Source organism: Neobacillus terrisolis (genome assembly GCF_051233475.1).
Taxonomy (GTDB): domain Bacteria; phylum Bacillota; class Bacilli; order Bacillales; family Cytobacillaceae; genus Bacillus_BU.
In genome coordinates, this window is sequence record NZ_JBKFGH010000013.1 from 173015 (window position 1) to 230685 (window position 57671).

The window sequence follows — 57671 nt, forward strand, 5'->3', positions numbered from 1 at the left end:
TCAGAACATTGAGGAAATGGGCGGATTATGGAAAAAGCTTCGCGTCACAGGTCCGTTATTTTTAATCGGAACATTAGCGATCAGCGGTGTGCCGTTATTTTCCGGATTTTTCAGTAAGGACGAGATTTTAATCGCGGCTTGGGAAGGTGGACATACCGTTCTATTCTGGTTGGCCGTTGCCGCTGCCTTCTTTACCGCATTTTATATGTTCAGATTGTTCTTCATGGTGTTCAGCGGGGAAGCTCGCAGCGAGATGAAGAATGTTCATGAGTCACCATCGGTGATGACTTTGCCGATGATCGTGCTTGGCGTATTGGCCGTTGTGTCCGGATACGTGAACACGCCTTGGTTCGGAACCTTCCTTGGCGATTGGTTGACTGAGGGCAATGAAGCGCTTGGACATGGCCATATCGAAGGACCGGCATGGATTATGATTGTCGCAACCGTTGTGTCGTTAGCGGGAATTGGCCTCGCCTGGGCGATCTACTCAAAGCGCAGTATATCACGCGGCTGGATAACGGAGCGTGTGCCGCTTGTCTACAATATTTTATATAACAAATATTATATCGATGAATTCTACGGACTAACGATTGTTTATGTAACAAAATGGATCAGCCAGCTGTTTAGAATTATTGAAGTCTTCCTTGTAGAGGGCATCATCAAGCTGGTAATCGGCACGGTGCAAACGCTTGGCAAAACCGGCTCTAAGGCACAATCCGGACAGGTTCAAACGTACGGTACGGTCGCCTTTGTTGGTCTGGCGTTGTTAGTTGTGATCTTTGCTTTGACTGGGGGGTACTTATAATGAATATGGAAAATTTCTTATCCATCTTAGTATTCTCCCCGTTACTAGGTATATTGGCTTTAGCGTTTGTTCCGAGAGCAAAAGAAGAAACGATTAAAATTATCGGCTTTGTCGCAACATTGCCGGCACTCGTTTTCTCACTGGTCGCTTTCTTCCAATATCGCGGGGGTGCAAACCTCGCACAATTAGCGGAAAAGGTGCGCTGGGTGCAATTTGGCCGCTTTGATGATAAGTATTTATTCGCGGTTGATTACGAGTTGGGTGTCGATGAATTTTCGTTGATCATGGTCGTTTTGACAGCCGTCGTGGCAACTTTGGCAGCGATTGCTTCCATTCACATTAAAAAAGAATGGAAAGGGTATTTCATGTTATTCCTGCTGCTCGAAGTCGGGATGCTCGGTGTGTTTACCGCCCAAAACCTGATCCTGTTCTTTATCTTCTTTGAAGTGACGCTGGTGCCGATGTTCTTCTTGATCGGTAAATGGGGTTATTTTGAAAAAGAAAAAGCAGCTTACAGCTTTTTAGTTTATAACGGTTTAGGCTCGGCGATTCTGCTCATCGTCATCATGGTGCTGTTCGCTCGGACCGGAACCTCAAATATTGAAGCGTTGAAATATTTTATGAACGAAGAGGGCGTCGAGCTGATTGCACCAATCTCTGATGCCGCGAAGTTCGGATTGCTTGTGGCATTGCTTGTGGCGTTCGGTGTGAAGCTGCCGATCTTCCCATTGCACAGCTGGATGCTGAAGGTGCACGTAGAAGCACCACCATCCATTGTAATGATTCACTCAGGGATTTTGTTGAAAATCGGTGCTTTCGGTTTAATTCGTTTCGGGATGGGAATTTTCCCGGAACAGTTTAAGGAAGTTGCTGGTGTGCTTGCCGTACTTGGGGTTGTAAATTTATTGTACGGAGCATATTTGGCATTTATCCAAAAAGATTTCAAAATGGTACTAGCTTACTCGTCGATTTCTCATATGGGGATTGTCTTGATTGGCTTGGGTGCTTTAAATGCTGCCGGGATTCAAGGGGCAATTTTCCAAGTCGTGTCGCACGGATTAATTTCCGCGTTGTTGTTCTTCCTTGTTGGAGTGATGTATGAAAGAACGCATACAACGGCAATTGACAAGCTCGGCGGATTGGCGAAGGGCATGCCGCTTGTGGCCGGATTTTTACTAGCCGGCGCAATGGCTTCACTCGGCTTGCCAGGGATGTCAGGCTTCGTCAGCGAGTTCATGGCGTTCATGGGCTTGTTCAAGGAAATGCCTTGGTTGGCTGCAGTCGGTACGCTTGGCATTATCATGACGGCTGTATACTTGTTGCGCGCGGTGCTCGGCATGACGTTTGGAAAAGCAGAGCGGGAATTCGCTGGTGTGTCAGATTTGCGAGCAGTAGAAATGATTCCGGTCTTAACGTTAATGGGTCTAATCGTATTAATCGGTGTGTACCCAACGCTGTTAAGCGAACCGCTCCAAAAAACAATCGAAACCATCATGTTAGGGATAGGGGGGTGATGAAGGATGGATACAGCTGCATTATCATCGTATGAATGGGGAATTATGACTCCGGAATTCATCATCCTTGGTGTCGCAACCTTAATGTCCCTGCTTGATTTATTTGCACCTGCACGTTTCGACCGTCGCAATATCGGCTGGATCGGCGTAGCTGGTGTGTTATTGGCAATGATTTCGTTGGCAGGCTTATTTGATGCCGAGGTAACAACGATTTTACACGATACGTTCCGCCTCGATTCGTTCGGGAAAGCATTTAAGCTATTATTACTCGGCGGTTCGGCATTAGTGTTAATTTTAGCAATCAGCGACGATACGCGCGAAGGCTTAGAAGAGTATCGCGGTGAGTTTTACTACTTATTCTTAACAGCGTTGTTGGGCGCGATGGTGATGGCGTCAAGTGGTGACTTAATCACCTTGTTTGTTGGACTTGAGTTGTTATCACTTTCTTCTTATGTTTTAGCCGGAATACGCAAGCGTAATTTACAATCGAACGAAGCGGCTATGAAATACATCATTAACGGAAGTATTTCTTCGGCAATAACTTTGTTCGGTTTAAGCTATGTGTACGGTTTAACAGGTTCAACGAATTTGCTTGAGATTGCAGCAGTAGCTGGAACCGTTGCAGATTCAAAAATGGTCTATTTGCTAGGCTTAGCCTTCTTCATGACGTTTATCGGTTTGTCGTTCAAAATTGCTTCGGCGCCGTTTCATATGTGGGCACCGGACGTTTACCAAGGTGCGCCAACACCAGTTACGGCTTTCTTGAGTGTCGTTTCAAAGACGGCCGGTTTTGTGTTGATGACTCGGGTGTTCTTGATGATCTTTGTCCGCATCCCAACAGAAGGAACGGGCTCGATGCCGTTCTTCTATCAGATTCAGGACTATATCGGCTTCCTGGCCGGGGCGACGATGATTGTTGGTAACGTGGTAGCGTTGCGTCAGCGCAATGTGAAGCGGTTGTTTGCCTATTCAAGTATCGCGCACGCAGGATATTTGTTAGTCGTGTTTACGACTTTACAGTTTATGTTTAATACGTTGTGGTTTTATTTAGCCGCTTACTTATTCATGAATTTATGTGCATTTGCGATTATCCAATTGGTAACGAATGGCAAAGGTTCTGAGGACATTAGCCTGTTTGCCGGTCTGTATCGCAAGTCACCGTTCTTGGCGGTGGCAATGGGTGTGGCCGTGCTTTCACTGGCCGGATTCCCAGGAACAGCCGGATTTATCGGGAAGGTCAACATCTTTATGGGCGCTTTAGTCGACCAGCCTGCCCACTACGTTTTAGCATCGATCATGATCGCTGCGACGGTAGTTTCTTACGTTTATTATTTTGGTATAATGACGCAAATGTTTTTCCGTCCAGCCGACGAGAAGCATGGCGAGAAGATTCATATTCCAGTCGGTGTTGGAGTCGTGATCGTGATTTGTGTAATTGGCACTCTGGTGCTAGGGGTGGCACCAGATACAGCTTATGACTTCATCGATTCACAGTTTAAGAATTTCAGTGATTTCTTCCAGTAATGGAAGTGATGAAATTGGATTTATTTAGTAAATAGCGTTACAATAAAATTACGAACAAAGTTTTAGTGGGAAAATAAAGGGGATCGTTTAGGGAAGAGGCGAGTTAGTTTGGTGCCTCTTCCTTTTTTGTGTTTGCGGGGTTTTTGTGCGTAGAATTTGAATTCTACCCTGTGATGAATGGCACTTGCGCCGATAAAAGTGGAAATACCGCCGATAAAATTTTGGAAACCGCCGATAAAAGTGGAAAAACCGCCGATAAATTCCGGAAAACCGCCGATAAATGTTGCGCGCTGCCTTGTCAGGGTGTGACAAACTAAACATTGGCTCATAAAAATCGAAAAACGGCTCATAAATGTTGCGTAACGGCTCATAAAAACCAAAAACCGGCTCATAAATTCACCGAACCGGCTCATAAATTTAACAAAATGCCAAAAAACCAATTAATAATAAGCTTTTCTCCAAAAAATCCATACATAACTATCGTTAAACGGTCAAAAACTAGAGTGAATCTATAAAAAATAGGGAGTGTATGGAAATGGATGCAAAGAGAGTGAAGCAAATACTATCCTCTTCGGCCGATGTTGATGTAAAATATAATGGGGCATCGGTTTGGATTGATGCCTTAAATGATGATCAAAGAACAGCGACTGTTCATTTAAGAGGTCCGAGGTTAGAAGAGCGGACAATTGTTGAGATACATGAGTTAGTGGAGGAATAACCGGCTTACGAAGTTCACTAGTGAGCAGAGGAACCGCCGGCGTTCGAACTGCACTAGTAAGCAGAGGAATCACCTTGTACACGTGTTTTGCGTGTTTTGTTTCGCGCCAGAACGAAAATAATACACCTTCAGATTGCAACCACCTGGAATGGGTGGTTTTTACGTGCGTGTTTGGATGGCGGCGGAGGGGTATTGGAGTTAAAACAGATATTGGATGGAGCTTGTTGTGAATTGGCTGAAGGAACGGGGCTGGTTTATTTTTCATAAAAAAAGTTTGAAACTTTTTCACAAGTGGTTCGTCTAAAAGGGGGAGATGGTAATTTGATTATGGAGTTTGGGCAGCAGGCGTTGTTGAGCATCTTGTCGCATCTGGTGTTTATTGCGGTGGCGTGGTGGGCGATTCAGGCGCTGCAGCTGGAGAAGATTTTGAAGAAGAATCACGTTGTGCAGGCAAGAGTACTATATATAATATTGTCGATTGCGCTTGGTTCTAGTGTTAGTAATTTTTTCCTTGATTATTTGTTGTGGTCGCAGCAGTTACCGTTAATGTTCCAGTAAGTACCTGTTTTGGCGAAAATTTAGGACTTCCTACATGTTCCCAAATGGGCCATTTTTAAGTACAATTCATTTTGTGTTGTTTTTTCTTGAATACATATGTGCTTGTCAAAAAGTGACGACAATTCCCAAGTATGCAGGCTCCTCTTCGGGTAACAATGTAAGTATGGAGAGGAGTTATAAAGATGAGACAACATATAAATAAGTTGGTGTTTTTGGTAATTATTTGTTTTATCATTTTGCAATTCGGGAATGGCACGACGGAAGCAATGAAATCGAGATCGCTTGAGGCGAGCGATTTAATTACAATAGCATCTGTCATCCAAGGCGAAAATATTCAAGTTGATGAATGGACCATTCATGCAAGAGAAAAGCTGACTGATGTTAAGCAGCAGAAGGATGTTGAAAATTACGTAAGTGCATTGAAGAAGAAATTTCCAAAGTGGGATTGGAATCAATCAGAAACGCATCAGTATTGGGAAGCAACCGCTGTTTCCCCAGAGCATTCACCATTTCAACAAATGATTCGAATTGTTTCGACCCCCACAAAACAAACCACTCAGGCGTATGTAATTTATGAGGTAAGCGGCCAAGCTTGGGCTGATTCTACCGAACGATTTTTGGAAACGGACATATCTTCAACATTTTCTGACATTTTTCGTGGGAAACCTGAAATTTTCTCTTGTGTAAAAGCGGAACTAGATGGTAAGATGAAAACGACTTTGACTTCAAAAAAGAATGGTTTATTAGAAGCATTTAATGCGAATGAAATAGAATCTCTATCTGAAAATAAGTTTATTTCCGTAACGGCATCTTCGCCTTTATTCGCCGAATCGCTAAAGAGAAACCATGACAGTATGAATTTACAATTGGGGCTGCGAACAACAGGAATGGGCGCGCAAACGACCCTAGTAGTTGGCACACCAATCATTACGATTGAATATTAATATAGAGAAAATGGACGCGGAGGGGAATACACTTTGGAAAAGATCATCGTCCGCGGCGGAAATAGGCTTAGCGGTACCGTTAAAGTAGAAGGGGCAAAAAATGCCGTTTTGCCTGTACTCGCTGCAACATTATTAGCAAGTGATGGAAAAAGTATTATTCGTGATGTACCCGCTCTCTCCGATGTATACACGATTAATGAAGTATTGCGTTATTTAAATGCCGGAGTGGAGTTTAATAATAATCAGGTTACGGTTGATGCGTCAAAAGTGCTAAGGAATGAGGCACCTTTCGAATATGTTCGAAAAATGCGGGCATCTGTTTTAGTTATGGGCTCTTTATTGGCTCGAAATGGCCGCGCTCGTGTTGCCTTGCCAGGTGGATGTGCAATTGGATCTCGTCCGATTGACCAGCACTTGAAGGGCTTCGAAGCAATGGGAGCACATGTTAAGGTTGGCAACGGCTTTATCGAGGCCGAGGTTTCAGGCGGTCGCTTAAAGGGAGCGAAGATCTATCTTGATTTTCCAAGCGTAGGTGCAACGGAAAATATTATGATGGCAGCAACGCTTGCTGAAGGAACGTCGGTTATTGAGAATGCGGCGAAGGAGCCGGAGATTGTTGATTTAGCGAATTTCTTGAATGCGATGGGCGCGAAGGTTCGTGGCGCTGGCACAGGAACGATTCGTATTGAAGGTGTAGATGTCCTGTTTGGGGCCGATCACACGATTATTCCGGACCGTGTTGAAGCAGGAACGTTCATGGTTGCTGCGGCGATTACGGGTGGAGACGTGTTGGTAAAAGGCGCTGTTCCTGAGCATTTGACTTCGTTGATTGCAAAAATGGAAGAAATGGGCGTTACCGTTGTGGAGGAAGCTGACGGGGTTCGTGTTATTGGCCCTGAGGTGTTGAAGGCAGTTGATATTAAAACGATGCCGCATCCAGGTTTCCCAACGGATATGCAGTCACAAATGATGGCATTGTTGTTGCGTGCTCGAGGTACGAGCATGATTACAGAAACTGTGTTTGAAAACCGCTTTATGCACGTGGAAGAGTTCCGCCGCATGAATGCGGATATTAAAATTGAAGGCCGTTCGGTTATTATTAATGGTCCGTCTAATTTGCAAGGTGCGGAGGTTGCGTCGACTGATTTGCGCGCAGCTGCTTCGTTAATTTTAACTGGTCTTGTTGCTGATGGTTTTACTCGTGTAACAGAGTTGAAGCATCTTGACCGCGGTTATGTGAATTTCCACGAGAAGTTGGCGCTGTTAGGTGCTGATATTGAGCGTGTGAAAGAGGAAGATCATTTGTTGATGATCGAGGAAAGTGTTGTTACGGATTTGAATGCTTAATATATGTTATGGCACGCCCGCCGAAGTTGAGTTGATCAGCTTCGGTTTTTTGTTGTGGGGGGTGGGAGGGTAGTCGTTTTCGTGGGGGGGTGGTGGTGTAACTATTTCAGAGTGTCCCATATAATTGGAAGTTGTCCCATATAATTCATAGATGTGCCATATATTTGGAAGTTGTCCCATATATTTCAGAAGTTGGTCCATAAAATTTAAAAGTTGGTCTATATATTTCTGAGGTTGGTCTATAAATTTAAAAAGTTGGTCTATATATTTTTTGAATTGTCCCATATCCACATTTAAACGAGCATAAACAACTTTCAGTGAGCAAATATTTTTAAAAAAAGAAGGAAATCCCCGAAAAACTAGCTGATTTTAATAAAAATTGCAAAATTCCCCTTGAAAATTGACCCTTTTTTTTAAAAATATCCTCATTTTCCTATAAAAATTGCAAACCAGCTAAATAAATTTAACGAAACGACTCATAAACAACAAATAGTCATCTTCACGAGGAGATTTTCTGTCATAAACGCTTGTCCAAAACCATATGAATTAATGAAACGAGGCGAACGAAAAATCCATCACCCCACTAAAGCAGTGGGGGACTGTCCCCCGCCCCTGTGCTGTGATGAAGCGTACCCGTTCGCTGGCGTTTACTTTTCATTGGTATGGAGGCTTAATCATGACACGATTCAAACTTTACGTCGCAGTAACAGCATTGCTATTAGCGGTAACCATTTTAATACCGAGCTTACTTGTCCTTCCCTTTAGTGCGGACGAAGTGAGCGGAAAGCTGGGTGAACGGTTAATGAAGCAAGATCAACCGGTTCAAGGAAATCAAAACCAACCAACTAGCATCGGTGTGGAAGTTGCCGTTTATAGAACTGCTTCACAAACAATGGAAAAGCTTCCGCTTGAAAATTATGTAACAGGGGTTGTAGCTGCTGAAATGCCTGCAGACTTTGAAATGGAGGCGCTGAAAGCACAAGCACTTACCGCAAGAACGTATATCGTGAAGCAAATGATCAGCGATAATCGCGTTGGTTTACCGGAGGGGGCGGACACCGCTGACACCGAGCTGCACCAGGTGTACAAAAATGAGACAGAACTTAGGAACGTCTGGAAATCGGACTACAATTGGAAAATCAAAAAAATTAAAGAGGCCGTTACGGCAACCGCCGGGCAAGTCCTCACCTATAATGGCCAGCCAATTACCGCCACATTTTTCTCCACTAGTAATGGTTATACTGAAAACTCAGAGGATTATTGGTCTAATTCATTTCCATACTTAAGAAGCGTTCAAAGCCCGTGGGATAAAAATTCACCTAAATTCTCGGATCAAAAGATCTTCACGATTAAAGAGTTTGAAGCGAAGCTCGGCGTAAAACTTGCGAGCAAGAGTTCTGTTGGGAACATCACTGAAAAAACTGCCGGACAACGTGTTGCAAAGGTGAAAATTAATGGCAAGGAATTTTCCGGAAAAGAAATACGAGAGAAGCTTGGCTTGAAGTCAACCGACTTTGAGTGGGTGGTAAAAGGAGATAATATCGTAATCACAACTGAGGGCTATGGCCATGGTGTTGGCATGAGCCAATACGGGGCAAACGGAATGGCTTCCGCCGGTAAAAATTATCAAGATATCGTTAAGCATTATTACCAAGGGGTAGAAATATCCGGAGCAGACACGATGCTAGCGCAAATTACTGCGAAAAAATAAGTTTATTTTAAAAAACTTATATAAAAGCATAAAAAATAGCAGAGTAGTTCGGTATCAGAACTCGCTCTGCTTTTTTGTTGATTTTTGGAGTGCGAATAGCATGTTAATTTTACGCTAATGCTTAGATTTTCGGATTCTCTCCATATCCTCAGCGGAATATGTTTGGATGCCTTTTTGTTCTTTCTGAGCAACCAGAAACATTGCAGCAGCAACTGTCTTCGCTTCTATCCCCATGCGGCTCCTTAATTGATTACCCAATATTGAACCTAAACCACGAACAATATCAATAGCTATTTTTTCGAGCAAGCGAAACTCACTACGATTACCTAATAACAGTGGAGGTTGGAAAATAGACATCACTTCATAGGGAATTTCTTTTAGTTTCTCTTCAAGTTCACCCTTCATCTTTGGGTACCACAAACGTGAATTTTTATTTGCATTCATAGAACTTACAATGAGGAAGTGCTTGGCGCCTTTCTCCTTTGCCAATTCAGCAATAGCAATCGGGTATTCTACATCAATCCGATACATCGCTTCTTTTGTCTTAGCCTTCTTGATGGTTGTTCCTAATGTACAAAACACATCATCAACAGCAAAATATTGTTCGACTTCTTCCAGCCGCTCAAAATTACCAATTACCTCAACAAGGTTAGGATGTTTAACCTCAAGTGGTCTTCTAACTAAAGCATAAATTTTTTCGTATTTTTGACTATTTATTAAAATATGAAGTAATTCATTTCCTACCAAACCAGTAGCTCCAGCTATCAGTGCGGATTTTTTAATCAACTTGTTTTCACCCTTTCCTTCTAGGGACGGTTCTCCTGTACCCTTTGTTGCCAAAAAAGCACTAACTGTTTCACCTTTGGGAACAGGAGAACCGTCCCCCTGCGCCCCCATGCACCACAAAAAGAACACAGGAGAACCGTCCCCCTGCACCCTAAATCTTCTTTAGCATGCTCCCAATCCTGCTAAATTTACCCTGGAATATGGCGCCGCGGATGATGTACCAGCTGACGGCTACGCCGATCCAGTCTTTGACTGCGTCGATGATTGTGGCTGAGCGGTAAGGAACGAATGATTGGTGAATTTCGTCGATAATCCCGTAGCTGCCGGCAATCAGGGCGCAAATTAAACTCACAGTGGGCGAAAATTTACCAGTGGTAAGCATGGCCATAACCAGCAGCCAATAAAGGATCGCGAACTCTACTAAATGGAGCGATTCTTTAATAAAGCGGTCGACGCTTAATTGAGGAAGCTCGACAATGGCGTCGCTAGGCATGCTAGACATAATCCAAACCGCGACCATATAGGCAAACGGTAAAATTCGCAAAAACCATCTTAACAAAACCATAGACTAAATACTCCTTAAAAATATTTTAAAAAAGGTGAATAAAACCTTTGATATTGTCGAAAAATAAGCAGAAAAAATTTTTTTGCGCTCATGTATATTATTCTTGCAATCGGTTCACAATGATTGCAGAGGTGATGAAAATGAGAGAGGAAGAAACTAAACGATCTTCTCAGGATTCTAGTATAAAACGCTTTTTCAAAAAGCGTTGGGTAATTCCAGCAATTTATATTGCAAGTGCAGCTATTATTTTAACCGGGGTCCTTTGGTATCAAAGCAGCAACGATTCTAGTTCTAACAAAATCGATTACAAGGCAACAGACATTTCTGGCAAGAAAATCAATGAGGAGCCAGCGATTGAGGTTAACCGTGCAATGGAAAACTTCGTAATGCCTGTTAGCAATGTGGAATCTGTTAAAATCCAAAAGCCATTCTATGAATATGATGGCAAAAAGGAAGAACAAGTAGCTGCTTTAGTAGAGTACAATAATTCGTACCATCCGAACACTGGTATTGATATTACGATGAAAGATGGAAAAACCTTTGATGTCATGGCTTCCCTAAGCGGAACCGTTACAGATGTTAAAGAAGATTCCCTGCTTGGTAATGTCATTGAAATTGAGCACGATAAAGGTATTGTAACACAATATCAATCTGTTACTGACATTGCGGTAGAGCCTGGCGACGAAGTCGAACAAGGACAAGCAATTGCAAAAGCTGGAAAAAGCTTATATAACGAAGAAGCAGGAATTCATCTGCACTTCGAAATCCGTAAGGACAACATAGCTGTAAATCCAAATGATTACTTCAATAAACCATTAAGCACTTTGCAAGAAGCTGATGTAAAAGCAAATAAGGCTGCTGATGACAGCAAAATGACTGATGACGAGAATGTCTCAGATGATAGCGAAAATAAAAATGCTACTGATGATAGTAAATCGACTGAAGACAAAAAATCAACAGACGATAGTAAATCGACTGAAGATAAAAAGTCAACAGACGATAGCAAAACATCTGAAGACAAAAAACCAGCTGACGACAAGTCGAACAGTGGTGAAACTGAAGAAAACAGCAAAAAGTCTAATGAATCAAGCATGAATTCATAAGGATGAATGAAGAGCCGGCAATGGAGCGAAGCGCATGAGAGCGCGGACCTCTGTTGCTGGTTTTTTAGCTTGAAGCAGATTACCATCCTCCAACTAAATCCACCCTCAATCTGCCCTATTTTTTCAAAAAAAAAACGGCATACGGATAAATTTTCAAAAAATTTCCGGTTCACCTTGTCCTGTTTGTGTTTTTCGTGCATAATCCCGTCCGCACGCTAATAAACTGTTACAAACCTTACAAAGGAAGTGTTTGAGGTGAGGAGTCGTTTGCAGGCAGCATTTTTAGTTGGGAATATGATTATTTTTCGCAAACACAGAAAGTAAACGCTTTCTGCCGCATAGAGAAAGATAAATGATCAGTCCAGGATGAATATATGTAGCATCACGTGCGGAGTGACAGCATTTAGGAATGGCGTAAAGCGGACTTCATTTCACGCTTCTCATCTTCAATTTAGGGAGGGCGAGTGGTGTGCACGATTACATCAAAGAGAGGACTATCAAGATTGGAAAGTATATCGTGGAGACGAGAAAAACAGTTCGTGTAATTGCGAAGGAGTTTGGCGTATCCAAAAGTACAGTCCATAAAGACCTTACGGAAAGACTTCCGGAAATTAACCCTGATTTGGCTAATGAAGTGAAGGAAATTTTAGATTATCATAAATCGATCCGGCACCTGCGCGGTGGCGAGGCAACCAAATTAAAATACCGTAAAGAGGAATTAGAAGAAGAACCAGTACAATAGTGATGGACCAAGATAACTTCGAACCGGCTTTTTCATAAGGCAGGTTCTTTTTTTGTTTTTTAAAAAAATTGCAGTTGGACAATTACGGTATGAAAAATATTACATATAATGCAAAGACGATAGAAAATGGAGGTGTTAGCTTTGGGTGCCCGTGGTGTTGATGGTGGATATGGTCATGGAGCAGGGTTTGCGTTAATTGTTGTTTTATTTATTCTGCTAGTTATTGTTGGCTCTGCTTACGTAGGTTTCGGCTATTAATAAATTAAAGGAGTGAAGAGTATGTACGGTTGGGGAGGAGCTGGCTGCTGCGGCTACGGCTATCCAGCACGAGGCGGTTTCGGATTTTGTAATCCGTTTGTGTTGATTGTTGTATTGTTTATCCTTTTGATTATTGTTGGCGCTGCTTGGTGCTAATTTGAAATATCGTGCTGCCTGAGTAATACTCGGCAGCATTTTTTGTGCAATTGGGAATTTGAGGAATACGCCTAATGTCTAGGACAATTTACGGTGCATATGATGAAATGGAATGAAATAAACGAGGGGAGCCCATACTATCTAAACTACCCTCATTTCCAATTGCTCACTGAAAATGTTCCACTTTTGCTTAAAGGGAAGGAAAAGGAAGTCTGTTTTAGGCTTCTTTTTGCTTTTTACATAGCTGTGTTAAAGAACAATGTTGATTTTGAGCAACTGTTGATTGGAGAGGAAGGTGCGAGACTCCTGCGGGAGAAGGTGTCACGGGAGACCCCACAGGCGCTATGGCGCCGAGGAGGCTCCCGGACTCCCCCGCGGAAAGCGAGCACCTGGAGCGGAAATCAACAGCCAACTATAACAGAGCCTTTTAAAGATATTCTGCTAAATTTGACAAATTTCATCAAAAACATTATACAATTTGACAATTTCATTATTCCTTTTGACGAAAATATGTTAAAATAAACAATTAGGACAGAACTTTGCTCGTAGGCAAAACAGGGAAGGCATTTGTATTGAAGCTGGAACTGGCCAATTGTTTCAAGGAGGAACGAAAAGGAATGTTTGCTAGGGATATTGGGATCGATTTAGGTACGGCAAACGTGTTGATCCATGTTAAAGGCCGTGGAATTGTATTAAATGAACCGTCTGTGGTGGCGATTGATAAAAACACAAACAAGGTGTTGGCTGTTGGTGAAGAAGCAAGACGAATGGTTGGCCGGACACCGGGAAACATCGTTGCGATTCGCCCGTTAAAAGATGGCGTTATTGCTGACTTTGACGTAACAGAAGCAATGTTAAAGCACTTTATTAACAAGCTTAACGTAAAAGGCTTTTTATCTAAACCTCGAATTCTAATTTGCTGCCCAACCAACATTACAAGTGTTGAGCAAAAGGCAATTAAAGAAGCAGCTGAAAAAAGCGGCGGTAAAAAGGTTTATTTAGAAGAAGAACCTAAGGTAGCAGCTATTGGTGCTGGCATGGATATCTTCCAACCAAGCGGCAACATGGTTGTGGACATCGGCGGCGGAACAACTGATGTCGCAGTCCTTTCTATGGGAGACATCGTAACCTCCTCTTCAATTAAAATGGCCGGCGATAAATTTGATATGGAAATCCTTCAGTACATTAAACGCGAGTACAAGCTATTAATCGGTGAACGTACTGCTGAGGATATTAAAATAAACATAGCTACAGTATTCCCAGGGTCTCGCAATGAGAGCATGGACATTCGCGGTCGTGATATGGTTTCAGGCTTACCGCGGACCATTACTGTAGAATCTAAAGAAATTGAGCAAGCCCTTCGTGAATCGGTAGCGGTTATTGTTCAAGCGGCTAAAAGCGTACTCGAACGCACACCACCTGAATTATCTGCTGATATTATTGATCGTGGTGTCATTCTGACTGGCGGCGGCGCGCTTTTACACGGCATTGACATGCTTCTTGCTGAAGAATTAAAGGTTCCTGTGCTCGTGGCTGAAAATCCAATGGATTGTGTAGCGATTGGAACAGGAATTATGTTGGATAATATCGACAGAATTCCTTCGAGAAGATTCGGTTAATTTTATAAATCGGTCCGGTGTTTTTTGGAAAAAAACCAAAAGGTGCCGGACCTTTTTCAGCTTTTGACTTATTTCTACAAATTATTAATGTTTCTTTTATGAAATTTTTTTATAATAGAATAAACTAACGGATACTATTAAGGGAATTTCTCTAAAGGAGTACATATAAATGTCATTAACGGACACAAAGCAGGAAACTGCCAAAAAACTTAAAAATGTGGACGTCGGCTCAGCACAAGCAGAGAATGCAGCGGGCGTTACGGCAGTACAGGTTTTGGAAGCAGAGACTGTGGCTGTCGATAATGAGCTTATAAAAGTATTAGATACTGCGTCTATGATGATAACCGGCGGCGCGCCTAATCAGGATTGGGGAGTTGTGCCTAAGAAGGTTGCCGGGACTGTACAGGGTGGTGAGCCTGCTGTAGCGGTTGAGGACTCAGTTGGAGTTCCAGATGAAGTATCACACGCTCTAATTGGTGTAGAGGCTGTGCAAGCATCAAATGAAGTGCCAAACGCCCCAACAGGTGTTGACGCTATGCAAGCAATAAATGAGGGCCCTAACCCCCCTACAGATGCAGACACTATGCTTGAATTGTCAAAGGAAATTAAAGTGGCTGTGCAGCCTTCAGATGAGGCGCCACAAGCTATTGCTACGGAGGTAATCGAAACACCTATGCAACAGTCGGCTCAAGAGATACCTGTTCAGAAAAATAGCCCAACATCAAAGGATCCCGGGACACGTGAAAAAGTAAAACAAGAACGCACTCATCAGGAAAGTACTGAAGCTGATGGAAAAAGCCGAATCCGAATTCGCCTTATTCCGATTTGGCTCAGACTTGTTATCATCATCTTATTATTGTCATTCAGCCTCATGTCTGGAATGATGGTTGGTTACGGCGTGATCGGCGACGGGAAGCCTTTTGATGCCTTAAAACAATCAACATGGACTCATATTGTTGACATTATAAATAAAGAAAAATAGAGAACCGTTTCCTACGCATTTGCACCGATATATATCGGTGCTTTTTTCATAAGGAAAAAGCCGGGAGCCAGAAAATTTATAAGCTGGGTTATTGAGCGGACACAGAGGCCCTTATTTTGATAAAATAACCTGTTTTCTGGACTTAAGAGGACACAGGATCCCTTATTTAGTTAAAAACAGCTGAATAATGCCAATTTATTATCAAATAGCGGACTTGTTGTCCGCTTAGCACCTCAAAGTACCCCTTTTTGTTAAAATAACGGAACTGGTGTCCGCAAAAAAATTACTGACATCAAAATTCATTGATTTTAGCCCTGCAAACAGGTGGGGTAACGAAACCGGGGAGAGTCCCTTCCAAAAAAAACTCATATTTGTTTTTATGCCCATTTTTAGTACAATATAAATAGTACCAATTATTATGAGGAGGTCATAAAATGTTAAATATCGATCAAATAAAAGAAATTATTCCCCATCGCTATCCATTTTTACTTGTAGATAAAATTTTAGAAGTTGAAGCAGGCCAAAAGGCTGTAGGAATCAAAAATGTTACCGCTAATGAGGAATTCTTTAACGGACATTTCCCTGATTTCCCGGTAATGCCAGGCGTGTTAATTGTTGAAGCACTAGCGCAAGTGGGTGCTGTTGCAATGTTGATTAAAGAAGAGAACCGAGGTCGTTTAGCATTTTTCGGAGGTATCGATAATTGCCGCTTTAAACGCCAAGTAAGACCGGGAGACCAGCTTCGTCTTGAAGTGGAAATGACTCGTGTTCGCGGCTCAATTGGTAAGGGTAAAGGCGTTGCAACCGTAGATGGCGAAGTTGCATGTGAACTCGAAATGACATTCGCCTTAGGTCCAAAACAGGAATAACTATATATTGAATCAAATTGCTGTCCAAATATACTTTGGGCAGTTTTTTTATAAAAAATAATTGTGTAATTTGTTGAGTTAATTATGGGCAACCTAACTGCAGACCCGTGAATAAGGTCAACCATATGCAAACTTGAAAGGGGAATTACACAATGAAAAAGAGGCTTTTAATGTTAATTGGAGGATCAGTACTTTCTGCGTTTCTTTTAGTGGGCTGTAATAATGACCAGGAGCCGCCGCCAGAAGGAAATGATCCTGATGTGAACACAAATGCAGATGATAATTTAAACAACAATAATGGATTGGATAATAATGGTGTTCGAACAAAGAATTTCCGAGATCGTGACAACAACGACGGAATCCTTGATGATAACGGCGCACGTACCAACATTTTCCGCAACGGCGACGATGACAATGGGGTCCTTGATAATGACAGACGTGGGATTATGAATGATGACGACGACAATGACGTTCTTAATGGACCTAACGGCAATAACCGAAATACGAGAGATAACGGAGACGTTATCAGAGATAATAACGAACGCGGTGAAGATATGATTGAAGACAGAAAAGATGTAAGAGATCGCGACCGTAAAGACGACTAAAAATAATGGCTGTTCCTCGGGCACAGGAGCAGCCATTCTTTTTATCCGCCTTCAATTTGCCGTTTTATTTGCCGGGGTCAGGTAGGGTTTATTTCTCATTTTTTCCCGGAATTCATTTAGTAATGCTTCACCGGTTAGCCCTTTGTTCAATAAGTCCTTCAGTATTACTTCTGCATAATTTTTCCGTGCATTTCTTTTTAACGTCCCCTGGAGCATGACAGAAATATTTTTTTCTAATTTTCTTACCGACCGAGTTTTAATATGGAAGGAGACGGGGTCATTGTCTTTCTTGGTGATGACGACGCGAATAATGAACTCCTGTTGGGTTTGCATTGCTTTTTCAAAAAAATCGAAATGAACCGGCTTAGTATAAACTTCAATCAGCCAGTTGTTTTGTTCATCTTCTTTATTGATGATTAATCCGTCCACCAAATCGATTTCCTTGAACGAGTCGTTCTCGAACACCTCTAATGAGATGAGTTTAAATGTTTTCATTCTCATTCCTCCTTTCATAATTTGTCCAAATTATACCATACTGCTTTAAAGGAGCGAATTCCTCCATTTGTCGAAAAATATTTGCTGAAATATTCATTTTTTTATTTTTAAGGGAGTAATCCCATTGAAAAATCGATTTTTACCCTGGAATTTGCCAATTATGGGTGTGTTTTTGGCTCAAAAACAAATTTTTACAGATTTTACTTTAGGATGTAAAAATCGATATCATGGAAGCATCAAAAGAGAGAGGAGATGAGACATGATCAATCAGGTAACACTGGTAGGCCGATTGACGAAGGATCCGGAATTAAGGGCGACGACCGATGGAGTACCCGTCACCCATATTACCTTGGCAGTAAACCGCCATTATAAGAATCAGCAGGGACAAATCGAAGCTGATTTTGTGCAGTGCACACTGTGGCGGAAAGCGGCTGAAAATACCTCGCTTTATTGCCGTAAGGGTTCCGTGGTTGGGATTACGGGCCGAATTCAGTCCCGTCATTACGATAATCATGAGGGGAAAAGAGTGTATGTAACAGAAGTTGTCGCCGAATCTGTGCAGTTCCTAGGCAAAAAAGTAACAGAGACGGTGCCAACAGTACAAGCAGTGCAAGCAGTGCCAACTGTGCAAGCTGTGCCAACAGTACAAGCTGTATCAACTGTACAGTCAGTGTCAACGATGCCGAGCCCTGCACCAGTGCCAGTTGCCAGTTCTGGCCAAGAGCAGCCGCCGCTCGATTCTGGCTCTGAGCCCGCATCGATTTCTCTTCCATTCTAAAAGTAGCAAAAGGAGGCGTGCCCCTTGGAGTTAAAGGAATCAATCGAACAGGAGATGAAATTGGAGCAACTGATTGAAAGCCTAATCGTCATGCAGGGGCGTTCCAATCGGAGGCTGGAGGAATTATTAAAACGCGTTCACCAAATCGAGCAATATATATTAGAGGCAGGCCCGCAAGCCACGGCAACCCAACCCCTTGATGAAGGCTATTCCTTTATCGCTCGACTAGAGAAGGGAAAAACAACCCCGAAATCATAAAGAATCCACAAAAACTACCTACATTTCATACAATTCACCAGGCCTAGGCTTTACTCTGTTTTAGTGAAAAGACCAGCTATCTTAAAAATCTCAAATATCTCAAAACCAAAACCGGATTTACCCTGCCCATTTACTGTCCATCCCTAAAAAGAATCAATGACACCCGCGCCCATCCTCACCTTCAGGTGCCTGTCCTTTTTGGACAGGCACCCTTTTTCTTTTTCACATTAAAGCACCGGGGGACAGTCCCCCGGTGCTTTAATGTGAAAAAGTAGCCCGCCTTAAATCTATTAAATAATTACCAGAAATGAGTATAAAGTGATAGGGAAAGATGTGATAATGATAGGGTAAATGATTTGCTTTTTTGGGGTGAGAGACGATGATGCTGACAGATTTAGAACAATATTTTGATGATCGAATTCTGCAACGGGGAATCGACTATTTTGATAAAAACAAAGTTAGGGATCTTGAAAAAACAGGTGACAATCATTATAGGGCAAAAGTGGCTGGCTCAGAAGTTTATGCCGTGGAACTAGGTTTAAGTGACTCTGGAAAAATTATCAGCTCCTATTGCGATTGTCCTTATGCCTATGATCATTATTGTAAACATCAAGCAGCAGTACTATTGGCAATCAAACATGAGCAGTCTGGAGAGAATTCGATGCACCCATCACATCCTACAAACCAATTAAAAGATATTCTAATTAATCTTAAAAAGGAACAATTAGTTGAATTGGTTCTTGATATTGCTGACCGGGATCCCGATATGGAAAAACAGCTCCTGTTCAAATACGGGACGGACGAGAACGAGGTAGCGGATAGCAAGAAATTGATTAGACAATATATAAACAGTGCAAAGCGAAGAGGCTTTATCGAATGGCGTTATGTGGATACGGCACTCCAAGGAGCCGATCTGACACTTCAAAAGGCGAGAAATCGTATAGAAAGCGGTGATCCTGAAAGGGCTGTATTATTGTCGATCGCTGTGCTGTCCATCGTGATAAAAATGTTCGATTATAGCGACGATTCAAATGGCAGTATCGGTGCGGTTTTAAATGAGGCAGCAAACACCATCGATGATGCGGTAACCACCAACTTGTTGAGTTTATCAGAAAAAGAACAAAAAAAGCTGTTTGAGTTAATTTTAAAAGAGGCTATGAACAGCCGCTACGATGGCTGGGTGGACTGGAGATATGACTTGTTAAAGGTTTGTACATATTTTTGTAATCAACCAGATTTACGTGAAAAGCTTGAGAACCAGCTAAGTATACAAATGAATCAAATAAAGCTAGACTCTTGGGGTTCTAAATTTGAAAAAATAAGTATTAAACTGTTGCAGCTAGAAATCATTGAGCGTTGGGACGCTCCAGTAGAGGCTGAAAAATTCATCTATGAAAACATCGATTCTATCGAATTCAGAAAAAAGGCGATTAACAGAGAGTTTGAAAAAGAGAATTTCGAGAAGGTTATCTCACTCTGTTTGGAGGGTGAAGAAGCTCATAAGGGTACCGGTTATGTAAAGGATTTGAAGCAGTACCGCTATCAAGCTTATGAATTGCTTGGAGATAGTGAGAACCAAAGGAAATTAGCTTTTGAGCTGATTATCGCAAATGAATTTAAGTATTATGCTAAGCTTAAAAACCTTTATGCTCCGAGTGAATGGGAGGCTGTTTTAAATCAGATCGTGGAGGGTTTCCAAGGGCATCAAACGAATACTTATCTGTCCATCTTAATCGAGGAGAATCTAACAGACCATATCCTCGAATATTGCAAAGAATATCCTTCCTATATTCTAGACCTGTATCCTCATCTAATAGAGGGGCATTTAGCAGAGGTAAATAATCTGTTCATAGATTATATCGAAGCCGAAGCAGAAGCTGCTACTGACAGAAAAAAATATAAAAAAGTCTGCGGCTTCATTAAAACATACAAAAAGGCATGCGGAGCCAACAATGCTCAAGAATTGGTCAACCATCTAAAACAAAAATACCCACGAAGACCAGCATTCCTAGAAGAACTAACCAAACTAAAGTAACGCACTAAAGCACCGGGGGACAGTCCCCCGGTGCTTTGCAGCTTTAAAGGATGTGGGGACAGTCCCCACATCCTTTAAAGTGAAAAAACCCTCTGGGCCGGGGAAGGCCGGAAGGGGGGGAGACCGGCTCTTGCTTTGCCCAGAGGGGTTTTTTGCTATATTTTACGCAGATAAATTGCGGCTGTTGCATCATGTATGGAAATCGTTTTTGTATATTTACTACACTGTAAATATAACAAACCTAGAGGCAAAAAAGTAGATTTTGCTCACTAATTCACAAATCCGTAAAAACAATTTGAACAATTTATTACATTCCGATAGTAGAAACCTATAAACCTATAAACAACTTCAACGAATGAGGATATTCCTCTGCGTATAGTTAAAAATTGTTATGATAAATGAAAAGCTAGGTTTTAAAGAGGATCAATCCGGCAACGATGGAAGATAATGAAGGAAGTTTCAACAGTGGTTTAATAGTAGCACCGCAAATCATTTAAACGAGAATAATTTGGTAATAAGAGAAATTCAGTTTTTTAGGGATAAAGTGCTAAACGAGGTGCATTTTCTTCAAAAGCACCAACTACTCATTAAACCCGTATAATAATGTTGATGACGCTTACATCAACTCGCATTACAACAAACAAATTATTTTTCAACCAAAACAAAAACACCCTTTAACTATAAAAAAACCAGTGAGGAGTTATCATGAAGAAAGTATGGTGGAAAGAAGCAGTTGCCTATCAAATCTATCCTCGGAGCTTTATGGATTCAAATGGGGACGGCATCGGTGATATTCAAGGCATCATCTCAAAACTAGACTATTTAAAAGACCTTGGCATCGATGTGATCTGGGTTTGCCCTATGTTCGAGTCGCCCAACGATGATAACGGTTATGACATTAGCAACTATCAGGAAATCATGGCTGACTTCGGAACAATGGCCGACTTCGACCAGCTCTTAACTGAGACGCACCACCGCGGGATGAAGCTGATCCTCGATCTCGTCATCAATCACACGAGTGACGAGCATCCGTGGTTCATCGAATCCCGCTCATCAAAAGATTCCCCGAAGCGGGATTGGTATATTTGGCGAGATAGCAAGAATGGCGCAGAACCTAATAACTGGGAAAGTATTTTTAACGGACCTGCCTGGGAGTACGATGAGCTAACAGACCAATATTACCTGCACCTTTTTTCCAAAAAACAGCCAGACCTTAATTGGGAAAACAAACAGGTTCGTGACGCCCTCTATGAGATGGTCAATTGGTGGCTCGACAAAGGAATTGACGGGTTCCGAGTCGATGCCATTAGTCATATTAAAAAAGAAGAGGGCCTTGCCGACATGCCAAATCCGTACGGGCTCAAATATGTCCCTGCCTTTCCAAAAATGATGAACGTTAACGGGATCCATCCTCTCCTAAAGGAGCTTAAGGAAGCCACGTTCTCAAAATATGACATCATGACCGTTGGCGAAGCAAATGGCGTCTCTATCGACGATATTGAGCTTTGGGTCGGTGAGCAGGAAGGAAAGTTTGACATGGTGTTCCAGTTCGAACACATGGCCCTTTGGGATGTTGAAAAGAAGAAAGAACTCGATATCATCGAGCTGAAACAAGTGCTGTCACGCTGGCAAAAAGGGCTGGAAAACAGCGGCTGGAATGCCCTTTTTATCGAAAATCATGACAAGCCGCGCATGGTCTCAACGTGGGGGAATGACCGGGAATTTTTGCGTGAGAGCGCAACTGCGTTTGCTGCGATGTACTTCCTGATGCAAGGTACGCCCTTTATCTACCAAGGCCAAGAAATCGGCATGACCAATGTCCATTTCGAATCGATTGACGACTATAATGATGTCGCGGCCAAAAATCTTTACCAAGCTAAGCGGGAGGAAGGCATTCCGCATCACGAGATTATGGAGATCCTTTGGTCCTCTAGTCGTGATAATTCCCGTACACCGATGCAATGGTCAAGGGAAGAATGCGGCGGCTTTACTACTGGTAAGCCTTGGCTAAAAATAAACCCGAACTACCGGAAAGTGAATGTGGCGGCCCAGCTTCAGGATCCCGATTCCATCCTAAGCTTCTATAAAAAAATGATTCGCATAAAAAAGGAGAATGAGGTGTTCACGTACGGCAGCTACGACATGCTCCACGAGTTTCACCCGGAAATCTTTGCTTATAGGCGGACATTAGAGAATGACAAGGTCGTGGTGATCGCAAATCTATCTCCACAAGAAGTTGGGATGGATTGCGTGCCTGGTCAAGTGGATGGGCATGGGAACGATTCAGGGCAAGTATTGGAGTATGAAAACTTGCTCCTAAACAACTACGAAGTCCCAAAACACGAACCCCTCCAAACCATCGAGCTCAAACCCTATGAAACAAGAGCATACCGCCTAACACTTTAACACACCACAGCGCCGGGGGACTGTCCCCCGGCGCTGTACAGTTTTAAAGGAGTGGGGGACTGTCCCCCGCTGCTTTAAAGTGAAAAAATCCCTCTTGTGAAGGAGCTGGCCGGAAGGGGGGACCGGTGCTCACTCGCCAAGAGGGATTTTACGATATATTAAGAGTTTTTATTAGCTAATGTTTCGGTATTTTTGAATACAGTTTTGCGGATGAATGGAATCACCCAGCGGTCTAAGCCGTACTTACCAGCATTATAGCCAGAGAATAGAATAATCATTCCTAAGAAAATGTCAGTTGGATTGTGAGAAACGGTTCCCGCCAAGAAGAATGAGAAGTTCATAACAAGGCCGAAGAACATTGCTGCAGTTGTTAAGCAGCCAAGAATTAATCCTAAACCAATTAAGAATTCGCCAACTGGAACGATTGTATTAAAAATATCGATGTTTGGTAGGGCGAAATTTTCTAAGAAGTGTACGTACCATCCATAAACCATGTTGCCGTCTGGACCTTTCACCGGATTTGCTACTGCATTTTGCAAGTATCCAGAAGCGTCAAACCCTTCACCAGTTAATTTTCCCCAACCTGCTGTTAACCAAGAATAACCAAGATATAGACGAAGGAATGTCAAAATTCCTGCTGCAATTTTGTTTTCTCTTAAGAAATTTACTACCATTTGAAACAACTCCTTTAATAGGTTATGTACATTTATTACAATGTAAATATAACAAACTAAACCAACAATTGGGTGATTATGATCACTATTTCACAATTCCGTAAAATCATTTTGAACAATTTGTTACACAGGCATAGTGAAAACCCATTCCGATTGTAATAGACCTGCAAGAATTATTAGTTATCCTCTGTTCTACTTTTTAAAAAACTTCACAAATGCAGTCTGCCTTATTTTTACAATTGTGTTAAATTTAGAAATAGGGTATTGATTAAAAATTAAATAAGGGGGGGAGTAAGGTGTATTGTCATCAATGTGGTTCTAAGCTGCAGGAGGGATCCCGCTTTTGTTCCTCATGTGGAGCAAATGTTAGTCAGGATTTAAATCCACCAAATGCACCTATTCAAGAAGAAACTAGCTCTACTAAAGCTTATGATGATTCAAGCAGTAAGGTGTGGGCAGTTGAAGCGGAGGCTGAACCATCTCCAAAGTTTGAGGCGGAACCTGAAGGAAAAGAAAACCCGGAAGAAGTGCCTGAATCAGCTCTAGTAGAGGTTGCTGCCGCAGTCCAAGCCCAGGCCCAGGCAAAAATAAAAAATGAGGGGCAGCCTCAGCAAAGAGCTGCAGCACAAAATGAAGAAACAAGCCTATCTAAGAAACTCGCTAAATACCTATTTGTTATCATTCCTCTCATAAGTCTCCTCGGAGTGTCGGGCGGTGTTTATGCTTATTACAACCACGAAACAAACGTCAATCAGCAGGTCAAAGAATTAAAGACAGAAGCAGAAAAGATGGCCCTCAAAGGACAATACGAAAAGGCCATCAAAGCCTTAGATAAGGGAATCAAACTCCGCCCAGATTATAAGCTGTTAAAAACAGAGAAAGAAACCGTTAAACTCGCAGAAAGCTATTCCAAATCAATGGACAAGGTTGCAAACTTTATTAAAACTAAGAAGTTTGAGGATGCGACAAAGGAACTAAACACGCTAACGGAGAAGGTTAGTAAACAAAAGGGCCCTTTATTTGAACCGTTCAACCAACAACTGAAGGAAAAAGAGGTAAGTATTACTGTAGGAAAAATAAAACAAGAGCTTGATGGCTTGAACACCATTGATGAGCTAGGCGGCAAGCTTACGGTCGTTGCTTCCCTTTCATCAGCAGAAGCGAATGCAGTAAAGACGCAGATTCTAAATAAAATTATTCAACTGGCAAGTGATCAAGCTGAGAAATACTTACAGGATAAAGATTTCAGCAATGCAATTTCCGTTCTGGATAATGGTCTGTCTTACTCAAAGGAAGACGCAAAATTGCTCGCCTTTAAAGAAAGAGTTCAATCCGAAAAAACGTCCTTTGAAAAAGCAGAACAGGAACGGATCGAACAGGCAATGGAAGCTGCCGCTAAAGAGGATTTAAAAAATCATACAGCTGCCGTTGACGTAACTAGTTTTGAAGTGGAACAAGATGAGTATGGAGATCTTTATCTTTATGGCGAGGTAAAAAGCAGTGCGACAACCTCTATCTATTCTGTAAAGATTGAATACACCATCTATGATGAGTCAGGGGCCTATTATGATGATAGCTATACAACAGTTTACCCATATTATTTAGCACCTGGAGAAACGGGGAACTTTGAAGATATTATTTATGGAATTGATGGAAATGTAAAGGTTGAGATTGATAACATAACTTGGTATTTGGATTAAAGGCAGGTGAGGACAATGAAATGGAACTGGAAATGGATTTTAAGTATAGCGACCACATTAATGATATGGGGAGCAGGAATTTATTCTTATACCTATATTAAAAAAGAAGTCCCTAATAAGTTGCCAGCTACATCAAGTATTATTTTTAATGAAAAAACAGCCAAAGCGAAAAAGGTAAATGATAGCCCGGAATTAAAGGAAATCATTCATGATGTTCAAAAGCTTGTGGTGAAAATTGAATTACCTGATGGTTCGCTCGGCTCGGGTTTTCTTTATAATGATAAAGGCGATGTGATTACCAATGCCCACGTAGTGGCGAACGCGAAGGATGTAAAAGTGAAAACCGCGGATTCCCGTGAATTATCCGGAACCGTAATTGGAATTAGTGAAGAAACGGATGTTGCGCTTGTCCGAGTTGCTGGTCTGGCAGGTACTGAGCCTTTAAAAATGGCTTCAAAAAAAGCTGAAGTCGGAGATGAGGTTCTTGCTCTCGGCAGTCCATTGGGATTACAAAATACCGTTACAACGGGAATTATTAGCGGAAATGACCGTGATTTCGATATAGAGCCTTTTCATTATGAGGATGTCTATCAAATCTCTGCGCCGATTGCTCCTGGAAATAGCGGGGGACCATTAATCAATAGTAAAACAGGAGAAGTTCTGGGAGTTAACTCTGCCGGAATGGATGAAGGTTCGATCGGTTTCAGCATCCCTATCATTAATATTGAAAAATTGATAGAAGGCTGGTCGGCCAATCCATTAACAACATTACCTGATATTGCTTTCGGTGATGAAGGGTATGCTTACGAGGATGAGCAGGTATCTAAGGAAGAAGTGGCGGAGTATTTAGTAACGTATTTCTACGAAAATTTAAATTACGGCGATTATGTCACAGCCTATTCTCTCTTAGGAAGCTCATGGCAAACAAAAACTGTTTATGAATCCTTTCGACAAGGCTATCTAAATACAGAAGCTGTTGAGATTGACGACATTACCTCATCCGCATCTGGTGAGAAAGTGACGACGACAGTATTTATAACAGCAGAAGAAAACGACAATGGCGATACAAAGTATAGTAAATATAAAGTCACGTACGAAATCGGCTTAGAAAATGACCAAGTGAAGATCCTATCGGGAGAAGGAAAAGAAATAAAATAAGAATAGCGAGGGGCAGTCCCCCACCACATCAACGCAGCACAGCGCCGGGGGACAGTCCCCCGGCGCTGTGCTGCGTTAAAGCTTACCATATCCCATATCCACTTACCCCAGCGTCAGCAGCTCCTCCAGCTCCCGATCACCCAGCTCGGTAATCCAGCTCTCACTCTGAATAATCTGCTCATTCAGCGACTGCTTCTTCTCGAGCATCGCGTCAATCTTCTCCTCCAGCGTCCCGGTACTAATCAGCTTATGCACATGCACAAACCGATCCTGCCCGATCCGGTACGCCCGGTCCGTCGCCTGATTCTCCACCGCCGGATTCCACCAGCGGTCGTAATGAATCACATGATTCGCCGCCGTCAAATTCAGCCCCGTCCCCCCAGCCTTCAAGCTCAGCAAGAACACCGGAAACTCGCGGTCCTGGAACCGCTCAATCATCACATCGCGCTGCTGCTTCGGCACCGAACCATTCAAAAACGGCACATCAAGACCCAACCGGCCGCGCAACAGCCCGCGAATCATCTCGCCCATCTCAATATACTGCGTGAAAATCAAACAACTCTCACCGCGAGCCACAACAGCATCGACCAGCTCGACCAGCTTCTCCATCTTCGCAGACCGCTCCAAAACCCCACGCGGCTTAACCTCTTTCAAATACAACGCCGGATGATTACACAGCTGCTTCAACCGACCCAACATCTGCAAAATCAAGCCCTTTCGCTCAAACCCCGACAACGACTCAATCTCCGCAAACGTATCCTTCACCAGCTGTTCATACAACGAGGCCTGCTCCGCCGTCAGCGGGCAATACTCCTTCTGCTCCAGCTTATCCGGCAAATTCAACGCCACTTCCTGATCCTTCTTCGTCCGCCGCAGCAAGAACGGCCGAATCAACGCCTGCAGCCGCTCCACCACAGCCTTATCGCCATCCTTCTCAATCGGCGCCACAAACCGCTTCTGAAACTGCGTCAAACCACCCAAATACCCATGATTCGTAAAATCAAAAATCGACCACAGCTCGCTCAACCGATTCTCCATCGGCGTCCCCGTCAGAGCAATATGATGTTGCCCGCGCAGCTTCCGCACCGCCCGCGACTGCTTCGTTGCCGCATTCTTAATATTCTGCGCCTCATCAATCGCAATCGCACTCCACGTCAGCCCCTCAAACTCCTCAAAATCAAGATGAGTCAAGCCATACGACGACAACACAATATCCACCGACTCAGCCCGGGCCCGAAACTCCTCGCCCTTCAACCGGCCAGCCCCATAATGCAAATACACCCGGGTCCCAGGCGCAAACCGCTCAATCTCCTTCTGCCAGTTCCCAAGCACCGACGTCGGACAAATAATCAGCGCCGGCCCAGCTGACCCAGATCCCGCCCCTGCACTTCTTTCTTTTATTAAAAGTAAATAAGATAACAGCTGTACCGTTTTCCCGAGTCCCATATCATCAGCTAGAATTGCCCCGAAACCAGTCTGCCTCAAAAACCATAGCCAGCTCATCCCCAGTTGTTGGTAAGGTCTGAGCTCACCCTTAAACCCAACCGGAACCGGCTCCAACGGAATTTCCTTCACTTCATTGAGCTGGCGCACCATCTGCTTCCATTGCCGGTTCAACTCAATTTGAATCCGCGCAAACGCCTTCGGATTATCGAGCTCATCCTCATCTGAAGCAGCCTCATCTGCCAACAGCTCCTGCTCCAATAAATCACGAACATGAAGCCCCTGCTTATCCGCCTTCTTCATCAAATCCTGAATCTGCCGGATAAACTGCGGATCGAGCTTTATCCAACGCCCGCGCACATACACTAAGCGCCGCTTTTCCTCGACCATCTGCTGAAATTCAGACTCCGACAGCTCCACACCATTCATCGAGAAACGCCAGTCATAATCAAGTAGCGCCTGCAAGCCCACATAAGACGGGCCACGCGTAGATGAACCCTTCACGCGCGCCTTTACCTTCAAATTTGTATTTTTCATCGCCTGCCACCAAGCCGGCAATAATATCTCTACACCTAAAGCGACCAACGTCTCGCTCGCCTCAGTCAAGAACTCCCACGCCTCAAACTCCGTTAGCCTGGACGTGAGCCGTTGAGCACGCCCGCGACCAGCCAGCCACGGAAACAGCCCGACCCAGCGCGCCTCTTCAACGGCAACCTTCCCAAGGAACGGCCGCCACTTCAAAGGAATGCCATCCTCCTCAACAACGCGCATGCCAGTCTCCAAATCAACAGGGTCATCAATTCGCACGACAAAGTCCGCTTCATCCGCCGCTTTCCCGCGCAAAAACACGTTCAAGCTCCATTCCTGGTCTGCCTCAGCAGGCTCCTCCAGCTGCAACCCAATCGTAAACGGTGTCGGGTCATCCTTTAAGCCAATCCACTGCAGCCAAGACTCCTCATCAAAGAAGTGCGCCAACGCCTTCGCCGAAACACCCTGCTCACGCAAATGCGCCAACTTCTCGCCAAACAGCGCCTTCATCGCCTCATTCCGCGCCAAATAAGCATCCAACGCCCCATTAAACCAATCCCCAATAAAATGCAACATGGGGACGGTTCTCGTGTCACCAAAATCTCCTTCCGCCTCATCGACTGACTGTGAACCAAGAACCGCGCCCGCCGCAGCAACATCCGGTGACACGAGAACCGTCCCCCCGTCACCAACACGTTGATCCCAAAACCCCGGACCAAACTCACTTACGACACGCTCAGGCAAGGCCCAGCGAAACGCCGACTCTTCCTCCCAAGCCGAAAAATCCGGAAGCCAATCGCGCTCCATCACCGCTTCATAAATCGCCGGTGCCGCCGCCATACTGGCCTGAGACAAATCGTCCCAATCCCACTCAATAAACCGGTTGAACGGCTCCTTTGCGAACAGCGTCACCAGGTCCCAGCCGTTCAATACAACGCCTTCCTCGCCATCCACAAAGCTGCTTTCCACCATCGTGCCAAAAAAGCTTTCTTCATGGTGGAAAAACAATAATTTTTTCCAGACACTAACAGGCACAATCTCGCCGGTATCCTTCTCTGCTTTTAAAAAATAACGACCAGCATCCAAAGGGAAGAGGTGAATTTTCACATATCTTGATTTAAGCATGGGTCAACTTCCCCCTTATACATTCCTCTTGAAACGCCCGAAGCCGCTTCGTCTGAATTTGGAGCAGCTCGAAAAACCGCTCCCAATCCTCGAGCCGGTCTAATTTTTTATAAATCGTCCGCACCTTCTTCATCATCCGCACTGCTTCACGATAGCCGCCGCGATTTTTCAGTTCAATACTCGCCTGAATCGCCTGATGATAAAGAGGGAGGAGGGCAGCCGGCTCACGCTTTTGCACCTCTTTAATCCGCTCTGAATCCATATAGTGAAGATCGAAGCCGATAAAGGCCTGCAGCTCGATCCATTTTTCAAAAGAACCTTGCTTATATAAAAACGTATCATAGACACGAAAACTGTACGGCAAGCATTGAACTAGCGTCCGCTCAAATAAATCCACACGGTCGAGCACGTCGCAATAAGGTGCAACGAGATCCATCGCCAGTCCGGTAAAATCAACACAAGCATCATAATCGCCAAGGAACTCCAAGTATGGATGCAGCCGCGAAACGAACTGCTCCACAAACGGTCCAACCCGTTTCCATTCCTTTTGCGAGCTCAATACCTCCATCCAGTAAAGCAAGTATGGAACGACCTTTGTCTCAAGCCCTGCCAATGAATCAAGCGCCTGCTCATCATTCCGTGCCAATATATGCTGATGAACCAAACCAAGCAGCAATGGCAAATCGCCATCACAGCGCTCCAGCTCAACATATAGCCGCTGCCGTTCCTCGCCGCGCCACTGCGACTTCTTAAACATCTGACTCCACAGCAGCCGGTACAGGTGAATTCCTTCGTACTCAACGACCTTGTTCACTGCCAGCAAGCCGCGCGCATCATCCTTTAATTTTTCAATAAAACCATCAAACGCAAACGGCATAGAAGAAACCGACAGCCGGATCATTGCCTTCTCAACATCCTCAATCATCGTATGAAAAAGGTTGCGATAATAACGATCCACCATGCTATCCGTGTGGCCAAACTCCTCACTAAGCCCAGCCAGCATCAAAAATGACTGCACCGCGGCAATCAACTCGTACAAATAGCGCCACTCTAACTCAACAGGCGAATCGGCCTTAACCCGCCGCCAATAAACATTAAACAAATCGCCAACGACATAAGGATTGGGCCGTCCTTGCCCATACATGATCGACTCAAAGCTTCCGGAAAAAGTCGCGGTCCAATCCTCATAGTTCGCTTCCAGCTTCTTCGTTGACTTCAACAAATCCCGCGCCGTCTGCATTCCCAATATGGTAGCAGAATTCCGCGCCTTCAAGGGCTGGCGCCAATCCTCAACCCAAGTCGCAACACTGCCAACCTGAGCCAATGCTTGAAAAAACACTGCCATCTGGTGCCGGCAAAATCCCTCTACCGGACAAGAGCATGTGCTTGCCTCAAGATCCTCCAAATCAAGCTTCACATAAACAGGCGTAACATCCTGTACAGAAGCGGACACTTTATCTCCATCAAAGCGCAGCTGATGCACAAGCCCCTGACGAAACAAGAGCAGCCCCTTTTGAACAAGCTTCCCGTGCTCATCATTTTCCGAGCGCAACAGCCCCTTTAAATTACGCGCAGCAGCGTCCAACATCTCCGCTGTATATTCACTAATGGTCGCCACAACAACCAACCCCTTAAAAAACCATATTCTTTTATTATACCAAAAATATGGAGAAAAAACGGCTTGACCCTTGGGTAAAATTAAAGCAGCCAATCAGTGCAAAATTATTGTTTTAAAAAAACATTACCGGCAAAAAAAATCCGCCAGGACCACCCCGGCGGAAACGAAACGCTATTCTTGATATAAATAATAATCCTCTTCCTTTTGACTCTTATATCGGAACATAATCGAAAAGATAAAAATAACCGCAGTCAACACCCAAGTAAACAAGAACGCCATCCCAAGCCCAACGCTAGTACCTAGCGAAGGATTTTCCAGCTCCCCATATACGGTATATAGAACCGGATATGCCATGCAACTATATACAACCAAGAAAGCGGCAAATTTCCCCGCCGTTTTTGTCTCAACCTTCGAATAAACTAACAAAAACCCAAAGAAGAGCATAAGCAATGATAAAACAGTCACCAATAATAAGCTATGCAAAGCAATCTCTCCCTTACTTTTTAAAGTAAATTATTATTTCGACAAAATTTCGAAAATTCCTTCTAAAAATTAAGAATATTTTAAAAATTAACGATAAAAAAACAGCCCAGTCACATATAAACATGAACTAGGCTAGTTGGAAGGTTATCGAATGGCTAAAGTACCCCGCTTGAAATTTTTAGCGGACACAGCAGCCCTTATTTTAATAAATTCTTGCCTTTTTGAAGACTAAGCGGACATGAGATCCCTTATTTTGAAAAAAACAGACCAATAACGATTCAAAATGACATAATAGCGGATCCTATGTCCGCATAGCCTCCCAAACCAACACTTTTCGCCGAAATAACGGAACTGGTGTCCGCAAAAATCACAAATTGGATTCGGTAAAAGCTACCATTCAACAACGATCCCCCCTAAGGCACCACAACAAAAAACTCCTTCCCGTCATTTTGGTCAAAAAAATAGCCCAGTCTCGTGAACTAGGATGTTTCGAAGGTTATAAAATACTAAATATACCCCGTGGAAAATTTTTAGCGGACACAGAAGCCCTTATTTTACTAAATTCTTGCCTTTTTGAAGACTAAGCGGACATGAGATCCCTTATTTTGAAAAAAACAGACCAATAACGCTTCAAAATAGCATAATAGCGGATCCTATGTCCTCATAGCCTCCCAAAACAACACTTTTCGTCGAAATAACGGAACTGATGTCCGCAAAAATCACAATTTGGATTCAGTATAAGCTACCGGTGGGTATAACTTCCCAACAACGATCCACCCTAAGGTACCGCAACAAAAAACTCCTTCCCATTAAACACATTCGGAGCCGCCGTCTCGACCTGCTCAACCCCATTCTTCACAAAATAATTCTTATTCTCCGGATACTCAAGCACCTCACCATCCCTTTCAACCACCAACACCGGATTCGCCGACCGCGCCCCGCGCACCTTCACACCATACCCTTTCCCCTCAAAAAACTCCCGCGCCTCCACATACCGAACGCCACCGTTCAACTCAAACCCTAAATGCCGAGCCACCACCCCGGCAATCTCCGTATTATCAATCAACCCGCCCGGCTTCCCAGGTCCAAAAGCATACAAAAACACATCCTCACCCGTATGCCCATACGTCGTAAACCCAAGCTTCGCCCGCCGACTCAGCATCCGGCTCATCTCTTTCTCCAGACCCTTATCGCCATCCGCGTACTTCAAGCGCCGCCACTCCGCCCCCGACAAGTCCTTTAACCCATACGAAGCCGCAACCTCACGCAAATTCCCACGATCATCCTCCAACGTGGCCAGAGCACCTTCCAACGTCAACTCGGCTTTCTTCAACGGCTTCACAAACAAATCCGCCCCCGAATCCATATACGTTTTATCCGTTGACCTGTTTCCAATCGTCAACCCGCTATTGCCGTGATCCGTAACCGCAATAACCAAAGTGTTGCCATCCTGCTTGGCAAACTCGAGCGCCTTCCCAACCGCCTCGTCAAACCCGAGCACCTCGCTGACCATCCCGACTGGATCATTTTTATGTGCCGCCCAGTCGACCTTGCTTCCTTCTACAAATAGAAAGAACCCGCGATCCTTGCCACTCAAAACGCCAAGCGCCGCTTCCGTCATCTCTGCAAGCGTAGGCTGCCCCGGTGTCAAAAACTCCCGGTCAAAATGATTACTCATTGCATTAGAAGCAAAACTCCCCCAAACCTTGCCAGCCTTTCCACCAACCGCAGCCGCAAGCTCATCCTTATTTTCCACCACCTGATAGCCCTTCCGCTCAACAGCCGCCACAAGATTTTCCTGATCAGTACGAACTCTCCTCAACAATGACCGCTTTCCACCACCCAACACAACATCAAAATTCCCGTACACCTGCTGCTCGGCAATATCATCATAATGATACCGATCGGTAACATGGGACGAGTAACTCGCCGGAGTAGCATTCTGAATCTCAGAAGTCGACACAATCCCAGTCGCCAACCCGGCCCGTTTCGCCGCCTCACTTAAATTGACCACTGGATGGAGGTCTTTTTTCCTCGGTACCATCCCGACCACATGGGCAATCGTTTTATTCCCAGTCGCCAGCGCCGTACCAGCAGCAGGCGAATCAGTAATCGCCGACCGGAGCGAAGCAGTCCGCACCCCGCCAACCAAAATCTCATCCAACGCCAGCGGTCCCCCTTTATACCAACGCGCCAACGTCACCGCACTGGAATTTGTCCCGTCCATCACCATCATAATGACATTCTTGTGAGTTCCGGCTGTCTCTGCTTTAACCCCTTCTTTTGGTAAAAATAAAGCAGTTATCAGCACTGGAATCAGTAAAACTCTCTTAAACGTAACCATAAAAACCTCCTTGAGTAGCTTTGTTATGAAAATCACTAGGTTAAGGTTATGTAAGAAGTATTCATAACAGGGAAACATCAGTCCCAAAAAAATCAATATTAGTTTTAGTAACTTTGGGAAATTTATGTAAAAGGAAGGATACCTTCGGCATCCAACAAGGAAGAAGACAGAAAAAAGACGGGAGTATCACATCCCGCCTGCCAAAAAGTCAAATATTAATAAAACCGCTTAAATCCATCAAAGTGTTTCTGGTAATAAGCATTGTTTACGTCCGTGATCCGAACCCCGTTTGAATCCGCATGAATAAACTGATTTCCGCCTAGATAAATGCCCATATGGGAAATCCCGGTTTTATATGTATTCTCAAAAAATAACAAATCGCCCGGTTGTGGATCCGAAATATAATAGGAGCGATTATAATAGCCTTCCGCAGAAGTTCGCGGGATCGACTTCCCGGATTGGTTGAATACATAGTAAATAAAGCCGCTGCAATCAAAGCCGGCAGGGGTTTTGCCGCCCCAATAATAAGGAGTGCCAACTAGTGATTTAGCCGTATTAAGTAAAGCTTCTACCTGTGATGTTGGTGCCGAAACAGGTGTCGTTGTCACCGGTGTACTCGTTGCCGGAGCATTTATATTACTTGGTTGGGTCGTAACAGGACTGCTTGGCACCGGAGCAGCGATAGTAGTTGGCTTAGTAGAGGACGAATTGGATGTCACCTTTAAGGTCTGTCCGACATAAATTAAATCAGATTGGAGATTATTTAACAATTTGAGATTTGCAACCGTCATGCCGTATTTAAGAGCAATATGGCTTAAAGTATCTCCACTTTTTACAGTGTAAGAAATTGTATTATTGGTTGGAGTTGCGGAACCGGATGGCGCAGAGGCTTGTCCACTTCCAGAAGTACTAGGATTGGAAACCTTGAGGACATTCCCTGGATAAATTAGATAGGTAGATAGATTATTCCAGGCCATTAAATTGGCAAGCGTGATACCATGCTTGCTGGCGATTTTACTTAAAGTATCACCGCTAACAACGGTATAGGTTTTAACAGTAGCAGTCGCTTGATTGGCTGCCGGAGCTTGAACAGGAGCGGGACTTCCGCTGGTTTTAGTTGATAAACTAGGCCCGCTAGTCTGAGAAACTAACAAACTTTGATTAATATAGATGCGGTCGGAGGCTAATTGATTGAGACGCTTAAGCTCATTTACAGTAGTTTGGTATTTTATCGCGATATGTGAGAGTGTGTCGCCCTTTTGGACTATGTATGAACTGGCTGAAGCACTGCCTGCAAATGCTGTAGAAAGGACAGCAATAGTTGCAGCGGATACGATTTTTTTCTTCATTTTCCTCACCGTCCCCATAAATTTTTGTCACTATTAAAAGCTTATCACATGGGCAAAAACCTTTCTATGACAGACATTGTCGATTACTGGAAATCTAAAGTAGTTTCAAAGATTGTCCAAAAATTGTCATAACTAATAACTGGAAATATATTTACAATTAATGGATTTGTTAATAAAATAGAATCTATGGATTAAGGGAGGCAGAAGTAATGGAGCAAAACATTCAAGAAGGATCAATGAACCAAATAACCTTTCAAGATCTCATTATGCGAGCTTACGAACGTGGTGAGTCTGATCGTGAAATCACAGTGGGAAAACTGCTGGAGGATATTATTGGAGATTTGAAAAATATTATATCGAAATAGATTAACTTATTTAGTATAAAAAAATTGGCATAGAAAAGCTGAAAGACAAGTCCTTGCGTAGCCAAAAGTGTACTCGATTTAATATAATTCCTCTTATTTTTCCCCCTCATAAAGTATGACCCTAGTTTTTTTATCGATACTATAATTTCCTTTTGGTCACTTTGTTTTATTGAGTGCCCTTTTTTATTGTCCATTTATTACCACTTTACACTGCCTAATCTCCTAAAATAAGCTAATAAGAACCTACACAAATAAAATTATTTCATAATGTCACAGTCAATATAGTATAAAAAATGATAAGTTTTTACAAAAAATTTAAAAAATTAACAAAAAACTGTGATATAATTCACTTTGTTCTGGAAAATTATTTACATCGGAGGAAGAAATGGAAGACGCAATTAGCATAAAAGAAATATTTCAAACATTACGTAAAAGACTAATTTTAATTGTGGTCATAACGATAACAGCAGTATTTGTCAGTGGAGTCATCAGTTATTTTTATTTAACACCTATCTATCAAGCGTCGACTCAGCTGCTAGTTAATCAATCAAAAGATGAAACGACAGTATATAGTCCAAACGAGGTTCAAACGAACCTGCAGTTAATTAATACATATAATGTGATCATTAAAAGCCCGGCCATTTTGGAGCTTGTAATCAAAGAATTGGATTTAGATATGACTTCGTCACAGTTGAATGGAAAGATTACGGTTCAAAGTGAAAAGGATTCTCAAGTGGTCAATATATCCGTACAGGATGCCAATCCTGTAGTGGCTGTTAAAATGGCTAATAAAATTGCCGAAGTATTTAAAAACGAAATTGTAAAAATTATGAATGTAAATAATGTAAGTATTTTAGCCAAAGCAACGATCGCTGAACATCCTGTCCCAATCAAGCCAAATCCTCCATTAAACATTGCAATAGCACTTGTGATTGGACTTATGCTTGGAGTGGGAGTAACGTTCCTGCTTGAATACTTGGATAATACAGTAAAAAGCGAACAGGATATTGAAAAACGATTAGATATTCCGGTTTTAGGGGTAATATCAACTATTGGTGATAACGACAGTAGTGGACAAACAAATTCAGTAAAGCGCGGTTAAAAAGAAAGAGGCGAGAAAATTGTTTTTTAGTAAGAAAGGAAAAAGTAACAAACAAGTTAGCCATAAACGGAGTCTTATTACGAAGCTAAGTCCTAAATCCTCTATTTCTGAGCAATATCGGACCATTCGAACGAACATTCAATTCTCATCCGTTGATCAGGACATAAAATCCATTTTGGTCACTTCAACTGACCCTTCCGAAGGAAAGTCAACCACAGTCGCTAATCTAGCGATTACCTTTGCACAGCAAGGAAAGAAAGTCTTGATTGTGGATGCTGATTTGCGAAAACCAACCGTTCATTTTACATTCCAGGTTCAAAATGTTTATGGATTAACAACTGTGCTAACACGGCTTAAGTCATTAAAGGAAGCAATCTCCTCAACAGATATCGACAATCTAGATGTATTAACGAGCGGACCGATTCCACCCAATCCAGCTGAGTTATTGGCATCGAATGCGATGGTTGAATTTCTAGCACAAGTAGAGGAAGGATATGATTTAGTCCTGTTTGATTCACCGCCAATACTTGCAGTTGCTGATGCGCAAATCCTCGCGAATCTTTGCGAAGGCAATATACTGGTCATTGCAAGTGGTAAAACGGAGATCGACAAGGTAGAAAAGGCAAAAGAACTGCTTTCTGCAGCAAAAGGAAAGCTTCTTGGTGCGGTGTTAAATAATAAGAAAATGGAAAAATCGAATTACCACTATTATTACGGCAGCAAATAGGACAAAGTTCGACTTTTTCCACCCCTTTACCGGTAAATCCGACAATGCTACGATGGTTACTATGCATTGGGAAATAGGCTAATATTTTTTATTTTTAAAAAATATTATTTTATAAAATATACAAACGTTCACGTAAAGTTCAAATTAAATAGAATTTAATTCCAAAACCGTAAATTCTCTTCCTTTTAATAAAAAAATATTATTTAATTATAGAAGAAACGTTGGAAAATGAGAAAAAGTCCACCGCTAGAATACCAATAATTAATATATAATGATTTAATAGAATAATATTTTTATATTAAATAACGGAGGATGACATGGAAGAGACGATCAGCTTGAAAGAGTTACTTCAAACGTTACGGAAAAGACTTCGCTTAATTGTGTTCATCACGATTACTGCTGTTCTTGTAAGTGGAATTATTAGCTATTTTTTCTTAACACCTATATATCAAGCTTCTACACAATTATTAGTCAATCAACAAAACAGTGACGAGACTGTTTTTGACGAGGTTCAAGCAAACCTTCAGCTTATTAATACATATAACGTGATTATAAAAAGCCCTGCGATATTAGATCTTGTTGTAAATGAGCTAGATCTTAATATGTCTACTGCTACACTTAATTCAAAGATTACTGTGCAAAATGAAAAAAACTCCCAGGTGGTTAATATTGTGGTTCAGGATGAAAGCCAGGCAATGGCTGCTGATATCGCGAATAAAGTTGCCTCTGTGTTTAAAAAAGAAATCGTAAATATCATGAGTATAGATAATGTTACTATTCTTGCAAAAGCAACAGTAGCGGACCATCCTTCACCAATCAGACCTAATCCGCAATTAAATATTGCGATTGCGCTTGTTGTAGGTTTAATGGCAGGTGTAGGAGCGGCATTTCTACTAGAATATTTTGATAACACGATTAAAACGGAGCAGGATATTGAAAAAATTCTAGGCTTATCTGTATTAGGTGTCATTACAACCATGGAAGAAACGGATTTAAAAAAGAAAGATGTCGTTCACGTTCGTAATTCTAGAGTAAGGAGTGAGTCAATTGGTTCTTAGAAGAAAACAGAATCTCGTAAAGAATAGTAAACACCGAACCTTGATCACAAAATTCAATCCGAAATCACCTATTTCGGAACAATATCGGACACTCCGTACAAATATTCAATTTACAGAAATTGACCAAGATATTCGATCAATTATGGTGACCTCGGCAGGCCCTGGAGAAGGGAAATCAACAACGATTGCTAATTTGGCCGTCGTATTTGCTCAACAAGGTAAAAGAGTCTTGCTGGTTGATGCTGATTTAAGAAAGCCGACAGTACACTATACGTTTAAAGCATCCAATCTTTATGGATTAACAAATGTATTATCTAAATCAAAGACTTTGGATGAAGTCACTATTAAGACCGATGTGGAAAATTTAGATGTAGTTACGAGCGGACCGATTCCGCCCAATCCAGCAGAGCTGCTATCGTCGAGAGCGATGGTGAATTTCCTCAACACAGTAGAGGACCAATATGATGTTATTTTATTTGATGCCCCACCAGTTTTGGCTGTTACAGATGCCCAAATCCTTGCGAATCTTTGTCAAGGGAGCCTGCTTGTCATTTCAAGTGGGATAGCGGAAATTGAAATGGTGGTTAAGGCAAAGGAATTACTTACTGGAGCAAAAGGAAAGCTTCTTGGGGCAGTGTTGAATAATAAGCAAATGGAAAAGTCCAATTACTACTATTATTATGGAACGAAATAATTCTCTTTGTTAAAATCAAACTCTTGTAAAAATTATAAAAAATTAGCAGTTAGGAGGGTTCGTGATGATTGATATCCACTGTCATATTTTGCCTGGATTAGATGACGGGGCACAAACAATTGAGGATAGTCTCGATATGGCAAAAGAAGCAGTAAAACAAAGAATTCACACAATTATCGCGACCCCGCACCATCAAAATGGCAAATATACAAATTGCAAGCAAGACATTCTCTTAGAAGTGGCCAAACTCAACCAGGTAATACAAACAAACAATATCCCCCTCCAAATACTTCCCGGTCAGGAAATTAGGATCAATGGAGATATAATCGCAGATTACCAAAACAATGAAATCCTAACCCTTAATCAATCTAATTTTCTCTTTATTGAATTACCTTCCGGGCATGTACCAAGATATACCGGACAGCTATTATTTGATCTTCAGCTAAAGGGGTTAATTCCTATAATTGTTCACCCGGAGCGAAATCGACAATTACTGGAGAACCCGGATCTATTATATCAATTTGTAGAGCGGGGAACGCTCACCCAGATAACGGCGGCGAGTGTGACGGGTGCATTTGGCAATAAAATTAAGGAATTTTCCGCTCGATTGATCGAGGCAAACTTAACTCACTTTATCGCATCTGATGCTCATAATATTCATAACCGTGGCTTTAAGATGGAGGAAGCCTTGGATTTAATTGAGAAAAGATATGGAATCGATACCTTCTATATGTTTACCGAAAATGCAGCGCATTTGGTAGACGGTAATAACATCTATGCTGAACCTCCAACACAAATAAAAAGAAAGAAATTTTTAGGTGTTTTTTAACATTATCAATATTACTAATTCTAATATTCAAGTTTTGTCAGAATACTTACTGACCGGCGAGGCTTCCTGCCCGATATCCACGGAAGCACTCGGTCATGCTGTGGGAGTCATAAATGGTCACCTTAGACGCAAGTCGTCAAGAGCATGATGTGAGGCTGGGTTCGATGCCCAATAATAATAGTAGTTAATAAAAAATAAAAATAGGAATACGCTTAAATAAATATCTAATGATAGAACGTGTTTTGACGTGGGTTATCATTAGATATTTATTTGTTTACGTGATGATTAAAATTTATATCTATACATAAATATTCTTTGGTTGATCTTCTTATTTGGGGGTCTTTAAGAAAAAAGAAAGGAGAGGATCTTATTGGCTTATCGGACAAGGGTAACCGTTTTAGCGTTACTAGATTCAAGCATTGTTCTTACCGCGATTTATATAAGTTTTTTAACTTTGCATCCTGATCTATCAATCTTTAAAATGCCGACTCTACTATTAACTTCGATTACTTTATTACTTAGCCATCATTTATTTGCATTCATTTATAAGTTATATAACAAGGCTTGGGAGTATGCGAGTGTTGGAGAAGTGAAATCTATTGTAAAGGCCGTAACGTTTTCGATTGGAACCACCATGGCGATGCAGTTAATTGTCTTTTATGATGTTTATTTCCGAGCGTTAATGATTGCCTGGATGCTGCATGTTATCTTAATCGGGGGTTCACGGTTTTCGTGGAGAATTTTTCGCGATCGTTACATAGTATCACAAAAACAAATGAAACGGACATTAATCATTGGTGCTGGAGCAGCAGGGACAATGGTCGCTCGTCAGCTATTAAACAATCATGATACTGAGCTTAAACCAGTGGCATTTATTGATGATGATCCGAAGAAATACAAATTAGATATACTCGGTCTTCCTGTAGTTGGGAACGTAAAACATATTGCAAAAACAGTGGAGACGCTACAGATTGATAAGATTGTCATTGCGATTCCATCTTTAAGCAGAAAAGAATTGAAACGGGTCTATGATGAGTGTGCGAAAACAACCGCAAAGACGCAAATCATGCCGATGATTGAGGATATTATGCTTGGGAAAGTATCAGTCAACCATTTCCGTGATGTTCAGGTAGAGGATTTGCTCGGCCGTGAGCCGGTTGAATTGGATATAGCTGGTATTTCGGAGTATGTAAGTGGAAAAACGGTACTTGTTACTGGTGCTGGTGGATCAATAGGTTCGGAAATTTGCCGGCAGATTTGTAAGTTTTCCCCTAGCAAACTCGTGCTTGTTGGCCATGGGGAAAATAGTATTTATGGAATCGATATGGAATTGAGAAATACATATTCAGGTTTGATTGAGATTGTCCCGGTTATTGGAGATGTTCAGGACCGCGAGCGGATGTTTGAGGTAATGGAGACACACCGACCTTATGTTGTGTACCATGCGGCCGCTCATAAGCATGTACCATTGATGGAATATAATCCCCGAGAAGCGGTGAAAAACAATGTGTTTGGGACAAAGAATGCCGCGGATGCAGCTGATATGTTCGGTGTTAGTACATTCGTGATGATTTCAACAGATAAGGCGGTTAATCCGACGAATGTTATGGGCTCGACAAAGCGAATTGCGGAGATGGTTATTCAGCAGTTGGACCGGGTTAGCAAAACTAAATTTGTGGCTGTACGTTTTGGTAATGTGCTTGGAAGCCGTGGAAGTGTTATACCGTTGTTTAAGCAGCAGATTCAAGCGGGCGGTCCAGTTACGGTAACCCATGAGGAAATGACCAGGTATTTTATGACAATCCCAGAAGCATCTCGTTTAGTTATCCAGGCAGGGTCACTTGCGCGTGGTGGAGAGATTTTTGTATTAGATATGGGAGAACCAGTTAAGATTGTTGATTTGGCGCGGAATTTAATAACCCTTTCGGGTTATTCGGTAGATGAAATTGGGATTGAGTTTTCAGGACTTCGTCCTGGAGAGAAGATGTACGAAGAACTCCTTAATGAAAAGGAAATTCATCCAGAGCCGGTTTTTCCGAAGATTTTTATTGGGAAAGCTGTATTGGAGCAGGAGGATGAGGTGGAGTATTTGCTGAGACATTTTGAGAGCTTTACTCCTGATGAGGTAAGTGGGTTTGTGATTAATTTGGCGAATCGGCGCGGGAATCGGATTTATTCGCTTGTAGGTAATCAGTAGAGAAGTAGTTGCGGATTCTTTGTGAAGTTTTGGTGAAGAGGGCTGCCCTTTCGAGTTAGATTATTGTTTGATTTAGTATTTTGATAGTGTGGAAGGGAAACCTTTGGGTTTTAATGCTAGTTTGGAGGGATTTTGGTGAAGAAGGTGCGGAAGGCGATTATTCCGGCGGCGGGGTTAGGAACGAGATTTTTACCAGCAACAAAGGCGATGCCAAAAGAGATGCTGCCGATTGTGGATAAGCCAACGATTCAATATATCGTTGAAGAAGCAATCGCTTCTGGTATTGAGGATATTATTATTGTAACCGGAAAAGGGAAGCGATCGATTGAGGATCATTTTGATTTTGCGCCTGAGCTTGAGCAGAATTTGATGGAGAAAGGGAAGTTTGAGCTGCTCGATAAGGTTCGTTATTCTACTAATCTTGCAGATATCCATTATATTCGCCAAAAGGAGCCTAAAGGTTTAGGTCATGCGGTGTGGTGTGCTCGGAATTTTATTGGTGATGAGCCGTTTGCGGTGTTACTTGGTGATGATATCGTCCAGAGTGATACGCCTTGTCTAAGACAGCTGATTAATCAGTATGAACAGACGTATTCTTCGGTGATTGGCGTTCAGACGGTGCCAGACCATGAGACGAATCGCTATGGGATTGTTGAACCTTCGGTTCAAGAGGGGCGGCGGTATCAGGTTGAAAACTTTGTTGAGAAGCCTGCCCAAGGGACTGCACCTTCAAATTTAGCGATTATGGGTCGATATGTGTTGACGCCTGAGATTTTTCTGTTTTTGGAGCAGCAAGAGACAGGGGCTGGCGGTGAGATTCAGTTAACTGATGCGATTCAAAAGTTGAATCAGATTCAGCGGGTGTTTGCTTATAACTTTGAGGGCAAGCGATATGATGTTGGCGAGAAGTTTGGGTTTGTGAAGACAACGGTGGAGTTTGCCCTGCAAGATCATAGTTTAAGATCGGAGTTGCTTGCTTATCTTGAGGGTGTTTTGGCGATGAGTAAGGTTAAATAGGTTGTTAAATATAGGCTCCTTTTTGTACGGATTGTTTTTCGTAGGAAAGGGGCTAATGTATTTGTTGAATGTGGCATTTGGTGAAATCCCTACAGAAAAAATATTCAGTAGTTAAGTTATTTTGCCGATGGAGGGGATTAGGATGACGGTTGTCGCAAAAGAAAGTGATAATGCGGGGTTTAGTTTAATAGAGGTTTTGGTGTAGTTTCAATTTTGGCAATTTTTGCTTCGATTGCTGTAATAGGGATTAGTGTAAAATTTAAAATGCTGATTTAGCAGGTCTTTCGGGCTTGTTTGAATGTTTGATTGGAACTGACTATCATAGTTAGATTGAACGCTAGAAACCTTTCGGGATAAGGGATTTAGGCGTTTTTAGCGAAATTTATAGATTTATTGAATGGTTTATATAATTATGAAGAAACTCGGTAAAGCTTGTTAAAGAAGTGAATATCTATTTAAGTATTTGATTGTTAGATTGAATAGATATTATGAAGTGGCTATTGAAAGAGATGAGGTTGAGTGGGTTAGTAGTTACTTGGAAAGGAAGACTCATAGATTCCAATTAAGTCCTAATTTACTAAATAATTAATCAAGGAGTGTTACAGGAATGTATTTGAAGATAAAAAGATTGATAGATATCATTCTTTCTTTGATAGGGCTGATTTTGCTATCCCTTATTATTTTTATTCTAATTATAGCAATCAAGCTGGATTCAAGGGGACCAGTTTTGTTTAAGCAGAAGAGGGTTGGAATTAACAAGTCTCATTTTAATATTTTAAAGTTCCGTACAATGAAAATAGATACGCCTAAAGACACTCCTACTCATCTATTGGAAAACCCAGATCATTATATTACGAGGGTGGGTAAATTCTTGAGAAAAACCTCTCTTGATGAGCTTCCGCAGATTTGGAATATTTTTGTTGGACAAATGAGTATTATTGGTCCCCGGCCGGCACTTTGGAATCAGTATGATTTGATTGCTGAACGAGATAAATACGGTGCGAATGATGTACCACCTGGGTTAACTGGATGGGCACAGATCAATGGAAGAGATGAACTGCCTATTGAGGTGAAGGCTAAGTTGGATGGGGAGTATGTTGAAAAGATTAGTTTATGGATGGATTTTAAGTGTTTCTTCTTGACCATCGTTAGTGTTTTAAAGAGTGATGGGGTTGTTGAAGGCAAGACAGGAAGCAAAGGAATAGTAAAATAAAGAGCCCTTTTAAGATGAAAAAATATTATTTGAAATAAAAATAATATAGGGAAATGGCTTGGATAATGAATGGAGTGTTTTTTTAAAAGAATATATTGTAATTTGTATAAAATATTGCGAGAAATATGCGAATTAAATATTCCCTAGATTATTTATGCATTACTGAAAAGGAGAAAGAAGTGTTATGAATATAAATAAAAAAAGAATGAACGGGTTTAAGAGAATATGTAAAAGTGTTATTAATTTAAAAATTCTTAATTTTATATTCATTAAAATAGACCTTATATATTCAAGCTCTACAAAAAATATGCTTGGCAAACAACAAAAGCTACTAAACAAAATTCTTCGCTATGCAAATAAACATTGTGAATATTATAAGGGAATAATGTTAAATAATCCCAAGCAAGCCGTTTTGGAAGAATACCCCTTTTTAACTAAACAGATTATTCGTGGAAATTATGAAAAATTGATTTCGAATCAACGGAGCCGAATGATCTTTTGGGAGTCTTATACTGGTGGAAGTACAGGAGAACCTTTGAAATTTTTAAATCAATGTAGTGTGGATGGCCAGTTCCAAGCGAAATTTTGGAGACGAATGGGTTATAAAAAAGGTGATATTATTCTTGCGATGGATGGAACAAAAATAGATAAAGATATAATTGAAAAAGGTATATACTGGGTTCAAAAGTCTAATAAGCAATTACCTTATGGAGGATATGCTTTATCGTCTCTATACTTGAACAAAAATAATATACAATCTTATATTGATTATATATGTAAATTGCAGCCCAGTTTTATAAGGGGGTATCCTTCATTTATTTATACAATTGCAATGTACATTATTGAACATAAGATCAAGCTGGATTTTAATATTAAAGGAATACAATTAACCGCTGAGTCAAGCTTTGAGTATCAACACGAAATTATGAGAAAGGCATTTAATACAAAAATTTTTATGCAGTATGGTCATACAGAATGTTGTGTATTCGGATATACTTATGATGAATCATTACGGTACAGGATAGAACCTTTATATGGTTACATAGAAATAATAAAGGACAATGAGGAACCTGCAAAACCTGGGGAGATTGGAGAAGTTGTAGTAACAACACTCCATAATTATATCATGCCACTAATAAGATATCGTACGGGTGACTATGCTATTTTTGGAGGAAAAGACAAGAATGGTATTATACTTGATTCCGTTTTGGGAAGAACACAAGATTATATCTATAGTGTCAATGAAGAAAAAGTGTTATTAACTGCTTTGATTTTTGCCCAACACTTTAAAGCTTTGGGGAATATTGAACGCTGGCAAATTGAACAGTTTGAGTATGGTAAAGTTGTTATGCATATTATACCTACTAATAATTATTCTTCATCAGATGAGAATGAGATACGTCAATTGTTTTGGGAAAAAGGACATGTTGAATGTGTTTTTAACTATGTTGATGCTATTCCAACGACAATGAGGGGTAAATCAATGATGTTGGTCCAGCATCTTTAAAGACGTTAATGAGCTCTTCCTTTTAAATGCTAAATGAAAATCAATAGGAAAGCAACGGATACATCTGGTGGATTCTAAAAGTGAACTAGTGTATCGAAAAAAATAAAAAAATACAAAGTGATTATTTTTTTATAAGGGAAACAATTGAACCTGTCGTTTCCCTCTTATTTTTCATAAACACCTTCAACTACAGGAAATAGTTCCTCAGCAATTTTTAAATGTTATTCTGCCATTAGCAAACTTTTCTTTAAAATAATAATATTCTAGTTTAGTAGGCACCGACGTAAACAATTGAAGTTCTAGCAGCGGGAGAGATTTTATTAATGAAAATATTATATATTACAGCTGAAGGTTTTGACACTCCAAACCCAAATAATCAAATGGCTGAAGTAATGATCCGAGATTTTATTAATAATGGACATCAAGTTCATTTGATTCAAAGTCGAAGAAAAAGGGTAAATCCTGATATCCCTTCATCTTTGCAAGGTTTAAAAGGATTTACAAGTGATATAGTTGAACGAAAAGTTGTTGACAAAAAAAGTTTTATAAAGAGATATCTAAATGATGTGAGATATGCTTTTTTATCAATGCAGCACTGGAATAAAGTCAAAGATGCCGATGTAATATACCTACAGTCAAATCCAACAATTTTAATTCATATGTTACTGTTGAAGTTATTTAAAAATTTACCAATTGTGTATTCGATTTATGATGTTTTTCCAGGGCACGCTTATGATATAGGTGTAGTAAAGAGTAAATTTTTGTATAATATTCTTCGGATTTTCCAGAAGCCATGCTATAAATTGGCTTCTGAGATAATAGTATTATCGGAAGATATGAAAAAAATTGTTATTGAACAGGGGGCATCTGCAGAGCACGTGCATGTTGTACCTGCTTGGTACGATGTTAATACTGCGCAAGAAATTCCTAAACATAAAAATAGGTTTATTGAAAAATACTCTATTAATCAGAAAAAATTTTATGTGCAGTTTGCTGGAACTATAGGATATGTATTTAATTATAAAACAGTGCTGGAGCTTGCTAAGAAATTAAAGGACATACCGGATATTGTAATTCAGATTATAGGTGATGGGAACGTAAAAGAACAATTTATTAACGAAGCGGAAGAAGAAGGACTTGACAATATTAATTTTTATCCATTGCAGCCAGTTGAAATGGTTGCCGATGTATATAGTTCCTGTGATGTCTGCTTAATTCCACTAATAAAAGGGGTTATCGGTAATGGTGTCCCAAGTAAGGTTCCCATTTTAATGGCTTGTCGTCGAGTAATTATTAGCTCGGTAGAAAATGATTCATCATACGCCAAACTATTTAATGAGAACGATATGGGTATTGCTGTTGAAATTGATAATGTTGATGATCTTGCAGAAGCTATACTCCAAATTTACAATTCCCCTGATATAGCTAATAGAATGGCCAATAATGCCTTTAAGTTTGCAAAAGAGTTTTACTCCAGTACCGCTAATGTCAAAAAGCTGATAGGTGTTTTTGAAAAGGTGAACAGAAAATGAAAATACTTGTAATGGGATTTACAAAAATTAAATATATGCCTTATATGAATTTCTATATTGAGAATATAGATTGTGAAGAAAATGAGGTCCATTTGATTTATTGGAATAGAGATTGTAAAAATGAATCGAAGCCTTCTGGAAAGATAATCTACCATGAATTATCTTTATATCAGGAAGATGATGTAAAAAAATACAAAAAAATACTTAACTTTTACCGGTATAGACATTTTGTTCTAAATGTTCTGAAAGAAGAACGATTTGATTTAGTCATTGTTTTACATTCTATCCCAGGAGTTCTTATATGTGATTACCTTACGAGGGCTTACAAAGGGAAGTATATACTTGATTATCGTGATTATACTTATGAGTTTGTTACGTTATATAAGAGGATTATCAATAAATTGGTGAACAACTCACACTCAACTTTTGTTAGTAGTAATGCCTTTAGAGAAATTTTACCTATTTCCGACAAAATATTTACTTCACACAATCTACTAGTGGATTCTTTGAATCATAGGAATGCCTTTGCTGTCAGAGATTTACCTATTAGAATATCCTTTTGGGGATTTATACGGCATGAGGAAATAAATAGAGAAATAATAAAAAAATTAGCGAATGACAGACGGTTTGAACTCCATTTTTATGGAAGAGAGCAAACAGTGGCGATTAATCTTAAAAATTATGCTGGTGAAATAGAAGCAAAAAATGTTTTCTTTCATGGAGAATATAAACCAAATGATAGATATGAATTTGCTAAGTCAACATCTATAATTCATAACTTATACGATAATGAAGTAAAACAAATGGCAGTAGCAATGGCTAACAAATACTACGATGGAATTATTTTTCGAATTCCACAAGTATGTAACCTTGGGTCTTATATGGGTGAGGAGGTTACAAGAGCTGGTGTTGGGTTAGCTTGTGATCCATATTCTGATAGGTTTGCCGATAAAATTTTTGAGTATTACACCAACTTGGATTCGGTAAAATTCACCAAAAATTGTGATATGGAATTAAATCGTGTGATGGATGAGTATAATGCGGGAATTACTGTAATTAAAAAAGCTACTTTTGATCAGGTTAACAAAAATGAAATTAATATGAATTTACATTAGTTTGTTATGTAATTTTAGTAAACACATTCTACTGTAAAGGAGGATTAGCAGTATGAAAAAAGGGAATAATTCTCACCGGTTATTGTATATTTCTAGTTTAATCGATGCTTCAACTTATAAGATGCTTTTTACGCAGAAAGAAAAACCAATGCACGCAGCAAATAAATATCACACTCTTCTTTGTCAAGGTTTGGCGGAAAATGGGATGGATGTTCGAGTATATTCATCACTTCCTATCAACCGTTCCAATTGTTTGAAGAGATTTATACGTGTTCCTGATAAAAAAGATAGTGGCGTTACAACGCATTATATTCCAGTAATTAATTTTCCTATAATTCGACATGCTATGGTATTTATAAAATGTTTTTTTGCGGCGCTTACCGCCCCAAGAGGAACAAATGTAATTTACGATGTTCTTGTTGTTTCTGCAGCATGGGGTGCGGCATTAGGTGCTTCATTACGGCGACTAACAAAGGTGGGAATCGTAACAGACTTACCAGAATTCATGCAAATATCTTCAAATAGAACAATGCTGAAGATAAATAATAGACTTCTCAAAAAATGTGATGGCTATGTTTTTCTTACTGCTCAGATGAATGAAAAGGTTAATGTGAAAAAAAAACCGTTTATTGTTCTTGAAGGACATGTCGATAGTAAAATGAGAGAACGGAATCACTCTCCGTTCGGCAACCTCAAAAAAAGGATAATTATTTATGCTGGGCTACTTCATGAGAAATATGGAATCGCCAATTTATGTAATGCTTTTATAAAATGTTCAAAAAGTAATGAGGAATTACATTTATTTGGTGATGGAGATTATGTTTCTAAAATTCATGAACTTTGTCTGTTACACGATAATATTAAATATTTTGGGAACCAGCCAAATAAGGTGGTTGTTGAAAATGAGCTCAATGCAGTATTACTTGTCAATCCCAGACCATCATACGGTGAATTCACTAAGTATTCATTTCCATCTAAGACATTGGAATATATGGTATCTGGTACACCCGTATTAATGACAAAACTTCCAGGTGTTCCAAATGAATATGCCGAGTACGTATATATTGTAGATGATGATACTGAAGGTGGATTAGCTAAGGAAATGAGGAGAGTTCTTGATAAGGACAACGAGGAACTCGAACGTTTCGGTAAGGAAGCAAAGAATTACGCACTCAATAAGAAAAATAATATTATTCAGGCAAAAAGATTACTAAAATTTATTTTTTCATTTAAAAAATGATTTATTAAAATAACCAATATTGCCCTATTGTTAAAAAATTCTGAAGGAGAGCGATCTTATGAACATACTGTGGTTATGTAATAAAGCCTTGCCAGGAATAAGTGAGAAGTTAGGCCTTAAAGATAATAATAGTGGTGGTTGGCTTAATGGTGCTTATGAGGGCTTAAAAAATAGAACGGATATTAATTTAGCTATATGCTTTCCTTCTGAAATCCCTGAAGAGCTAGTAATTGGAGAATATGACTTACTAAAATATTATGCTTTCAAACAATCAAAAAAGCCAATCTATAACTATGACCCAAACTATGAAAGTATCTTTAGAAAAGTTATAAATAATTTTAAACCTGACATTGTTCACATATGGGGAACGGAATATTCTCATTCGCTTGCAATGGTCAGAGCCTTTGGAAATTCTCAACGGACTGTAATTAGCATACAAGGACTTTGTAGTGTTTACGAAAAGCATTATTATGCAGGACTGCCTCAAAATATCGTAAATAGATTTACTTTCCGAGATTTAGTCAGAAGCGATAATATTCGTAGACAAAGAACTAAATTTAAAAAGAGAGGCTTGTTTGAAGAAGAAGCTTTAAGATGTGTTAATTATGTAATTGGGCGAACAGATTGGGACAAAGCTTGTACTGAGCAGATAAATCCAAATGTTAATTATTTATTCTGTAATGAAACCCTACGTAATTATTTTTATCAACATAAATGGAATATTGATAACTGTGAGAGGCACTCAATATTTGTTAGCCAATCAAATTATCCCATAAAAGGGTTTCACAAATTAATTGAGGCGATGCCAGGTATAATTAGGCGTTTTCCAGATACAAAAATATATACCACTTCAAAGGATATTAGGAAAATACCTTTCTATAAGTTAGATACATATAATAAATACCTAATTTCTCTGATCAAAAAATATGAACTAGATCAGAGTATTGTTTTCCTTGGAAATTTAAATGAACATGAAATGGGGGAAAGATATATCCGTTCTCATGTATTTGTTTCCGCATCATCTATAGAAAATTCGCCCAATTCGGTAGGTGAAGCAATGCTTTTGGGTGTTCCTACTGTTTCATCTGATGTTGGCGGAGTTAAAAACCTAATTCTTCATGGGAAAGACGGTCTAATTTTTCCAGAAGACGAATCTTACATGTTAACACATTATGTATGTAAAATATTTGATGATGATAAATTAGCAACATTTCTGTCAAACAATGCAAAAAATAATGCTAAAGCTATTTATGATAAAGAAACAAATGCAGCGACTCTTAATAGTATTTATAATCAAATATTTTTTACTTTTGAAGGAGAGAATGTATGACGGCACCTGTAATTCTTTTTGTTTATAATCGATTGGATCACGTTAGGAAAACAATTGAAGCCTTAGCTATAAACACATTAGCTAAAGATAGTGAACTATTTATTTTTTCCGATGGTCCTAAAAATGAGGAAACTATAGAAGGTGTACTTGAAGTTAGAAGATATATTAATTCAGATTTTGTACGAAATTCATTTGCGAGGGTAATAATAGAAGAGTCTAAACATAATATGGGGCTTGCAAACTCTATTATTAATGGTGTTACCAAGGTGATAGAAAAATATGGGCGTGTTATTGTTATTGAGGACGATAATGTTAGCTCACCAGATTTCCTTTCTTATATGAATGAGTGTCTCGAATTTTATAAAGAAGATGAAAGAATATGGTCAATAGGAGGATTTAGTTTCATAAAGCATTTTCCGAAAGATTATAATCAGGATGTTTATCTTATAGGAAGAACTTGTAGCTATGCGTGGGCTACCTGGAAAGATAGGTGGTCTAAAGTAGATTGGAATGTAACAGATTACTATAGTAATTTCCGTTTCAACTTTAAACGTAGGTTTAAGTTTAATAGACACGGAAATGATCGAGCTAGTATGCTCGATGCACAAATGTATCATCAAATTGATTCATGGGCGATACGTTTTTGTTATGCAGAATTTGTGAATAATATGTTCACTGTTTATCCTCGCGTTTCTAAAATATCCAATATAGGTCATGATGGAAGCGGCACACACTTTAATAGAGTGTCATTATCTTCAATCAAAAATGATCCTTTTAATGTACAAATTGATGGTCAAACTCACAAGTGTAGTTTATCTCACAATGTAATGCCAGACAAAAGAATTATCAGGGATTTTGCAAATAGTTTTAATGAATCAAGATGGAGATTACTACGAAGATACATCGGCTCAATTATTCGTTTCGGGACCTAAAATACTGTCATTTAAGAAACGTAATATGTGTTAATTATAATAGAAATGAGTAATGTAAATGGAACATGTAAAAAACTTAAATAATCTCTCTAATTTTATGCAAGACAAAACTAAAAAAGATCAATATTGGTATAATCTACTGGTAGTAGCTGCCTTTTCATATAATTCTATACTTCGTTATTTTATAGAGGTTTTTGAACGGATACCATTCATAAATTATTTTAGTGGGTTTGTAGTTCCTATAATGTATATTTTTTTAATTGCAATGTGCTTGAAAGGGATATTAAGCTTTGTACGACTTCGTGACATACTCTTTATTTTTGTTTTTATAATACTTTTATTATTAACTTGGCTTATTAGGCCTGAAAACGGGATCTATATTCGTGAATTTTTACCAGAAATTTTGTTATTTTATTTACCATTTTATTTTTTGGGATTATCTTTTATTACAAATAAAAGCATGATTAATTGGCTATATCGTGTGTCTTTGGTAGCTTTAATGATTAATTGGGCATATCTTGCATATTATTATTCAACGGGCAGAGTTTTTCATATTGACAGTATGTATGAATCTTATACTATGTTGTTACATGTTATGATAATTGTTTGGCTTACGTTGAGAAAGCTAACAATAACGAAATTGATGTTTTCTGTCGCTGGTTTTTTATATCTTTTATCGATGGGGACCAGAGGTCCAATTGTTATTTTACTCTCTTTTATAGTTATATATATAATTTTCAAGACAGCAAGAAATATAAAAATAAAAATCTTATTTTTTATATTATTTATTGTTTTATCGTATATATTTTTATTTACTAATGTAATAACAGAAATAGTTAAATGGATCAGTACAATCATTGAATCGATGGGGTTATCTACTCGGGTTTTAGATTCATATTTGTATGGTCATGCACAAGATAGTATTGATGAGCGAACTAATATATATACACTATTATGGTCAGCCCTTTGGGATAAACCAATTACAGGATATGGTATATACGGTGAGTATCCATTTATAGGTTGGTCGGCGCATAATTTATATCTACAAATGTGCTTTGAATTTGGATTAATAGTAGGTCCTATCTTAATAATGATATTCATAAGTATTTCTGCACAGGCTATCTTTAGAAATGTAGATCCTATAGCCAAAGAATTCGCATTGATATGGGTATGCTATATATTTATTCAAGGCTTTTTTGGGGGAAATGTTATAAGTTTTTATGTCTTTTTTTCATTAGGATATTTTCTTAGACTAATTCGTTTAAAAAAGTATTATATAAAAATATTACGAAAAAATAGAGTGCCAAAATTATAATGTGAGTAAAATTACGATTAATACTTGTAATCAATTGAAATGGATTTGGAGGCAAATAATGCGTTTTATAATATTAATGAATATAAATAAGAATACAGCCCAGAATTATAGAGTTGTTAGGTTGTTAGTGGAACAACTAGAAAAAAGAGGCCACTATGTGAACTGCGTATTTCCTTCATATACAATTAAGGAGTATAAAAGTAATAAAAAAAGAAAAGGTGTTTATACATTTTTTTATTATAAACCAGCTGAATACTCCAATCATTTCTTATATAGTCTTTCAGAATTTAAGAATAGGCCACTAAAGTTGATTACTTTGCTTATTTCTAAACCACTTTATAGTATTAAATATTTGATTGATCGTACATTGCAAGCTCTAGGAATAAGAAATATTGAGGAACTTAGATATAAACGGTGTCTCGAAGCTGCAAATAGAAAAATAAATGCAGATATAGTGGTTGGAATAAGTAATCCTTTTTCATCCGCAATGACAATGGCCATTGCAACTGGCTCTTATAAAAAAATATGGTATCAAATAGATCCACATTCATTAAACGGTATTATGAAAGAAAATGAATTAAATTATGAAATTGAGAGAGAACAATTTATATATGAACAATCTGATAATGTTATTGTTCAACCTTTAGCATATAAAGAAATTAGAACATCACCATTTTTTCCGTATTTGGAGAAATGCAATTCCATGCAATTCCCTTTAATAAGACCAGTTAAGCATAAATTAAGTTCTAGCCCCTTTAATTTCGACAAAAAATACATTAATTGCGTATTTGCTGGAGCTCTAACGCAACGCATAAGAAGACCCGAATATATGTTAAGTTTATTTAATGCATTAAGTAAGTATAGAATAAAGCTTCATATATGGAGTGGTGATTTGCAAGCAGCTCAAAGACAGCAGCTCGCTTCCCTATTAAGTAATAATGTTGAATTTCATGGTTCACTTGAATACAATAGTATGATTTCAGTTTTAAATGAAGCAGATATATTAGTTAACCTAGGAAATAGTAAATCAAACCAATTTCCGTCAAAACTTCTTGATTATATATCCATAGGGAAACCTATTTTAAATATATATAAGATAGATAATTGTCCAACTTTGGACGTAATAGAGCAATACCCACTGGGTATAAATGTATCAGAGAAAGAGGATATTGATGATGCTTCTAAAATAGTTATGGATTTTATAGAAGAATACAAGGGTAGAACCATACCGTATAAAGAGGTGGAAAGTTGTTTTAGAGAATTTACACCTGAACAAGTAGCTGATAAATTTTTGAATATATGCACAAAGGTAAGTGCTATGTGATCTATTACTCGATACCTGAAAGCTGACTTATAAAATTTATTTAGAAATTACCGCTAAAGGTTCTTCATAGATACCATTGTCTTTAGGTCTTTATCTTTATACGCACATAAGAAGGACAGTTAGTAAATATTAAAATTGTCCTATTTATTAAGTTTAAATAGTAATATCTTGGAGGATTCTTTATGAAAAGTACTAGAAATAGTATCTTTGGAGGAATAGTATGGAGGTTTTTGGAGCGTATTGGTGCACAAGGTGTTTCGCTAATTGTTTCTATCATATTAGCTCGTCTTTTATCACCAAATGATTATGGTATGGTTGCATTAGTTACTGTTTTTACGAACTTTGCAATGATATTCGTTGTTTATGGCTTTGGTAGTGCACTGATACAAAAAAAGGATTCTGATGTAGTTGATTTTTCCACCATATTTTATTTCAATATAGCCACAGGTATCATATTATATTTTATTCTTTTTTTTACTGCGCCTTATATTGAAGCATTCTATAATGTTGATGGTTTGTCTCTGATAGTGCGCATAATGGCGCTATCTGTGATTATATCAAGTATTAACAACGTTCAACAGTCGTATGTTTCGAAGACAATGCAGTATAGGTTATTTTTTTATTCTACTTTAGTTGGTACGTTAGTTTCAGCTATTGTGGGTATTTACATGGCATATGAAGGTCTTGGTGTTTGGGCTCTAGTTACACAAAACTTATTGACCCAATTGATAGGTGTGGTTGTTTTATGGTTTACAGTTAAATGGCGTCCAAAATTAGTGTTTTCTTTTAAACGTCTAAAAGAATTATATCATTATGGATGGAAGATTATGGTTGTAGGGTTATTCGATACAGTATACAACGAGTTAACTAGTTTAATTATTGGAAAATTGTATACTTCTGAAGATTTAGCTTTTTTCAACAAGGGACAACAATTTCCAAAGCTTATTGTTACAAATATCAATTCATCGATTGATTTAGTATTGTTTTCCGCCATGTCAGAAGTCCAGGATGAAATAGATAGAGTAAAAAGGTTAACTCAACGATCAATTAAAACTAGTACCTATATAATTGCTCCAATTATGATGGGGTTAGCAGTATGTGCAGACCAAATAATAGAACTGTTATTAACTAGGAAATGGCTCTCCGTAGTACCATTTCTTCAAATATTCTGCATAATATACTTTTTTATACCGATAAATACTGCCAATTTACAAGCAATCAAAGCAATTGGAAGAAGTGATATATTCTTAAAGTTAGGGATAATAAGAATTATAGTAGGTATCACCGTTTTAGTTTTTTCAATGTGGTATGGTGTATATGCAATGGCATTAAGTGCGGTTATAACTATGATAGCAAGTGTATTTATTAATGCATATCCTAATAAAAAATTGATTGGTTATGGTTATATTGAGCAAGTCAAAGACATGCTTCCTAGTATTATTCTTTCCTTTATGATGGGCGCTATTATAAATATAATAAATTTTATTGACATGAATACGATATTATTACTCATTTTAAAAATAGTTGTGGGAATAGTTTTTTACATTTGTATTTCATGGTTATTTAAGGTTGAAAGTTTTTTATATTTATTAAACATTATTAAAAACTATTTACCAAAACGTAAATTATTAAAGTAATAAAAAATTGCTTTTGTAGAATATAAATAATATAAATTTTTTGGAGGATAAGACATGTTTAAAAATAAAACTTTACTAATTACAGGCGGTACAGGATCTTTCGGAAATGCTGTTATGAAAAGATTTTTAGATACAGATATTAAAGAAATCCGAATTTTTTCTCGTGATGAAAAGAAGCAAGATGATATGAGAAAATTCTACAAAAATGATAAGCTTCGGTTTTATATTGGCGATGTAAGAGATTTAAAATCAATTAAAAATGCTATGCATGGAGTAGATTATATATTTCATGCCGCAGCTCTAAAGCAAGTACCTTCTTGTGAGTTTTTTCCACTAGAGGCAGTAAAAACAAATGTTTTAGGGACAGATAATGTTCTAACTGCTGCCATCGAATATGGTATTAAAAAAGTAATCTGTCTTTCGACTGATAAAGCAGCCTATCCAATTAATGCAATGGGGATTTCAAAAGCTATGATGGAAAAAGTTTTTGTGGCAAAGTCAAAAACTGTTTCTCCAGATAAGACTCTTATTTGTGGTACGAGATACGGTAATGTAATGGCCTCACGTGGATCTGTTATTCCATTGTTTATTGAACAGATTAAAAGTGGACAGCCGTTAACTGTTACAGACCCAAATATGACGAGATTCCTTATGAGTCTTGAAGAGGCGGTTGAGTTAGTAATTTTTGCTTTTCAAAATGCTGAAGCAGGAGACATTATGGTTCAAAAATCTCCAGCTAGCACTATTGGTGATCTAGCCCAAGCTATAAAGGAATTATTTAATGCGGAAAATGAAATTAAAATTATTGGAACCCGTCATGGAGAAAAACGTTATGAAACACTTCTTACAAAAGAAGAATATGTAAATGCAGAAGATTTACCAGGTTTCTATAGAGTGCCTGCCGATCAAAGGGATCTTAACTATGATAAGTACTTTGCAGAGGGTGACCAAAAGTTAAGTTCAGTTGAAGAATATAATTCTGATAATACACAGATTCTTACTATTGAAGAAATCAAAGAAAAATTACTTGAGTTAGATTATGTTCAAAGCGAATTAAGTGAGTGGAACAAAAAAGTTCACGTGTTAAACTAGAGGGTGGAATAACAATATGAATATTCTTGTTACTGGAGCAAATGGTTTTATTGGAAAAAATCTTGTTGCTGAACTTAGAAATAGAGGATTTTGTAATATATTTGAGTTTACTAAAGAAAGTGACCCTTTACTTCTGGAAAAGTATACAAAAGAATCTAATTTTGTATTTCATTTGGCGGGTGTTAATAGACCAAATGATGAAAAGGAATTTATGGAAGGGAATTTTGGATTTACATCGCAATTGC

The 57671-nt window shown here is 39.8% G+C and carries 51 protein-coding genes and 1 pseudogene (2 of these 52 running past the window's edge); 42 read left to right on the forward strand and 10 right to left on the reverse strand.

Going from position 1 to position 57671, the window contains the following annotated elements; translation table 11 throughout:
- The 3 genes in view from nuoL to nuoN are tightly spaced (at most 6 nt apart) and all read left to right on the forward strand, a layout consistent with a single transcriptional unit that may run on beyond the window.
- Positions 1–805: the 3' portion of an NADH-quinone oxidoreductase subunit L gene (gene nuoL, locus ACI48O_RS09415; RefSeq protein ID WP_435561541.1), read on the forward strand. 1061 nt of this gene lie to the left of the window's left edge; only the last 805 of its 1866 coding nucleotides appear in the window; its start codon lies beyond the left edge, outside the window; its stop codon occupies positions 803–805.
- Positions 805–2319 (forward strand): NADH-quinone oxidoreductase subunit M, encoded by a 1515-nt coding sequence (locus ACI48O_RS09420; RefSeq protein WP_435561542.1) that lies wholly within the window; start codon positions 805–807, stop codon positions 2317–2319. Before nuoL ends, ACI48O_RS09420 begins: the two co-directional genes overlap by 1 nt.
- A 6-nt stretch (positions 2320–2325) precedes the next feature.
- On the forward strand, positions 2326–3843 hold the full coding sequence (gene nuoN, locus ACI48O_RS09425) for an NADH-quinone oxidoreductase subunit NuoN (RefSeq protein ID WP_435561543.1): 1518 nt from the start codon (positions 2326–2328) through the stop codon (positions 3841–3843).
- 62 nt (positions 3844–3905) lie between these two features.
- On the opposite strand, the gene ACI48O_RS09430 is transcribed toward nuoN, so the two are convergent.
- The gene (locus ACI48O_RS09430) at positions 3906–4214 is read right to left on the reverse strand and encodes a hypothetical protein (protein ID WP_435561544.1); all 309 of its coding nucleotides are present in this window, start codon (positions 4212–4214) and stop codon (positions 3906–3908) included.
- Positions 4215–4378: 164 nt separating this feature from the next.
- On the opposite strand from ACI48O_RS09430, the gene ACI48O_RS09435 reads away from it, so the two are divergent.
- The 5 genes from ACI48O_RS09435 to spoIID all read left to right on the forward strand — a co-directional run bounded on the left by ACI48O_RS09435 (position 4379) and on the right by spoIID (position 9121).
- Positions 4379–4561, forward strand: a complete 183-nt coding sequence (locus ACI48O_RS09435; protein ID WP_435561545.1) for a small, acid-soluble spore protein, H family — start codon at positions 4379–4381, stop codon at positions 4559–4561.
- Positions 4562–4882: 321 nt separating this feature from the next.
- Positions 4883–5119 (forward strand): DUF1146 family protein, encoded by a 237-nt coding sequence (locus ACI48O_RS09440; protein ID WP_435561546.1) that lies wholly within the window; start codon positions 4883–4885, stop codon positions 5117–5119.
- Between the two features lie 182 nt (positions 5120–5301).
- Positions 5302–6063, forward strand: a complete 762-nt coding sequence (locus tag ACI48O_RS09445; protein ID WP_435561547.1) for a YwmB family TATA-box binding protein — start codon at positions 5302–5304, stop codon at positions 6061–6063.
- Between the two features lie 33 nt (positions 6064–6096).
- Positions 6097–7410 (forward strand): UDP-N-acetylglucosamine 1-carboxyvinyltransferase, encoded by a 1314-nt coding sequence (murA, locus tag ACI48O_RS09450; protein ID WP_435561548.1) that lies wholly within the window; start codon positions 6097–6099, stop codon positions 7408–7410.
- 676 nt (positions 7411–8086) lie between these two features.
- Positions 8087–9121 (forward strand): stage II sporulation protein D, encoded by a 1035-nt coding sequence (gene spoIID / locus ACI48O_RS09455; RefSeq protein ID WP_435561549.1) that lies wholly within the window; start codon positions 8087–8089, stop codon positions 9119–9121.
- Positions 9122–9235: 114 nt separating this feature from the next.
- On the opposite strand, the gene ACI48O_RS09460 is transcribed toward spoIID, so the two are convergent.
- Positions 9236–10036, reverse strand: a complete 801-nt coding sequence (locus ACI48O_RS09460) for an NAD(P)H-binding protein (protein ID WP_435561550.1) — start codon at positions 10034–10036, stop codon at positions 9236–9238.
- A 22-nt stretch (positions 10037–10058) separates the two neighbouring features.
- On the reverse strand, positions 10059–10472 hold the full coding sequence (locus ACI48O_RS09465; protein WP_435561551.1) for a VanZ family protein: 414 nt from the start codon (positions 10470–10472) through the stop codon (positions 10059–10061).
- Positions 10473–10612: 140 nt separating this feature from the next.
- Here ACI48O_RS09465 and ACI48O_RS09470 point away from each other — a divergent pair, with 140 nt between their 5' ends.
- From ACI48O_RS09470 to ACI48O_RS09505, 8 genes are all read left to right on the forward strand, one after another.
- Positions 10613–11575 (forward strand): peptidoglycan DD-metalloendopeptidase family protein, encoded by a 963-nt coding sequence (locus ACI48O_RS09470; RefSeq protein WP_435561628.1) that lies wholly within the window; start codon positions 10613–10615, stop codon positions 11573–11575.
- A 469-nt stretch (positions 11576–12044) separates the two neighbouring features.
- Positions 12045–12317, forward strand: a complete 273-nt coding sequence (spoIIID, locus tag ACI48O_RS09475) for a sporulation transcriptional regulator SpoIIID (protein WP_435561552.1) — start codon at positions 12045–12047, stop codon at positions 12315–12317.
- 141 nt (positions 12318–12458) lie between these two features.
- Positions 12459–12575 carry a YjcZ family sporulation protein gene (locus tag ACI48O_RS09480; RefSeq protein ID WP_435561553.1) on the forward strand — a complete coding sequence of 39 codons (117 nt, stop codon included), beginning with the start codon at positions 12459–12461 and terminating at the stop codon, positions 12573–12575.
- Positions 12576–12596: 21 nt separating this feature from the next.
- Complete coding sequence (locus tag ACI48O_RS09485) at positions 12597–12731, forward strand: YjcZ family sporulation protein (RefSeq protein WP_435561554.1); 135 nt, start codon at positions 12597–12599, stop codon at positions 12729–12731.
- A 617-nt stretch (positions 12732–13348) separates the two neighbouring features.
- Complete coding sequence (gene mreB, locus ACI48O_RS09490; protein ID WP_435561555.1) at positions 13349–14350, forward strand: rod shape-determining protein; 1002 nt, start codon at positions 13349–13351, stop codon at positions 14348–14350.
- Positions 14351–14519: 169 nt separating this feature from the next.
- Positions 14520–15332 (forward strand): DNA-directed RNA polymerase subunit beta, encoded by an 813-nt coding sequence (locus tag ACI48O_RS09495; protein ID WP_435561556.1) that lies wholly within the window; start codon positions 14520–14522, stop codon positions 15330–15332.
- A gap of 434 nt (positions 15333–15766) precedes the next feature.
- Positions 15767–16201, forward strand: a complete 435-nt coding sequence (gene fabZ, locus ACI48O_RS09500; protein WP_435561557.1) for a 3-hydroxyacyl-ACP dehydratase FabZ — start codon at positions 15767–15769, stop codon at positions 16199–16201.
- Between the two features lie 152 nt (positions 16202–16353).
- Positions 16354–16806 (forward strand): hypothetical protein, encoded by a 453-nt coding sequence (locus ACI48O_RS09505; RefSeq protein ID WP_435561558.1) that lies wholly within the window; start codon positions 16354–16356, stop codon positions 16804–16806.
- A 51-nt stretch (positions 16807–16857) separates the two neighbouring features.
- On the opposite strand, the gene ACI48O_RS09510 is transcribed toward ACI48O_RS09505, so the two are convergent.
- Complete coding sequence (locus ACI48O_RS09510; protein ID WP_435561559.1) at positions 16858–17301, reverse strand: YwpF-like family protein; 444 nt, start codon at positions 17299–17301, stop codon at positions 16858–16860.
- A gap of 259 nt (positions 17302–17560) precedes the next feature.
- Here ACI48O_RS09510 and ssb point away from each other — a divergent pair.
- From ssb to ACI48O_RS09530, 4 genes and pseudogenes are all read left to right on the forward strand, one after another.
- Positions 17561–17878, forward strand: a pseudogene (ssb, locus tag ACI48O_RS09515) (single-stranded DNA-binding protein); the annotation flags it as partial.
- A 225-nt stretch (positions 17879–18103) separates the two neighbouring features.
- Complete coding sequence (locus ACI48O_RS09520) at positions 18104–18337, forward strand: hypothetical protein (protein WP_435561560.1); 234 nt, start codon at positions 18104–18106, stop codon at positions 18335–18337.
- A gap of 379 nt (positions 18338–18716) precedes the next feature.
- Positions 18717–20372: an SWIM zinc finger family protein gene (locus ACI48O_RS09525; RefSeq protein WP_435561561.1), complete on the forward strand. Its 1656-nt coding sequence runs from the start codon at positions 18717–18719 to the stop codon at positions 20370–20372.
- Positions 20373–21077: 705 nt separating this feature from the next.
- Positions 21078–22778 carry a glycoside hydrolase family 13 protein gene (locus ACI48O_RS09530; RefSeq protein WP_435561562.1) on the forward strand — a complete coding sequence of 567 codons (1701 nt, stop codon included), beginning with the start codon at positions 21078–21080 and terminating at the stop codon, positions 22776–22778.
- A gap of 158 nt (positions 22779–22936) precedes the next feature.
- Here ACI48O_RS09530 and ACI48O_RS09535 read toward each other — a convergent pair whose 3' ends face one another.
- Positions 22937–23452 carry a DoxX family protein gene (locus tag ACI48O_RS09535; RefSeq protein ID WP_435561563.1) on the reverse strand — a complete coding sequence of 172 codons (516 nt, stop codon included), beginning with the start codon at positions 23450–23452 and terminating at the stop codon, positions 22937–22939.
- Between the two features lie 296 nt (positions 23453–23748).
- Between ACI48O_RS09535 and ACI48O_RS09540 the strand changes: the two genes are divergently transcribed.
- Both ACI48O_RS09540 and ACI48O_RS09545 read left to right on the forward strand, forming a co-directional pair.
- Positions 23749–25152 carry a zinc-ribbon domain-containing protein gene (locus ACI48O_RS09540; RefSeq protein WP_435561564.1) on the forward strand — a complete coding sequence of 468 codons (1404 nt, stop codon included), beginning with the start codon at positions 23749–23751 and terminating at the stop codon, positions 25150–25152.
- Positions 25153–25167: 15 nt separating this feature from the next.
- Complete coding sequence (locus ACI48O_RS09545; protein ID WP_435561565.1) at positions 25168–26310, forward strand: S1C family serine protease; 1143 nt, start codon at positions 25168–25170, stop codon at positions 26308–26310.
- Positions 26311–26412: 102 nt separating this feature from the next.
- On the opposite strand, the gene ACI48O_RS09550 is transcribed toward ACI48O_RS09545, so the two are convergent.
- From ACI48O_RS09550 to ACI48O_RS09570, 5 genes are all read right to left on the reverse strand, one after another.
- The gene (locus ACI48O_RS09550) at positions 26413–29406 is read right to left on the reverse strand and encodes a DEAD/DEAH box helicase (RefSeq protein ID WP_435561566.1); all 2994 of its coding nucleotides are present in this window, start codon (positions 29404–29406) and stop codon (positions 26413–26415) included.
- Positions 29399–31024, reverse strand: coding sequence for an SWIM zinc finger family protein (locus ACI48O_RS09555; RefSeq protein WP_435561567.1), 1626 nt, complete (start codon positions 31022–31024; stop codon positions 29399–29401). Before ACI48O_RS09555 ends, ACI48O_RS09550 begins: the two co-directional genes overlap by 8 nt.
- Before the next feature lie 171 nt (positions 31025–31195).
- Positions 31196–31507 (reverse strand): hypothetical protein, encoded by a 312-nt coding sequence (locus ACI48O_RS09560; RefSeq protein WP_435561568.1) that lies wholly within the window; start codon positions 31505–31507, stop codon positions 31196–31198.
- Between the two features lie 778 nt (positions 31508–32285).
- Positions 32286–33851 carry an alkaline phosphatase gene (locus ACI48O_RS09565; RefSeq protein ID WP_435561569.1) on the reverse strand — a complete coding sequence of 522 codons (1566 nt, stop codon included), beginning with the start codon at positions 33849–33851 and terminating at the stop codon, positions 32286–32288.
- Positions 33852–34066: 215 nt separating this feature from the next.
- Positions 34067–35200: a C40 family peptidase gene (locus ACI48O_RS09570; RefSeq protein ID WP_435561570.1), complete on the reverse strand. Its 1134-nt coding sequence runs from the start codon at positions 35198–35200 to the stop codon at positions 34067–34069.
- A gap of 209 nt (positions 35201–35409) precedes the next feature.
- Here ACI48O_RS09570 and ACI48O_RS09575 point away from each other — a divergent pair, with 209 nt between their 5' ends.
- The 20 genes from ACI48O_RS09575 to ACI48O_RS09670 all read left to right on the forward strand — a co-directional run.
- Positions 35410–35565 carry a YwzD family small protein gene (locus ACI48O_RS09575; protein WP_435561571.1) on the forward strand — a complete coding sequence of 52 codons (156 nt, stop codon included), beginning with the start codon at positions 35410–35412 and terminating at the stop codon, positions 35563–35565.
- A gap of 385 nt (positions 35566–35950) precedes the next feature.
- Positions 35951–36667 (forward strand): YveK family protein, encoded by a 717-nt coding sequence (locus tag ACI48O_RS09580; RefSeq protein WP_435561572.1) that lies wholly within the window; start codon positions 35951–35953, stop codon positions 36665–36667.
- A 19-nt stretch (positions 36668–36686) separates the two neighbouring features.
- Positions 36687–37394: a CpsD/CapB family tyrosine-protein kinase gene (locus tag ACI48O_RS09585; protein WP_435561573.1), complete on the forward strand. Its 708-nt coding sequence runs from the start codon at positions 36687–36689 to the stop codon at positions 37392–37394.
- Positions 37395–37711: 317 nt separating this feature from the next.
- On the forward strand, positions 37712–38452 hold the full coding sequence (locus ACI48O_RS09590; protein WP_435561574.1) for a YveK family protein: 741 nt from the start codon (positions 37712–37714) through the stop codon (positions 38450–38452).
- Positions 38442–39146, forward strand: coding sequence for a CpsD/CapB family tyrosine-protein kinase (locus ACI48O_RS09595; protein ID WP_435561575.1), 705 nt, complete (start codon positions 38442–38444; stop codon positions 39144–39146). The genes ACI48O_RS09590 and ACI48O_RS09595 overlap by 11 nt, the downstream gene beginning before the upstream one ends.
- Positions 39147–39210: 64 nt before the next feature.
- Entirely contained in the window at positions 39211–39975 is a 765-nt protein-coding gene (locus ACI48O_RS09600; RefSeq protein ID WP_435561576.1) for a tyrosine-protein phosphatase, read from the forward strand.
- A 370-nt stretch (positions 39976–40345) separates the two neighbouring features.
- Entirely contained in the window at positions 40346–42172 is a 1827-nt protein-coding gene (locus ACI48O_RS09605) for a polysaccharide biosynthesis protein (protein ID WP_435561577.1), read from the forward strand.
- A 135-nt stretch (positions 42173–42307) separates the two neighbouring features.
- A complete protein-coding gene (gene galU / locus ACI48O_RS09610) occupies positions 42308–43189 on the forward strand; it encodes a UTP--glucose-1-phosphate uridylyltransferase GalU (RefSeq protein ID WP_435561578.1) in 882 nt (293 codons plus the stop codon).
- Between the two features lie 607 nt (positions 43190–43796).
- Positions 43797–44402: a sugar transferase gene (locus ACI48O_RS09615; RefSeq protein ID WP_435561579.1), complete on the forward strand. Its 606-nt coding sequence runs from the start codon at positions 43797–43799 to the stop codon at positions 44400–44402.
- A gap of 184 nt (positions 44403–44586) precedes the next feature.
- Positions 44587–45909 carry a phenylacetate--CoA ligase family protein gene (locus tag ACI48O_RS09620; RefSeq protein ID WP_435561580.1) on the forward strand — a complete coding sequence of 441 codons (1323 nt, stop codon included), beginning with the start codon at positions 44587–44589 and terminating at the stop codon, positions 45907–45909.
- Between the two features lie 323 nt (positions 45910–46232).
- The gene (locus ACI48O_RS09625; RefSeq protein WP_435561581.1) at positions 46233–47441 is read left to right on the forward strand and encodes a glycosyltransferase family 4 protein; all 1209 of its coding nucleotides are present in this window, start codon (positions 46233–46235) and stop codon (positions 47439–47441) included.
- Positions 47438–48556 carry a glycosyltransferase family protein gene (locus ACI48O_RS09630; RefSeq protein ID WP_435561582.1) on the forward strand — a complete coding sequence of 373 codons (1119 nt, stop codon included), beginning with the start codon at positions 47438–47440 and terminating at the stop codon, positions 48554–48556. Before ACI48O_RS09625 ends, ACI48O_RS09630 begins: the two co-directional genes overlap by 4 nt.
- A gap of 52 nt (positions 48557–48608) precedes the next feature.
- Complete coding sequence (locus ACI48O_RS09635; protein ID WP_435561583.1) at positions 48609–49796, forward strand: glycosyltransferase; 1188 nt, start codon at positions 48609–48611, stop codon at positions 49794–49796.
- Positions 49797–49854: 58 nt separating this feature from the next.
- Positions 49855–51126: a glycosyltransferase family 4 protein gene (locus tag ACI48O_RS09640; protein WP_435561584.1), complete on the forward strand. Its 1272-nt coding sequence runs from the start codon at positions 49855–49857 to the stop codon at positions 51124–51126.
- Positions 51123–52058 (forward strand): glycosyltransferase family A protein, encoded by a 936-nt coding sequence (locus ACI48O_RS09645; RefSeq protein WP_435561585.1) that lies wholly within the window; start codon positions 51123–51125, stop codon positions 52056–52058. Before ACI48O_RS09640 ends, ACI48O_RS09645 begins: the two co-directional genes overlap by 4 nt.
- A 58-nt stretch (positions 52059–52116) precedes the next feature.
- Positions 52117–53373 carry an O-antigen ligase family protein gene (locus ACI48O_RS09650; protein WP_435561586.1) on the forward strand — a complete coding sequence of 419 codons (1257 nt, stop codon included), beginning with the start codon at positions 52117–52119 and terminating at the stop codon, positions 53371–53373.
- Positions 53374–53431: 58 nt separating this feature from the next.
- On the forward strand, positions 53432–54697 hold the full coding sequence (locus tag ACI48O_RS09655) for a glycosyltransferase (protein WP_435561587.1): 1266 nt from the start codon (positions 53432–53434) through the stop codon (positions 54695–54697).
- A 182-nt stretch (positions 54698–54879) separates the two neighbouring features.
- Complete coding sequence (locus ACI48O_RS09660; protein WP_435561588.1) at positions 54880–56334, forward strand: lipopolysaccharide biosynthesis protein; 1455 nt, start codon at positions 54880–54882, stop codon at positions 56332–56334.
- 54 nt (positions 56335–56388) lie between these two features.
- A complete protein-coding gene (locus tag ACI48O_RS09665) occupies positions 56389–57426 on the forward strand; it encodes a polysaccharide biosynthesis protein (RefSeq protein ID WP_435561589.1) in 1038 nt (345 codons plus the stop codon).
- Between the two features lie 16 nt (positions 57427–57442).
- Positions 57443–57671 carry the beginning of a capsular polysaccharide biosynthesis protein CapF gene (locus ACI48O_RS09670; protein ID WP_435561590.1) on the forward strand. It continues 881 nt past the right edge of the window, so only the first 229 of its 1110 coding nucleotides appear in the window; it begins with the start codon at positions 57443–57445; the stop codon falls past the right edge of the window.

Bases quoted from the DNA above. Each gene is read 5' to 3' on its own strand.
- ACI48O_RS09660 (WP_435561588.1), top strand. From the start codon at position 54,880: ATGAAAAGTACTAGAAATAGTATCTTTGGAGGAATAGTATGGAGGTTT.
- ACI48O_RS09420 (WP_435561542.1), top strand. From the start codon at position 805: ATGAATATGGAAAATTTCTTATCCATCTTAGTATTCTCCCCGTTACTA.
- ACI48O_RS09575 (WP_435561571.1), top strand. From the start codon at position 35,410: ATGGAGCAAAACATTCAAGAAGGATCAATGAACCAAATAACCTTTCAA.
- ACI48O_RS09650 (WP_435561586.1), top strand. From the start codon at position 52,117: ATGGAACATGTAAAAAACTTAAATAATCTCTCTAATTTTATGCAAGAC.
- ACI48O_RS09615 (WP_435561579.1), top strand. From the start codon at position 43,797: ATGTATTTGAAGATAAAAAGATTGATAGATATCATTCTTTCTTTGATA.
- ACI48O_RS09430 (WP_435561544.1), bottom strand. From the start codon at position 4,214: ATGAGCCGTTACGCAACATTTATGAGCCGTTTTTCGATTTTTATGAGC.
- ACI48O_RS09495 (WP_435561556.1), top strand. From the start codon at position 14,520: ATGTCATTAACGGACACAAAGCAGGAAACTGCCAAAAAACTTAAAAAT.
- ACI48O_RS09550 (WP_435561566.1), bottom strand. From the start codon at position 29,406: ATGCTTAAATCAAGATATGTGAAAATTCACCTCTTCCCTTTGGATGCT.
- ACI48O_RS09525 (WP_435561561.1), top strand. From the start codon at position 18,717: ATGATGCTGACAGATTTAGAACAATATTTTGATGATCGAATTCTGCAA.
- spoIID (WP_435561549.1), top strand. From the start codon at position 8,087: ATGACACGATTCAAACTTTACGTCGCAGTAACAGCATTGCTATTAGCG.
- ACI48O_RS09570 (WP_435561570.1), bottom strand. From the start codon at position 35,200: ATGAAGAAAAAAATCGTATCCGCTGCAACTATTGCTGTCCTTTCTACA.
- ACI48O_RS09635 (WP_435561583.1), top strand. From the start codon at position 48,609: ATGAAAAAAGGGAATAATTCTCACCGGTTATTGTATATTTCTAGTTTA.
- ACI48O_RS09545 (WP_435561565.1), top strand. From the start codon at position 25,168: ATGAAATGGAACTGGAAATGGATTTTAAGTATAGCGACCACATTAATG.
- ACI48O_RS09645 (WP_435561585.1), top strand. From the start codon at position 51,123: ATGACGGCACCTGTAATTCTTTTTGTTTATAATCGATTGGATCACGTT.
- ACI48O_RS09505 (WP_435561558.1), top strand. From the start codon at position 16,354: ATGAAAAAGAGGCTTTTAATGTTAATTGGAGGATCAGTACTTTCTGCG.
- ACI48O_RS09620 (WP_435561580.1), top strand. From the start codon at position 44,587: ATGAATATAAATAAAAAAAGAATGAACGGGTTTAAGAGAATATGTAAA.
- ACI48O_RS09445 (WP_435561547.1), top strand. From the start codon at position 5,302: ATGAGACAACATATAAATAAGTTGGTGTTTTTGGTAATTATTTGTTTT.
- mreB (WP_435561555.1), top strand. From the start codon at position 13,349: ATGTTTGCTAGGGATATTGGGATCGATTTAGGTACGGCAAACGTGTTG.
- ACI48O_RS09465 (WP_435561551.1), bottom strand. From the start codon at position 10,472: ATGGTTTTGTTAAGATGGTTTTTGCGAATTTTACCGTTTGCCTATATG.
- ACI48O_RS09590 (WP_435561574.1), top strand. From the start codon at position 37,712: ATGGAAGAGACGATCAGCTTGAAAGAGTTACTTCAAACGTTACGGAAA.
- ACI48O_RS09535 (WP_435561563.1), bottom strand. From the start codon at position 23,452: ATGGTAGTAAATTTCTTAAGAGAAAACAAAATTGCAGCAGGAATTTTG.
- ACI48O_RS09655 (WP_435561587.1), top strand. From the start codon at position 53,432: ATGCGTTTTATAATATTAATGAATATAAATAAGAATACAGCCCAGAAT.
- ACI48O_RS09580 (WP_435561572.1), top strand. From the start codon at position 35,951: ATGGAAGACGCAATTAGCATAAAAGAAATATTTCAAACATTACGTAAA.
- ACI48O_RS09665 (WP_435561589.1), top strand. From the start codon at position 56,389: ATGTTTAAAAATAAAACTTTACTAATTACAGGCGGTACAGGATCTTTC.
- ACI48O_RS09510 (WP_435561559.1), bottom strand. From the start codon at position 17,301: ATGAAAACATTTAAACTCATCTCATTAGAGGTGTTCGAGAACGACTCG.
- nuoN (WP_435561543.1), top strand. From the start codon at position 2,326: ATGGATACAGCTGCATTATCATCGTATGAATGGGGAATTATGACTCCG.
- ACI48O_RS09600 (WP_435561576.1), top strand. From the start codon at position 39,211: ATGATTGATATCCACTGTCATATTTTGCCTGGATTAGATGACGGGGCA.
- ACI48O_RS09485 (WP_435561554.1), top strand. From the start codon at position 12,597: ATGTACGGTTGGGGAGGAGCTGGCTGCTGCGGCTACGGCTATCCAGCA.
- ACI48O_RS09530 (WP_435561562.1), top strand. From the start codon at position 21,078: ATGAAGAAAGTATGGTGGAAAGAAGCAGTTGCCTATCAAATCTATCCT.
- ACI48O_RS09470 (WP_435561628.1), top strand. From the start codon at position 10,613: ATGAGAGAGGAAGAAACTAAACGATCTTCTCAGGATTCTAGTATAAAA.
- ACI48O_RS09630 (WP_435561582.1), top strand. From the start codon at position 47,438: ATGAAAATACTTGTAATGGGATTTACAAAAATTAAATATATGCCTTAT.
- ACI48O_RS09565 (WP_435561569.1), bottom strand. From the start codon at position 33,851: ATGGTTACGTTTAAGAGAGTTTTACTGATTCCAGTGCTGATAACTGCT.
- fabZ (WP_435561557.1), top strand. From the start codon at position 15,767: ATGTTAAATATCGATCAAATAAAAGAAATTATTCCCCATCGCTATCCA.
- ACI48O_RS09640 (WP_435561584.1), top strand. From the start codon at position 49,855: ATGAACATACTGTGGTTATGTAATAAAGCCTTGCCAGGAATAAGTGAG.
- ACI48O_RS09435 (WP_435561545.1), top strand. From the start codon at position 4,379: ATGGATGCAAAGAGAGTGAAGCAAATACTATCCTCTTCGGCCGATGTT.
- ACI48O_RS09625 (WP_435561581.1), top strand. From the start codon at position 46,233: ATGAAAATATTATATATTACAGCTGAAGGTTTTGACACTCCAAACCCA.